A 56,785-nucleotide genomic window follows, 5' to 3' on the forward strand; every position below is an offset into this window, starting at 1 on the left:
GCGGGCGTCGGCGCCGCGAGCTGGACACCGAGCGGGCGTCAGTCGCGTCGCCGGACCCTGGGTTCGGGTCGTCTCGCGGGCGTCGGCCGTCGTGAGTGGGCGCGGGGCGGGCTCCGGACGGATGTCGCAGCCCGGTGCGCGGCGGCTCGCGCGGGCGATGCGCCGCTCCGGGTCAGTCCGCGGTGCGGCGGATCGCGACCACGGTCACGTCGTCGGGCGGCAGGCCGTCGGCGGCCAGGCGCGTGACGCGCGCCACGGCGGCAGCGGCGCTCGGCTCGCCCGCCGTCGCGGTGTCGGCCACGCGGCTCAGCGAGTCCAGGGTCCCGTCGAAGAGGTCGAGCACTCCGTCGCTGCAGACGAGCAGGAGGTCGCCGGGATCGAGGCGGATGCTGCTGGTGCGCCACTCCTGCGTCCCGAGCGCGCCGAGGGGCAGGTTGTGCGAGGGGATCCGCTCGCGGGAGCCGTCGGCCCGGCAGACGATGCCCAGCCCGTGACCGGCGTCGACCGACTCGATCGCCCCGCTGGCCGCGTCGAGCCGCAGGTGCAGGAGGGTGACGAACGCCTCGTTCGCCTCGAGGTCCGCCTCGACGGCCCGGTCGACCGCGGCCAGCGTGCGGCCGGGGTCGTGCGTGGGGAGGGCGACGCGGAGCGACGCGCGCACGGTGGCGGCGATCATCGCGGCTCCGACGCCCTTGCCCATCACGTCGGCCAGCGTCACCACGAGACCGTCCTCGGTGCGCTGCCAGTCGAAGAAGTCGCCGCTGACCGCTCCGCTGGGCACGCAGGCGCCGGCGACCTCGTACCCGGGGAGGTCGGGGACGGACTTGGGCTGCAGGCGGCGCTGCACCCCTCCTCCGTCGGCGAGCTCCTGGCGCGAGCGGGCCGCCCGGGCCGAGAGCATCTTCGCGACCTGCTCGCCGCTGAGCGACGCCATGCTGAACGACACCACGACGAGGAGGATCAGCGTGATCAGGGTGGTCGACGGCGTGCCGAACCAGGTGGTGAACACGTCGCTCCGCGGTCCGGCCGCGAGGAACGCGACGAGCCGCACCGCGTAGTACGCCGCGAGGGCTGCGGACGACAGCAGCAGCGGCCAACGGGTGCGCGAGTGCCCGGCGTCGAGCAGCGCGATCTCGCGGGTCGAGAGCCCGATGAGCGAGGCCATCAGAGCGAGGTAGAGCGGACCGCCGGACCAGTCGTTCACGGCCGGTGAATCGGCGCTCGACACGGCCGTGACCAGCGCGGCGGGGCCGACGACGAGCCACCACGGGGTGGGCCTGCCGCGCAGCGAGCGACTGCCCATCCACACGCACGCGGCGCCGGCCACGATCAGTCCGTTGCCCAGCGGATTCGCCCACACCTGATCCGGAGTGAAGTCGCGGAGGTAGGCGAGCGAGCCGGCCATGAAGAGGGCGAGCGCGGCGCACCACCAGAAGCTGAACGCGGAGCGGGTCGTGCGGAACGTGACGAAGGCGAACAGGAGGAACAGCGTGAGCGTGGTGACCCCGAAGGCGACTCGGAGGGTCGTGGCGTCGAGCAAGGCGGGTCCCGTGGTCCTTCCGTCAGACCGAGCGGTGAGCCGGTCAGCAGCCCCCTGAGAGGGATCCTTCCACGAGATGCGGTCCGCCTCGCATGCCCGGGCGGAGGCCTCGCCCGCCACGGCGGGGTGCAGCGCCGCCCGGTCACCCTCAAGGGGGGTCAGTGGAGGAGCGGGCGACGACCTGCGCAGGCCGTTCAGCGAGTGTCCGAGGGGCGCCCGCTCGGTCGGATCAGCGCAGTCGCATGCTCATCACGGTGCGCACGGGGAGGGTCCCGCCGAGGTCGTCGGCGACGCGCTGCATGCCGATCCTCCGGGCGACCCGCTCGGACGCGGCGTTGTCGGGATGGAGGATCGCCACCAGGGTCTCGGCCCCGATGCCGTCCCGCGCGAGATCGCGGCACGCGGCCGCCGCCTCCGACGCCAGTCCTCGACCCTGCAGGGCGGTGCGCACGTGGTAGCCGACCTCGAGCTCCGGCGTCCCGTTCACGTCCTGCCAGGTGAGGCCGCAGTCGCCGACGAACTCCCCGTCGCGGGTCTCCACGATCCACAGGCCGAACCCGTGCTCCGCGTAGTTGCGGACGTTCCAGGCGATCCACTCCTGGGCGCCGTCGCGGGTCTTCGGTGCCGGGTAGTACGTCATCACGTCCGGATCGCCGAGGAGGGAGGCCAGGTCGTCGAGGTCCTCGAGGCGCATCTCGCGGAAGCGCAGTCGATCTGTCGGAGCCGGGAGCATGCTCCACGGTATCCGCGCGACTCCGATCTCCGCCGACCACGCGGACTGAGCAGCATGCGAGCGGCTAGCCCTGCTGGCGGCGACGGACGAACTCGTCCATCACAGGGACTGTGAAGGCGACCAGTCCTCGGTCCGGCGCGTAGATGATGCCCTTCTCGATGAGGGACTGACGCGTCGGGCTGACCCGGCTGGGCTTCGCGCCGAGTCGTTCCGCCAGCAGCGATGTCGATGAGGGAGCCCCCGCGTCGATCGCCATAGCGGCGAGATAGTTCCGCTCGGCAGGAGTGGCACGGTCCCACCGTGCCGGGAAGAAGCCCATGTCGAGGTCCTCATTCCCTCGCGCCAGCGCTCCGCGAGCGTCGTCCAGAGTGATCCTGCGCCCGATCCCGAGATCCCAGGCGGCCTGCCCGTAGGTCTGCAGGAAGTACGGGTACCCGCGGGACGAAGCGACGAGCAGATCCGCCGCCTCCTCGTCGTACGCGGCGCCGAGCACCCGAGCGGGGTCCACGAGCGCTCGTCTCGCCGCGGTGTCGTTCAGCGGGCCGATCTCGCGGTAGTTGAACAGTCGCTCGGCGTACGAGCGGGCGGCGCTGAGCGTGGAAGGGAGGGTCGGAAGTCCCGCGCCCGTGACGTAGAACGGCCACTCCCGTTGTCCCGCGCGGTGCTGAACGGCGACGATCGCCGTCATCAGCTCGTCGTCGAGATCCTGCATCTCGTCGATGAACAGTCCGAAGGCGATCTGGCGCTCGTGCAGCGCCGGCACCAGATCTTCGACGAGTTCGAGGAGGTCCACATCGATCCGGCCCGAGTCGGCGCGGCCCTTCGCGGGTTCGACTCCGACCTCGAAGCCGATGTCCCCGAGTCGAGCGCTGAAGGACCGGATCGTGCCGAGGGCGTGATGGACAGCCTCGCTCATTCCGCGACCTCGGTACAGGCGGCGCGCGGCGAGCGAGATCTCGCGTCCGAGAGTGCGCCGCGCGGCTTCCCTGCCGGATTCCGACGCGTGCGCCTCGATGTCGACCAGCAGCCATTCGGCGCGCTCGGCCTGCGAGCGGAAGGTGTTGAGCAGCACCGTCTTCCCCACGCCTCTGAGGCCGTGCAAGACGAGGCCGCGGCTGTGCCGACCTGCTCGCGAGCGGGCGATCAGCAGATCGAAAGCATCGATCTCGGTCTCGCGTCCGACGAGGGCGGGCGGTTGCAAGCCGGATCCGGGTGCATAGGGATTGAGTGCCGGTTCCATCTAGCACAATCTAGCGCTGTCTAAAGAAAACGCTAGAGAGCAGGAGAAAGTCGTAGAGAGTCGGCGCGATGTGCACCGCGGCGGCAGAGGTGAGGCGGAGCGTTGCGGCGCTGGTGTGCTTGCGGCAGGCAACTAGCCTCCGAGTATGAATGATCGGACCCTCCTCCCCGCGTACACCGCGGCCCTGCTGGTCGTCGGCGCGGTGCTGATCGTCGTGGCGTCGCTCACGCTCGGCTCGGTGGGGAGCGCCGCGATGCTCGCGTTCGGCGCTGCCGCTGTGGCGGCGGGGCTCGTGCTCGTCGGGCTGCGGCTGTCCGGTCGCTGACCACAGGTGAGCGGCGGGCGAGGGAGCTGTCCCGGGCGTCGTGGGTCTCGATACGCCCCTGCGGGGCTGCTCGACCAGCGAGGGACGTCCTCTGCTGATCGAGTAGTCCGCGGAGCGGGCGTCTCGAGATCCGCGTGCGCCGGGCGGCGGTCAGCGGGGGAGGCGGAGGAGCTGCTGCCGGCGCTCGCGCTCGAGGAGGTCGGCGCGCTCGCGGCGGAGGGCGACGACGTCGGCGTGGCGGAGGGGGAGGCGGCGCTCCCGTCGGCTCCACGCGACGAGCGCGACTCCGACCCGCAGGGCGAGGCGGTCGAGCGGGCCGGTGAGGCGGCGGGGAGGGGGAGGGGCGTACCGGGTCGCCCCGAGTGCGGTGTTCATGAGGATGTCCTTGTCGTGCAGGCGCGCGGGCGCGCCGGAGAGCGCCGTGAGGGCGCGAGGAGGAGCGCGCTCGAGGGCGCGCGGAGGCACCGCCGCGGAGGCGGTGCGGGACCCGCGAGGGTCCGGGACGGGACGACGATCCGCGCGGAGGATCCGCGGGACCGGGAGCTTCTCGAGCGTCGTCACCGTCTGAGCGATGACGAGCGGGAGGCTCGACCGGTCAGGCGGAGTGGACGCCGGAGAAGCCGGCGGTGAAGTGCGCGACGTGCGTCATGGCCTGGCTCCTTTCATCGGTTCGGCTCCGTCGACCGTAGCGGGACCGGTGCGTACCTGGCAAGAGCCTGTGCGCGACGAGTGGTCGATCCGCTCGATCCCGCTCGCGGAAACGGGTTCGGCTCGCAGGATCCCCCGACTCCGACGAGCCGAACGGGTTCCTGCGAGCCGGAGGTGATCCGAAGGCGCGGCTTCCGCGTGCGCCGGCGCCTCAGTGCGTGCGGGGCGTGTACCGCACCGGCGGGAACGCCGTCCGCACGATCGCGCGGAGCGACTCCAGTGAGCCCGTGACGAGGCCCTGCGCCCGCGCCTGCACCAGGATGTTGCCGATCGCCGTGGCCTCGACGGGGCCGGCGAGCACGGTGCGGCCCGTGCGGTCGGCGGTCAGCTGGCAGAGCAGCTCGTTCTGCGATCCTCCGCCGACCACGTGAACGGCGTCGATCCGCACGCCCGAGAGCGCCGAGGCCTGCTCGAGCGTCACGGCGTAGGCCTCGGCGAGCGACTCGAGGATCGAGCGCACGAACTCCGCCCGAGTGCGCGGCTGCTCCAGGCCGTTCTCGACGCACCACTCCACGATGCGGCCGGGGATGTTGCCCGGGGCGACGAAGCGCTCGTCGGCCGCGTCGAACGTGGTGATGCGCCCGCGGATCGCGGCGGCCTCGGCGAGCAGGAGCGGCAGCTCGATGCGATCGCCCGACTGCTTCTCCCAGGTGCGGATGGATTCGGACAGCAGCCACAGACCCGAGACGTTCTTCAGGTAGCGGATGCGCCCGTCGACGCCGCCCTCGTTGGTGAAGTTGGCGGCCCGACCCTCCAGCGAGACCACCGGCTTCTCGAGTTCGACGCCGACGAGCGACCAGGTTCCGCTCGAGATGTACGCCACGTTGTCGTCGGTCGAGGGCACCGCGACGACGGCCGAGGCCGTGTCGTGGGAGCCGACGGCGACGACGCCCAGGCTCTCCGGCGCGCGAGATCGGCGGCGACGGAGGGCAGGAGCGAGCCGAGCCGGGAGCCCGGCTCGATCAGCGGCGCGAGGATCCCGCGCGGAAGGTCGAGGCGCGTGAGGAGGTCGTCGTCCCACGCGCGGGTGTGCGGGCTCAGCAGGCCCGTGGTCGAGGCGTTCGTGATCTCGGTCGCCGCGACTCCGGTCAGCCAGTAGCCGATCAGGTCGGGCACGAGCAGCGCCTGATCGGCGAGCGCGAGCACGTCGCGCTCGGCCGCGAGCTGGAACAGCGTGTTGAACGGCAGGTGCTGCAGGCCGCTCCGCTGGTACAGCTCCTCCGCGCCGATGCGGGAGTGCACGTCGGCCACGCCGCGCGCCGTCCGCTCGTCGCGGTAGTGGTACGGAGCGCCGAGCATGCGCCCCTGGCGCAGCAGCGCGTAGTCCACGGCCCAGGAGTCGACGCCGATCGAGACGACCTCCGGCTCCTCGCGGAGGGCGTTCGTCAGCCCCGCCGTGAGCGAGCGGTAGAGCTCCAGGATGTTCCAGTGCAGCGCGGAGGAGTCGCCCTCGTGCGTGCGCACCGGCTGGTTCGGGAACCGCGCGACGTGGCGCATCCGCAGCTCGTCGTGGCCGACGTAGCCGAGGATGACGCGTCCGCTGGTCGCCCCGAGGTCGACGGCGGCGACGGCCTTCATCGCTGGAGCCCTTCGGTGGCGGTCATCGGAGGAACGCCGCCGCGACTCCAGCGTCGACAGGAACATGGAGCCCCGTCGTGTGCGAGAAGTCGGACGTGCAGAGCGCGAACACGGCGTTGGCCACGTTCTCGGGGACGACCTCGCGCTTGAGGATCGTGCGCTGGGCGTAGAACTTGCCCAGGTCCTCCTCCTCGATGCCGTAGGTCTTGGCGCGGTTGGCGCCCCAGCCCGAGGCGAAGATGCCGGAGCCGCGGACGACGCCGTCGGGGTTGATGCCGTTCACCTTGATGCCGTGCTCGCCGAGCTCGGCGGCCAGCAGGCGCACCTGGTGGGCCTGGTCGGCCTTGGTGGCCGAGTACGCGATGTTGTTCGGGCCGGCGAAGACCGAGTTCTTCGACGAGATGTAGATGATGTCGCCGCCGAGCTTCTGGTCGACGAGCACGCGGGCCGCGGCCTTCGAGACGAGGAACGAGCCCTTGGCCATCACGTTGTGCTGGAGGTCCCAGTCGGCGACGGTGGTGTCGAAGAGCGACTTCGAGAGCGAGAGTCCGGCGTTGTTGACCACCAGGTCGAGCCCGCCGAAGGCGAGCACGGTGGCGTCGATCGCGGCCTGCACGGCGGCCTCGTCCGAGACGTTCGCGGCGAGTCCGATCGCGACGTCCGTCGATCCGAGCTCGGCCGCGGCGGCCTGCGCCTTGGCGAGGTCGAGGTCGGCGATGACGACGCAGGCGCCCTCGGCGGCCAGGCGCGTGGCGATGGCCTTGCCGATGCCGGAGGCGGCGCCGGTCACGAGCGCGATGCGGGAGGCGAGCGGCTTGGGCTTCGGCATCCGCTGCAGCTTCGCCTCCTCGAGCGCCCAGTACTCGATGCGGAACTTCTCGGCCTCGTCGATGGGCGCGTAGGTCGAGATGGCCTCGGCGCCGCGCATGACGTTGATCGCGTTGACGTAGAACTCGCCGGCCACGCGGGCGGTCTGCTTGTTCGCTCCGTACGAGAACATGCCGACGCCGGGCACGAGGACGATCAGCGGGTCCGCGCCGCGGATCGCGGGGCTCTCGGGCGTCGCGTGCGCGTCGTAGTAGGCCTGGTAGTCGGCGCGGTACGCCTCGTGCAGCGCGGGGAGGCGCTCGAGGATCTCGTCGACGGAGGCGGTCGACGGCAGGTCGACGAGCAGCGGCTTCACCTTGGTGCGGAGGAAGTGGTCGGGGCAGGAGGTGCCCAGCGCGGCCAGGCGCGGGTGCTCGGTGCTCGCGAGGAAGTCGAGGACCTCGGGGGAGTCGGTGAAGTGGCCGACCCGGGGGCTGTCGTGCGAGGCGATCGCGCGCAGGTGCGGGGCGAGGGCAGCGGCCTTGGCGCGGCGCTCCTCCTCGGGCAGCGCGGCGTAGCCTCGAGGGCGGGGCCGAAGGGCTCCGGAGCGCCGTGCTCGGCGATGTAGGCGGCCGCGGTCTCGATGATGCGGAGCGAGTTCGCCTCCGCCTCCTCGCTCGTGTCGCCCCACGCCGTGATGCCGTGGCCGCCGAGGATCGCGCCGATCACTCCGGGGTTCGCGTCCTTGATGGCGGCGATGTCGAGGCCGAGCTGGAAGCCGGGGCGGCGCCACGGGACCCAGGCGACGGTGCCGCCGAAGGCCTCGGCGGTGAGCGTCTCGCCGTCGGCCGCGGTCGCGAAGGCGATGCCGGAGTCGGGGTGCAGGTGGTCGACGTGCGCGGCGTCGACGAGGCCGTGCATGGCGGTGTCGATCGAGGGGGCGGCGCCGCCCTTGCCGTGCAGCGTGTAGTCGAACGCGGCGACCATCTCGTCCTCGCGGTCGAGGCCGGGGTAGACGTTCACGAGCGCGCGGAGGCGGTCGAGGCGGAGGACCGCGAGGCCGGACTCCTTCAGCGTGCCGAGGTCTCCTCCGGAGCCCTTGACCCAGAGCAGCTCGACGGGCTCGCCCGTGACGGGGTCGGTCTCGACGCCCTTCGCCGAGGTGTTGCCCCCCGCGTAGTTCGTGTTCTTCGGATCGGCGCCGAGGCGGTTGGAGCGGGCGATGAGCTCCGCGGCGGTCGAGGACGAGGCCATGACTTCTCCGTCTGTCTGAACGAACTTGTTAAGTGTTACAGAAGCTAACAGGGTGCGAGGGTGCGGTCAATGACGGGATCGCGAACAGCGGTCGACGGTTCTCGACGCGAGTCCGCCGCACCCGTTCCGCCAGTCGATGATCGTTTGTGATCGAAACGGCGAGCGACCGGCGAGGCGCTTCCGCCCCGCTGCCCGTCGGATTCCGCGGATCCATTGCCTCCACGCCGCCCCCTCGATAGGTTCGCTGTGGATCACTTCGCGACATCGCTGTCGCTAGGTGCGCACTACACGCCAGAAGTGATCAGAACCATTCTCCTACTCAAAGACGAGGCCCCGAGATGTCGATCCTCCCCCGCCCGGACCGTTCACCCGGCCGCGACGCCCGCGCGTCGCGCCGACACCGAGGGGGTGGACGTCGACTGCTCGCGCTCGGAGCGCTCGGCGCGCTCCTCGGCACCGCCGTCGTCCCCGCTCCGTCGGCCGAGGCGGCTCCCACCGTCCAGGCCGTCTCGGTCACCGGCGCCGACGTCGCGGCCGCCGCCCAGAGCCGCAACGCCCTGACCTTCAAGGGCTTCGGGATCCTCTCGGCGAACTCGACCAGCGCGCTGCTGCTGGACTACAAGTCGCAGCACCCCGAGAAGTACTGGGAGCTGCTCGAGACGCTCTTCGGCGGCGCGCACCCGATCATGACCACGGTCAAGATCGAGATGGGCAACGACCGCAACACCTCGACCGGGCCCAATCCCTCCACGATGCGCTCGCGCGACGAGTACCCGAACGTGCTCCGCGAGCCCGGCTTCCAGCTCGCCGCCGACGCGCAGAAGGTCGCGGAGGGCGACGTGCACGTCAGCCTGCTGCGCTGGAGCCGCCCGACGTGGGTGACGAGCGACGCCGACCAGTACGTCTGGTTCAAGAACTCGGTCCTCGCCGCGTACCGCGAGTACGGGGTCATGGTCGACTCGATCAACCCGGACACGAACGAGACCACGAATCCGAACCTGAACCTCTACAAGACGTTCTCGGGCTGGCTCCGCGGCGACAGCACGGGCTACGTGAGCGCGAGCGCCGGCGACCCGAGCAGCGGATTCGCCTCCGAGACCGAGAAGGACCTCTACCGCTCGATCAGGACGGTCGCGGCCGACACCGTCGGCACCCCGCCGACGTCGTTCGGCGACGCGCTCAACTCGCCGACCGACTCCTCCCTCCGCGACGCCGTCGACGTCGTCGGGTTCCACTACTCCACCGCCGACGACGCCAACGGGAACCTGAAGAAGTTCGCGCAGACGTACGACAAGGAGATCTGGAACTCGGAGGGTCAGGCCACGTTCTCGAACTCGGCCGACCGCCCGAACAACACCAACGCCGACGGCCAGGGCGGCACGGGCACCGGCATGGGCGGGGCGAACGGCCCGCTCGAGATGAGCAACTGGGTCACTTCGGGCTTCGCCAAGTCGCTGCGGACGCTCAACATCTTCCAGCCCGCGATCGGCTCGTTCTACGACGGCTTCCAGTACTCCTCGAAGGAGCTCGTCAGCGCCCGCGACCCGTGGTCGGGCTGGCTCTACTACGACGGCGGACTCGCCGCTGTCGAGCAGTACACGCAGTTCGCCGAGCTCGGCTGGGAGAACGAGGACAACACCGCCGGCATCTGGCGCGGGATCCCGCAGGCCTCCGGCAGCGCCCTCGGCGGCGGCAACCCGCCCAGCGGCGCCTCGACCGGAGCGTCCTCGTACACGACGCTCGCCGCTCCCGACGGGTCGGACTTCTCGACCGTGATGGTCAACGACAGCCCGTTCCCGAAGACGTACTCGATCACCGCGAGCGGTCTGCAGCTCGGGTCGGACGCGACGATGGAGGTCTGGGAGACCCGTGCGGCCGACGCCGGCGAGGCCTACGACGCCAACTACGTCGTGCCTGTGCAGGAGCTCGCCGCCGACGCGGGCGGCACCTGGACGGTGACCGTGAAGCCCTGGTCGACCGCGACCGCGACGACGCTCGACCACGCTTCGGCGGCGGCCGACGGGTCGCTGACCGCGCGGGACGGCTACGGATCGCAGCTCCCGACCGCGCCGGAGTACACCGCTCCGGGCGGCGGCCGCGACGTCCTCGACACCGACGCGACCGGAGCCGTGAACGGCGTCACGACCGACGCGACGCTCTACGCCGACGACTTCGACTACTCCGGAGCGCCCGCGATCCAGGACTACGACCCCGCCACCGGTGCGCTGTCGCCGTCCGACGAGAGCTTCCTCGGCAGCCGCGGCGCGAAGACGAAGCCCGCGGGCACGCCGAACGTGCAGCCCGAGGACGACGGAGCGATCCCGCGCTACACGAACGACACCAACGGCGCGTTCGAGTCGGTGGCCACCGGCGACCCGGTCCGCGACCGCGTGCTGCGCCAGCAGATCGGCACCGGCATGAACGGCAGCGCCTGGAACCAGGGCGACCCCAAGACGACCATCGGGGACTACCGCTGGGCGAACTACCGCGCCTCCGTCGACGTGCTGTTCGAGGCCGGAGGGACGCCCTATGCGACCCTCGGCGCCCGCGAGCAGGGCGGCACGGCCAACGGCTCGAACGTCTCGGCGGCCGAGCTGAAGGTCGACGCGACCGGCGCCTGGAGCCTGCTGCGCTACGGCACCGCCGTCGCCTCGGGCAGGGCCTCCGACACTCCGGCCACGGCCTTCAAGTCGGGCACCGGCGTCTGGAACACCCTCGCCGTCCAGGTGGCCGGCAGCGTGTACACCGCCTACCTCAACGGCGTGCAGATCACCTCGTACACGGACGCGGCGCCGCAGGCGGCCGGTCGCGTGCAGCTCGGCTCCGCGTTCGCCTTCACGCAGTTCGACGACCTGCGGATCGAGCGCGTCCCCGGGTTCACGCCGTACTACACGACCGTGATCGACGGCATGCACCAGACCAGCTGGGCCGACGTCTCGACCCCGGTGCTGCGCTTCGACTCGAAGTGGACGCACGTGAACGGCCAGGGCATGTTCGAGTGGCAGCGCACCGCCTCCAAGAGCACGGGCAGGGGAGCGTCGCTGACCTACACCTTCACGGGGACGGGCATCGACGTGCTGGGCTCGAACGACGGCTCGGCCCGACTGGACGCGATCGTCGACGGCGTGCAGGTGGTGGCGAACGCGCCGACCTGGGCGGCCGGCAGCGAGCGCACCACCTTCACCCTCCGCGGCCTGCCCGCCGGGGAGCACACGGTGACCCTCCGCACGGCGAACGACGCGGTGCTGAACGTCGACGCCGTCGGCATCGTGCCGGCCGGCACCGACTCCGGCGCGTCGACACCGCCGCACTGCGGGCGGCGCTCGCCACCGCCGACGGGTTCGTGCAGTCGGAGTGGACCCCGCAGACGTGGGCGCCGTTCGCGAGCATCCGCGAGACGGCCCGCGCGGCCGTCGCCGGACCCGCCGCGGTCGGCCTCGATGCGGAGGGAGCGGCCGCGCAGGTCGCCCGCCTCGCCGACTCCGCTGCCCGGCTCGTGCCGGAGGGGGTCAGCAGCGACGTCCGCGACCTCGGTCTCGCATCCCGCACCAGGGCCGAGGGACTGCCGGCGACGCTGGTCCTCGACGGAGCCGAGCGGGCGATCACGTGGGACGCGAGCGCGGCGCAGGCGCTCGCCACCGCGGCGGAGCTCGGCACGGCGACCGTCACCGGCCGCACCACCGAGAAGGTCGCCTCGACCGGCGTCTTCCAGCGCGTCACCCTGGCGCTGCTCGTCACTCCGGCCGACCTGCGCTACTTCATCGACTCCGGCGCCACCGGCACGGGCACCCCGTCCGCGTACTCCGCGGTGAAGACGGCCCAGCCGGGCGTCCTGAACGGCGCGGCCGACCAGAAGTGGGACGGCAGCACCGCCGGCAGCACCTGGGGCTACTCGACGACCTCCACCGGAGCCGTCGCCGGGGGCACCGCCGCCGACTGGGGCTCGTCCTACGTCCCGGCCGACTTCAACCGGCCGGTCGTCTACCACCTGACCCTGCCCGCGGGCACGTACGAGGTGACGACGGTCCAGGCGCCGCGACCCGGGCTCACCACGAACATCGCGTCGACGGTCACCGCCGGCGGCACCTCCAAGCGGGTCGCCGCGGTCTCGACGGGAGCGGCGACGCCGATCTCGCAGCAGGTGACGCTGACGGCCCCCGGAGTGGTGGACGTGGCTCTGGGAACGGACGGCACCTCGGGCTACAACGCGCGACTCGCCCTGGTGACCGTGCGCAGCGTGCCCCGCGACGTCGGCTTCCAGGGGGCGCTCAGCACCACGGCGGCCCTGCCCGCGACGGTCGTCCTCGACGGCGCGGCCACTCCGGTCACCTGGAGCGCCGACTCCGTCGCCGCGACCCGCACCCCCTACGAGGCGCTGACGGCGCGCGGCACGACCGCGGGCGGCGGCATCGTCGTCGCGAAGTTCGAGATCGTGCCCGACTCGCTCGTGTACTGGATCGACTCCGGCACCGCGGCGACCTCCTCGCCGCAGTACGCCGCGGTGAGCGGGTCGGTCCCGGGCCTGCGCAACGCCGTGTCGGACCGGGCCTCGACCGCCGCCGACCAGTGGGGCTACGTCGCCGACGGCACCCGAGTGAAGGCCGGCACGGACGTAAACGACAAGTACTCGACCGGGCTGTACCAGGACACGACGCTGCAGGTGTACCGACTGCCGCTCGAGGCCGGGACCTACACGCTCACGGGCGGGTTCACGGAGTGGTGGGGGATGAACCGCACCCTCAACCACACGGTCACGGCCGGTGGTCAGGAGCTGGCGAAGGGCAACGTGCCGCTCTCGGCCACCACGCCCCGGCTCTCCGGAGACCTGACCTTCACGCTCGCGCGGGCGGGCACCGTGGAGTACCGCATCACCAACGAGGGGGCGGGGAGCGAGAAGCCCGTCGTCTCGTGGGTCGCGGTCGCGGCGGTGCCGTCGCCGCTGCCGGACCTGGGCCTGAAGGTCCAGAACCGGTGCGTCGCGGGCAAGGTCGTGCTGACGGTCACGGCGACCAACACGGCCGACGTGCCGGTGGACGTCGCGATGACCTCCGCCTTCGGCGCCAAGTCGTTCACGGCGGTCGCTCCGGGCAAGAGCGCGGTGGCGGCGCTGACGACGCGCTCGGCGAGCACTGCGGCGGGCACGGTGGGAGTCGCGGTCTCCGCGACGATCGACGGCAAGCCGGTCACGAATCAGCAGTCGATCGACCACCCCGCCTTCCGCTGCTGAGCGGACCGCCCTGACGGGGGCGTCCCGGGACCCGCGCCGTTCATCGGCGGTGGGTCTCGGGGCGCCCCTTCGGCGGTGGTGGGTCTCGATACGCCCCTGCGGGGCTGCTCGACCAGCAGGCCGGGGCCACGCCGGGCGTGAGGGAACCCCGGAACGTCGAGGGAGCCTGCGCGAGCAGGCTCCCTCGACCGTCCGGGGTTCCCTCGTGGGCGAGCGGCTAGGCGGTTCGGGCGAGGAGGGCGCCCATGAGGTCGAGCTGGGCCGGGTCCTCGAGGGCGGAGCCGACGGCGGCGACGCGGACGCCCGCGTCGAGGTACTCCTGCAGGTTGCGGGCGTCGAGGCCGCCGGTCGCGACGAAGCGCACGCCCGGGAACGGGCCGCGCATGTGCGCGAACCAGCCGGAGCCGAGCCAGGTGGCGGGGAACGCCTTCACCCAGGTGAGCCCGAGCGAGACCGCCTGCTGCACCTCCGAGGGCGTGGCCACTCCGGGGAGCAGCGGCAGTCCCTCCGCCTCGGCCGCGGCCACGATCAGCGGGTCGAGCCCCGGCGAGACCAGGTAGCCGGCCCCCGCCGCGCGCGACATCGGGACCTGCTCGGCGCGCAGGATCGTGCCCGCGCCGACGGTCTTGCCGCGCTCGGCGCCCAGGCGCGCGACCTCGCGCAGGGCGATCTCGTCCTCCGGGGTCTGCAACGGCACCTCGACGGAGTCGATGCCGAGGTCCCACGCGGTCGTCGCGAGCGCGATCGAGCGCTCCACGCCCATCCCGCGGAGGATCGCCATCAGCGGTGCTCCCGCGAAGACGGTGTCGAAGGTCTCGGCCCACTCGGTGGCGGGTGCGGTCACGGTGGTCATCGTGCGGTCCTCTCGTCGACGGAGTCGCCCGACAGGGCGAGGGTGAGTGCGGCGCGGTCGTGCCCGCTGCGCAGGCGCTCGCCGAGGTCGGCGCCGAGCATCCGGGCCACGAGGTAGCCGCCGGCGAAGGCGTCGCCCGCGCCGACGGCGTCGAGCACCTCGACCTCGTGCGACGGCTCGAAGACCGTCTCGGAGCCCGAGAACACGGTCGCTCCGATGTGGCCGTCCTTGACCACGAGCTCCGCGACATCGGGGAGCAGCGCGCGGACGTCGCCGCGGTCGGCGTGCCCCAGAGGGTCTCGGCCTCGTCGCGGCCGACCAAGACGACGTCGGCGAGGCGGGCGAGGTCGGCGAGCGCGGGAGCGGCGTCCTCGGCGCTCCACAGGGCCGCGCGGTGGTTCACGTCGACACTCACGGGGATCCCGAGCTCGCGGGCGCGCAGGGCGGCGCGGCGGAGGAACCGGTCGGCCGGCTCCGAGAGCGCGGCGGTGATGCCCGAGAGGTGCAGGAGCGCGACCCCGTCGAACGGCGCCGCGTCGGCGTCCGCCTCGTCGAGGCGGGAGGCGGCCGAGCCCGAGCGGTAGTAGACGACGCCCCGCCCCGGGTCCTTCACGTACAGCCCGGTCGGGTGCTCCGGATCGGCGACCACGGAGGAGACGTCGATGCCGCGGGCGGACAGCTGCCGCAGCACGCGCTCGCCGAGCGCATCCGCTCCGAGCCGGCTGTGCCAGCGGGCGGGCACTCCGAGGGCCGCCGCGTGCGCGAGCACGTTCGACTCGGCGCCGCCGGCGTCGACGAGGAACCCGTCCGCCTGCACCACCGAGCCGTCCGTCGGCACGACCACGGCCATGGTCTCGCCCATGGCCAGCAGCACGCCGCGCGCCGCGGCCGCTCCCGACGAGCTCACGCCAGGTCGGCGACCGGCGCCGGATCCATGTCGTCGAAGGCCTGGTTCTCGCCGGCCATCGCCCAGACGAACGAGTACGCCGCGGTGCCGACTCCGGAGTGCAGCGACCAGCTCGGCGAGATGATCGCCTGGCGGTCGGCGACCACGAGGTGGCGCGTCTCCTGACGCTCGCCGAGGAGGTGGATGACGCGGGCCTCCTCGGGCAGGTCGAAGTAGAGGTAGCACTCGGTGCGGCGGTCGTGGGTGTGCGCGGGCATCGTGTTCCACATCGAGCCCTCGTGCAGCGTCGTGACGCCCATGACGATCTGGCAGCTGCGCACGCCGTTCTCGTGGATGTACTGGTTCAGGGTGCGGCGGTTGCTCGTCGACTGCTCGCCGAGCTCGCGCACGGTGCCCTCGCCCGGCGACACGAGCACGGTCGGGTAGGCCGTGTGCGCGGGGGCGGAGAAGAGGTAGAACTGCGCGGCTCCGTCGGCGTCCTCGAACGCGACCCGCTCGATCCCGCGGCCCAGGTACAGGCAGGCGCCGGTGACGAGGGTGTAGGTCTCGCCGTCGGCGGTCACGGTGCCGGTCCCGCCGACGTTGATCACGCCCAGCTCGCGGTGCTCGAGGAAGGTCTCGCTGCGGATCTCCTCGTAGCCGGTCAGCTCGAGCCGCTTCCCGGCGGGCATCGCCCCGCCCAGCACGATGCGGTCGTGGTGCGTGTAGACGAGGCGGATCTCGCCCTCGATGAAGATCTCGGGCACGAGGAAGTGCGAGCGGAGGTCCTCGGTGGTCATCCCGGGGATCTGCGAGGGGTTGGTGGCGTAGCGCTGGTCCATGTCGGAGGCTCCTGGTTCGCGGGTGGGAGGGGTCATCGCACGAGCCAGCCGCCGTCGACGGGGAGCACGGTCCCGGTGACGTAGGCCGACGCGTCGGAGGCGAGGAAGACGAAGGCGCCCTGCAGGTCGGCGGGCAGTCCCCAGCGTCCGGCGGGGATGCGGGCGAGGATCGCGGCGTCGCGCGCGGCGTCGGCGCGCAGGGCCGCGGTGTTGTCGGTGGCGAGGTAGCCGGGGGCGATCGCGTTGACGGTCACTCCGGAGGCGGCCCACTCGTTGGCGAACGCTTGGTGAGTCCCGCCACGGCGTGCTTGGAGGCGGTGTACCCGGGCACGGTGATGCCGCCCTGGAACGACAGCATCGACGCGACGCTGATGATCCGGCCGGAGCCCTGCGCGATCATCCGGCGGCCGGCCGCCTGGGTGAGGTGGAACACCGAGTCGAGGTTCACGCGGAGCACCTCGTCCCAGTCGGAGGCGCTGTGCTCGGCGGCCGGGGCGCGCTTGATGGTGCCGGCGTTGTTGACGAGCACGTCGATCCGCCCGAGCCCGTCGACGGCCTCGTCGATCGCCGAGTGCAGCTCGGCGGCGCTCGCCGCGGCGAAGTCGCGGCGGATGAGCACGACGCGGCGGCCGAGCGCCCGGATCGCCTCGGCGGTCCCGGAGGCGTCACCGCGGTCGATCAGGGCGATGTCCGCTCCGGCCTCGGCGAGGGCCAGGGCGGCTCCGCGGCCGATGCCCTTGCTGGTGCCGGTGACGACGGCGACGCGGCCGTCGAGTCGGAAGCTGTCGAGGATCATCGTCCTGCCTTTCGGAAGAGGGTCGTGAGCGAGCCGAGGCCGTCGACGCGCACGGTGACGGAGTCGCCGTCGGCCAGCGGCCGGTGCGCGGCGAGCGCGTCGGGCAGCTTCTGCGGGCTGCCGGTCGAGATCACGTCGCCGGGCTCGAGGGTGAGGCCCTCGCTGAGGTGGTGGACGAGCGCCGCCATGGTGAAGACGAGGTCGGCGGTGCTCTGCGAGACGGTGATCCGCCCCTCCCGCTCCACCTCGACGCGCAGGTCCTGCGGGTCGGGCACGTCGTCGGGGGTGACGAGCCAGGGGCCGAGGGGAGCGAAGCCGTCGGAGCACTTGCCGAGGGTCCACTGGCTCGAGCGGCCCTGCCAGGTGCGCTCCGAGACGTCGTTCATCAGCGAGTAGCCGCCGATGTGCGCGGCGGCCTCCTCGAGAGGGATGTCGCGGCCGGCGCGGCCGATCACGAGGGCGATCTCGCCCTCGTAGTCGACGTCGGAGGCGGTGGCTGGCAGGGTCACGGGGTCGCCGGGCGCCGAGAGCGTGTTGGGCGTCTTCACGAAGACGTCGGGGGTCGTCGGGACCGGCCGGTCCTCTCCTCCGCTGGGCACGTGGCCGCGGTAGTTGTAGCCGATGCAGAGGATCTTGCCCGGCACGACCGGCGGCAGCAGGCGCAGGGAGTCGAGTCGCGGGAGGTCGTCGCCGGACGCGGCCCCGGCGCGCTCGCGGGCGTCGGCGAGGAGCGCGTCGTCCGCGAGCAGGTCTGTCACGGGCAGCGCGCCCAGATCGAGCACGCGGTCGCCGTCGACGACGACGCCGGTGCGGTCGCCGTCGGGCGAGGAGTAGCGGAGGAGTCTCACCAGTAGGGCCGCCATTCCGGTCGCGAGGCGCGCACGAGCGCCTCCAGGTAGAAGTAGTCGCCCCAGAGGGTGCCCTCGTCGACTCCCACGTCCTTCGGCAGGTCGTAGACGCTGTGCAGCAGGACGGTGTCTGCCGACTCGGGGGTCGCGGGGGCGCAGTGCTCGATGAGGGCGGCGAGCAGCTCGTGCGCCGACCGGCGCCAGTGCTCGGCGCGCTCCTCGTCGCTCTCGACGGAGGCGAGCTCGAAGAGCCCGCAGACCGCGATCGCGGCCGCGGAGCTGTCGCGCGGGGCGTCGCTGCCGTCGGTGTAGACGAGGTCCCAGTACGGCACGAGGTCGGCCGGGAGGTGCGCGAGGAAGTAGTCGGCGCACGCGCGCGACGCCTCCAGCACGGCCGGGTCGCCCGAGACGCGGTGGTTCATCGCGAAGCCGTAGATGCCCCAGGCCTGTCCGCGGGCCCAGCAGGAGTCGTCGAAGGCGCCCTGCTCGGTGCCGCCGTGCAGCGGCTCCCCGGTCTCGGCGTCCCAGTAGAAGGTGTGGAAGGTCGAGTGGTCCGGGCGGAGGATGTGCGTGCGCAGCGCCTCGACGTGGCGGCGCACGGCCTCGGCCTTGTGCGCGTCCCCGGTCTGCTCGGCCGCCCAGGTGAGCAGCGGCATGTTCATGAGGGAGTCGATGATGGTCCGTCCGCGCTGGGCGGGGTCGCGGAGGTCGCCCCAGGCCTGCACGATGCCGGCGTTCTCGAGGAACCGCGTCATCAGCACGTCGGCGGCGGCCAGGGCGGTCGAGCGGCCCAGCGGGTCCTCGAGCAGCCGCCACGGCGCGACGGCCGAGAGCGTGTAGAGGAAGCCGAGGTCGTGTGTGTCGAGGTCCTCGCCCTCGTTCAGGCGCCGGGCGAAGTCCTCGAGGTGGCCGGCGGCCGCGCCGCGGAAGACCTCCTCGCCGGTGAGCTCCCACGCGATCCACTGCATGCCGGGCCAGAAGCTGGTGGTCCAGCCGCGGTTGGCTCCCGCCGCGAATCCGGCCGTCGCCGGACGCAGCTCGTACCGCCCGTCGGTGGTGGTGTCGTCCGGATAGGCGCTGCCGAACCGCTCGATCATGCGGCGCACGACCTCGAGCGCATCGCCCAGGGCCTGCTCCGTCGTCGTCCTCGCGGAGGACGGGTGGGTGGTGGTCATGACGGTCTGTCCTTCGTCGTGGCTCACGCGGCGACCGGCTGGTCGGCGGGGAGGGCGGGCAGGAGGGTGTAGCGCGCGTCGGCCCAGACGAGGTACAGGGCGGGCGCCGCCGAGACGCCGAGGGCGAGGGCCGGCGAGAGGGTGAAGAGGTACGCCTGGAAGGCCAGGACCAGCAGCGACACGAGGGTCAGGTGCCAGCGGCGGGTGGCGAGGATCAGCGAGATCCGCAGCGTGCGCAGCAGCGCGGCTCCGGGGGCCTCGATCAGGGCGACCAGCACGACCGGGGCGGTGCCGACGACGAGCAGCACCACGATCAGGAGGAGCGGCACGACGACCACTCCGATCTGCGACGTCGAGAGGAACCGCACGTCGACCAGGGCGATCGCGGCGACCGCGGTGGCCCCCGCCGCGAGGGCCAGGGTGCGGCCCCAGCCCTGCCGCCAGGCGGCCCAGAAGGTGCGGACGACGCGCGTCCCGCCCCGGCCGTGCTCGCCGAAGACCGCGAAGGCTCCGCGGACGGCCGGCGCGCACAGCGGCAGGGCGGCCGCGAGCAGCGGCCACGACCGCGCCGGGTCGGTGGTGATCAGCAGCAGCACGAGCGGCAGGCAGCCGATCACGAGCAGCACGTTGGTCGTGAGGATCAGGTGGACGACGCCGAAGAGCGAGGCGTAGAGGCCGTGCGGGATGCGGCGCACGTCAGCCCTTCAATCCGCTGGTCGCGATGCCCTCGACGAAGTACTTCTGACCGAGCAGGAAGACCACGGCGATGGGGATCACCGAGATGACCAGGCCCGCGAACAGCAGCGCGTAGTTGGCGTCGTAGAGGGTGCTGACGAAGCTCTGCAGTCCGAGCTGGATCGTCCAGAGGTCGGGGTTGCGGAGGTAGATCAGCGGCCCGAGGTAGTCGTTCCAGGTGGCGACGAAGGTGAGCAGCGTGAGGCTCGCGATCGCGGGGATCGACAGGGGCACCATGATCCGCGCCCAGATGCCGTACTCGCTCAGGCCGTCGAGCCGGGCGGCCTCCGAGAGCTCCTCGGGGATCGTCTCGTAGAACTGCTTCATCAGGAACACGCCGAACGCGCCGAACGCCTGGATGAGGATGATCGCCCAGAGGGTGTTCGACACCTTCAGGTTCGACAGCAGGATGAACTGCGGGATCATGTACGACTGCCACGGCACCGCGATGGTGCCGATGTAGATCAGGAACAGCACGTCGCGACCGGGGAACCGCATCCGCGAGAACCCGTAGGCCGCGAACGAGCCGGTGAGCACCTGCAGCACGGTCACGACGACCGCCAGGATCAGCGTGTTCCGGATCCACGTGAGCATCCCGGACTGCGCCCAGATGTCGACGTAGTTGTTCCAGACCCAGGTGTCGGGCACCCACTTCACGGGCACCGAGAAGACGTCGTTCGGCGTCTTGAGCGAGCTCATGATCATCCAGAAGAACGGCAGCAGCAGCGCGGCCGCGGCGAGGATCATCACGGCGTAGCCCAGCAGGCGGCCCACGCGCGACAGGGTGGAGCGGCCGGCGGTCCTCCGGCGCGGCGCGAGCGGCTCGTCGACGCGCGGCAGGACGGGAGCGCCCTCGGGGATCAGCAGTCCGGTCATCGGGACTCACTCCTTCTGTTGAGGAAGAACTGCACGAGCGTGACGACGATGCAGAGCAGGAAGAGGACCACCGAGACCGCCGACGCGTAGCCGAACTGGTTCTCCTGGAAGCCCTTCTGGTAGATGAACTGCGAGAGCACGAGGGTGGCCTGGCCGGGCCCGCCCTGGGTCATCACCAGGATCAGATCGAAGATCTTGAACGAGTTGATGGTCAGCATCACGGTGACGAAGAACGTGGTCGGCCGAAGGCACGGGATCGTCACGTTGACGAAGCGCTGCCAGACGGACGCGCCGTCGACGCGGGCCGCCTCGTGGAGCTCGCGCGGCACGGTCTGGAGGCCGGCGAGGAACAGGATCATGTAGTAGCCCATGTCGCGCCAGGTGCTGATGATGACGACGGCGGGCATCGCCCACTCCGACGAGGTCAGCCACCCGGGAGGGCTCGAGAAGCCGACCGCGCGGAGGATCTCGTTGATCGGTCCGTACTCGGGGCTGAAGAGCAGGTTCCACACGACGGCGATCGCGACGATCGACGTGATGTAGGGGAAGAACGCGGCGGTGCGGAAGAAGGCGACGCCGCGGAGCTTGTTGTTGAGCAGCAGCGCGAGCCCGAGCGAGACGATCAGCGTCAGCGGGATGTGCAGCGCGGCGTAGTAGAGCGTGTTGGTCAGCGCGATGCGGAAGCTGCCGTCGCCGAGCAGGCGCTGGAAGTTCGCGAGCCCGACCCAGTTCGCCTGGCCGAAGACGTTCCAGTCGGTGAGCGACATGTAGAAGAGCGTGATCACCGGCACGAGCGTGAGCGCCGCGAAGCCGAGGAAGTTCGGGAGGATGAAGGTGTACCCGATGAGGGTGTTCCTCACCGCGTACGCGGAGCGGCGCCGTTTCGGCGGCGGTGTCGACGTGCCGGCGTCGGCGGCGGCGAGGGTCGTCATGAGACCTCCAAGGTCTGGGCGGGGCTGGGCGGTGTCGGGGTCGAGCGGAGGCGGTGGCCGGCCGGGATCCGGCCGGCCACCGCGGGGAGTCAGTCGGTGCCGACTTCGTTCTTCACGCGGTCGTCCGCCGACTTGACGGCGTCCTCGATGCTCGCGGAGCCCGAGAGGACCGAGGTGTGCAGGTCGAGCAGGATGTTCTGCACGGCCGCGGTCTTGGCCGAGGTGGGGTTCTCCGGCTTGGTGTCGTGCTCGGACCAGGCGGTCTTCGACAGCTCGTCGGTGGGCGCGCCCTCGACGGCGAAGTAGGCCTCGGCCACCGCGTCGCTGGTGAGCGCGGGGGTGATGCCGAGGGACGCGACGACCTGCGCGCCCTCCTCGCTCGCGGCGAACTCGAGGAACTCCTTGGCGGCGGCCGCCTTGGAGTCGTCGATGTTCGCGTTGATGCCGAAGCCGGTCGGGTCGCCGAAGGTCACCGGGGTGTCGCCCTCGCCGGTCGTCGACTCGTCGAACTGCGGGATCGGGGCGATGCCCCAGTTGAAGGTGTCGGAGTCGCCCGACTTCTGCTGGGCGATCAGCGACGCGACGAACCAGGTGCCCATCGGCATCATCGCGGCGTTCTGCTTGCCGAACTCGGCCTGGTAGGTGAGCTTGTTGGCGACGACGGTGTTGTAGTCGACCTGCGCGCCGGCGTCCTGCAGCGCGAGGACGCGCTCGTAGTACGGCTCGAGGTAGCTGTAGTCGCCGCCGAGGATGTCGACGTCGGGGGTCTGCGCGGCGGCGAAGCCCTGGACGGTCGACTGCCAGCTGTGGCCGTAGGTGCCGTTCGCGGCGCTGCCGGCGGCCGAGAGCGCGGTCTTCAGCGACTCGGCGTTCGACTCGTAGTCGTCCCAGGTCCAGGAGCCGTCGGGGTACGCGACGCCGGCCTGGTCGAAGAGGTCCTTGTTGTAGAAGAGGACCCAGGAGTCCTGGCGGTAGGGGGTCGCCCACTGCTTGTCGTCGACCTCGTAGGCCTCCGCTCCGCCGATCGACTCGGGGATCTCGACGTCCGAGACGTCCATCAGCTGGCCGCCCGACTGGTAGGTGACGACGTTCTTCACGTTCTTCTGCGTGATGATGTCGGGCCCGCTGCCGGCCGCGAGGTCCGCGGTCATCAGCGTGTCGTAGTTGGTGGCGTCGTACTCCTTGACCTCGACCGTGACGTCGGGGTCCTTCTCGTGGAACGCGTCGGCCAGCGCCTGGAACTCGGGAGTCGTGCTCAGGCTCCAGCCCGAGACCGACAGGGTGACGGGACCGTCGGCGGGGGCGGCGGCGTCACCGCCTCCTCCTCCCGAGCAGGCGGTGAGGGACAGGGCGGCGGCGAGGGCCACCCCGGTGACGGCGAATCTTCTCTTCATGCGTGCTGCTCCTTTGCATCGGCGTGCAGGACCCCACCTCGGGTCCGCGGGTACCGGAGCGGCCGTGCGGCGCCTCCGGAGTCTGTGAGGACGTGCTCGGTGACCAGGCCGTCGGGCCAGGTCGCGGACACGTGCAGGTCGTCGCCCTCGCGGGCGATGCGGGCGGCGGCGGCGAGCGGAGCGTCCGCACCCGTGAGGGTGATCAGGGTGACGACGGGCTCGCCGACCACGACGGGGAGGCTCAGCACCGGCACCGCGACGTGGGGGCCCAGCGGGGAGGCGCCGTCGCGCTCGACGACGTCGGGGTCGCCGTCGCCGCCCGACAGCAGCGCGATCGCGCTGGTCCGGCCGGCCGAGGCGGCAGAGGCTCCGGAGTCGCCGATCGCGGTCGACACGTCGTCGCCGGCCGTCGCCCAGCCGCCGATCCGCAGGCGCAGATCCTCGGGCCGGACGTCGTCGGCGAGCGATGCGACGCGGACGACGCGCAGCTCCCAGGGGCCGCGCACGAGCGAGTCGACGACCAGGTGCCCGGCGGGGCGGGCGCTGCCGGACAGGCCCTCGCCGTGCCGGTGCGAGGAGGCCGCCGCGCGGATCCAGTGCGCGTCCCACGTCGATCCGGCGCGCCCGACGGAGCCCTCGATCGCCGTCCCCGTGCAGGTCATGCCGGTGCGGGCCGTGCCGGCGCCGATCGCGTCCACGAGGGCGACGCTCTGCTCGAGCGGCTCGCTCCAGCCGCGCTCGTCGAGCAGCGGTGCCGCGGCAGTGGAGTAGCCCAGCCGGGCGTACAGCGGCGAGTCCGCCGAGACGGTGCCCTCGAGCGCCTTGTCGGTGCCGTGGTTGATCACGCGGACGATGCCGTCGTCGCGGGTCCCCGAGACGATCCAGCCGGGGGAGGCGATGCTCAGCAGCTCGTCGGAGCGCTCGATCGGCAGCGGCTCGGCGGGGGCGGACCACACGGGGTGGTCGGCCGGCAGGGCGATGCCGAGCATCCCCTTGACCGCCCAGTACGGCGATCCGGGCCCCGAGTACGACTGGGCGAGCGTGCGCCACTCGTGGTGCCAGCCCATCGTGAGCACGCCCCGCTCGTCCGGAGCTCCGTGGTCGGCGAAGTGCGAGACGACGGCGCTCGCCGCGCGGCGGAGGGCGCCGGGCGAGTGCGAGGGCACCTCGGCCATCACTCCGACCCAGAACGGGGCCGCGGCGGCGAAGCGGTAGATCAGGCTGCGGCCCTGCAGCAGCGGCGAGCCGTCGCCGCCGGTCAGGGCGAGCGCGTCCGAGAGGTAGCGGTCGAGCTGCGCGGTGTCGTGCGCCCGGCGCCCGGCGGCGAGCTCCGCGGCGCCCTGCATCCGCGTCCACAGCACGGGGTAGACGTGCAGCGCCCAGCCCACGTAGTGGTCGAAGGCGCGCTCCACGCCGTCGGCCATCCAGCCGTCCTCGCGCTCGAAGGAGTCGTGGCGGGCCAGGTCGGCGGCGATGTCCTCGGCCGACCACGCGCCGCCGACGGAGCGGAGGAAGGTCTGCACGACGATCCGGAACCAGACCCAGTTGGTCTGCGGGTAGGTGTCGTCGCCGACGACGGGCTCGAGGTAGGCGATGACGCGCTGCTGCGTGAGGGAGTCGAGGCGGTCCCAGATCCAGGGGCGGGTGAGGTCGAGGACGAGGGCGATCGACGCGGCCTCGACCTTCGCCTGCGCGTGCTCCTCGAGGCGGACCCAGCGGTCGGCGGCGTCGGGGTCGACGCCGGTCGCGATACCGCGGGAGTAGAAGTCGATCAGGTGGTCGACGCCGACGCCCCGCTCGCCCGCGATGCGGAACCCGGCGAGGAGGAAGGTGCGGGCGAAGCCCTCGAGCCCGTCGACCGCGCGGCCGTAGCCGCCCTCGGCGCCGGGGAGGAGGATCCGGCCGTGGCCGTCGGACGCGTACGCCATGGCGGAGGAGAGGAGGGAGTCGGCGAAGCGACCCAGCGGTCCCGCGACCAGTCGCCCTGAGGGTCCACCTCGTTCTCCTTCGAATCGATGCCGGCTCGCCCACCAGCGGGCCGAACAAATCAGAAGCGTACACAGCGAAAAGCGACACAGCAAGACGCGTGGTGCTGTTAAATGATCGTTACCGATCGAGTGAGTAGGCGAACCGTCCTTCCGCATCGCTCGATCGGCACCCGGAGTGGGAGGAGGGCGTCGTGGGACGATCGAGCACGACGACGCCGGGGAAGCGCGGTCGCGCGCGCCTCTCCGCCGGCCCGACGGCGTCGTCGCGGCCGCGACCGGGAGCGGGCGAGCACCGGCTCCTCCGGTTACCGCTACAAATGGACACATCGATCGGAGACCGGACATGAGCGATCAGACGCTGCCACGACCTCTCGCCGCAGAGCGGCGCGCGCACATCCTGACGACCCTCGCCTCGGAGGGCGCGGTGCGGATCTCGCAGCTCACGGAGGCGCTCGGAGTGGCGACCGTGACGCTCCGCCGCGATCTCGTCGACATGGAGCGGGAGGGCCTGCTCAGCCGGGTGCACGGCGGCGCCGTCGCCCTCGCCTCCTCGGCCGAGACCCCGCGCCCGCCGCGCGGCGAGACGGCGGCGCTCGGATCGATCGCGGTGCTGGTCCCCTCGCTCGCCTACTACTGGCCCGGCGTGCTGCGCGGGATGGAGAAGGCGGGGGAGCGCCTGGGCTACGAGGTGATCCTCCGCGGAGCCTCCTACGAGCTGCAGGACGAGCGCCCCGTCCTCGAGCGCCTCCTGAAGTCGGGGGACGTGCGCGGACTGATCGTCGCGCCGAACACCGACACGGAGCACTCGGGCGAGGTCATCCGCTGGCTCAGCGACTGCTCGGTGCCGGTGGTGCTGGTCGAGCGCGACGTGACGATCGAGCCCGAGGGCGATCTGCAGCTCGAGACCGTCACCACCGACCACGCGCTCGGCGCCGTGCTGGCCGCGCGCCACCTCGCCGAGCTCGGGCACCGGAAGGTGGGGCTCGTCCTGTCCCGCTCCTCGCCCACCTCGCGCAAGATCACGGCGGGATGGCTGCGGGCCTGCCAGTCCCTCGGGCTCACTCCCGCCGACCACTTCGAGCAGCTGCTGCCCGACCGCTCGAGCCCCGAGTTCTCGGAGGTCGTGAACGCGACGCTCGAGACCGCGCGGGCGACCGGAGTCACGGCACTGCTCGTCCACTCCGACCCCGAGGCGATGGCCTTCGTCGATCTCGCGCTCAACCGCGGCATCTCGGTGCCGGGCGACCTCTCGGTCATCGCCTACGACGACGAGGTGGCGCGGCTGTTCACTCCCGCGCTGACCGCGGTGAGCCCGCCCCGCGCCGAGGTGGGCGAGGCGGCGGTGCGCCTGCTGGTCGACCGCATCGAGAACCCGCGCCGGTCGGTGTACCGGATCCAGCTGAACCCCGAGCTGATCGTCCGCGACTCGACGGCGGCGCCCTCCCACCGCTGACGCCCGCGGTACGGCGGACGGGGATCTCGAGACGGCCGCTCCGCGGCCTACTCGATCAGCAGAGGAGGGGGGAGACCGCGCGTCGCTCCGGTCAGCGCAGCTCGACCAGCCCGCGGAACGGCTCCAGGCGGGAGTCCGCCGGATCGAGCTCCGTCACCATCACGCTGATCGCGTCCCAGGCGAGGGCGCGGGCGAGCGCGGTGCGCTCGAGCTTCGTCGAGTCCACGAGCAGCACGGTCTCGCTGGACGACGCGACGAAGACGCGCTTCACCTGCGCCTCCTGCAGCGTCACCTCGCTGGTCCCCTCGATCGACACGGCCGAGGCGGAGGTGAAGAAGCGGTCGTAGTGCAGCTCGGCCGCGCTCGAGCACGCGAGCGGGCCGACGAAGCTGTCGGTCTCCTCCTCGAGCTCGCCGCCGATCAGCACCACGCGGGCGCGGGCGGCGCGACGGGCCGAGGCGTGGTTCTCGAGCGAGTTCGTGGCGACGAGCAGCTGCGGCGACTCCGGTGCAGCGCCGAGCAGGGTGCCGGCGGTGGAGGAGGCGTCGACCGCGATCGCGCCGCTCGCGGGCACGAGGGCGACGGCCTTCCGGGCGATCTCGCGTTTCGCGGCGGCTCCGGCGGCCAGGCGCTCGGCGAACGGGCGCGGGCGCAGCGCCGGCACCGCTCCGCCGCGGACCCGGCTGAGCCGTCCCTCCGCCTCGAGATCGGCGAGGTCGCGCCGCACGGTCATGGTCGAGACGTCGAGCTCGGCCGCCGCGTCGTCGAGCCGCACGGCGCCGTCGCGCTCGAGCAGGCCGATCAGGCGCGCGCGCCGCTCCGCCGAGGATACCGTGGCCATGCCGCTCCCGTTCCGCGCCGCATCGGCGCCCGCGCGGTCGAGCGTATCCGCAGGCGGGGAGGGACGTCTGCCGCGGCCGACGCCCGCACGCCGCCCGTCCGCTCCCGCACGAGGACGGCGGCCACGAGCCCGGCGCAGACGACGGCGATCAGGGCCACCGTGCCGGCCACTCCGATCGCCGGAGCGGCCAGCGGTGCCGCGGCGGCCAGCGCGACGGCGGGCAGCACGACCGCGGCCCGCAGCGGTTCGCGGTCTCCGAGCGGCCGGTGGACCGCCCAGAGCAGGAGCAGGTACCCGGCCACGGGCACCGCCACGGCGGCACCGAGCACGAGCTCGGTCTCCTCGAGGTGCCCGGCGGTGGCCGCCACCGCCGACTCCAGTCCGGCTCCGAGCGCCGCCAGCGCCGCGAAGACGAGGTAGTGCGCGTAGCCCCAGCGGTACGACAGGCCGCGTCGCGCCTCGAGGAGCTCGCCCGAGGGGTGGAGGTACGACAGCCACCACAGGGCGAAGACGATCAGGAGCGCCGCCAGCGACACCAGCACGAGCGGCGCGCTGACGCCGCGCTCCGCCAGCGACTCCTGCATCCCGCTCACCGCCGCCAGCACGCCCTCGCCGAGCAGGATGATCGTGAAGAGCCCGTACCGCTCCGCGATGTGGTGCGGGTGCCAGCTCGGCTCGCCCTGCCGCGCCGCGTACAGCGGGACGCACAGCTCCAGGGCCGCGAGCACGACGAAGCTCGCGATCGCGTACTGCTCCGGGAGCTGGAGCCTCAGCAGCCAGCCGACCTGGACGAGGGTGAACCCGACCGCGCTGCGCAGGGCGGAGCGGTGGTGCGCGGGCGAGGACACGGCGACGCGGACCCACTGGCTGACCAGCGCCATCCGCATGATGGCGTAGCCGACCGTGATCGCGCTGAAGTCGCCGCTCTCGAACGCCGACGGCACCCCGGCCGCCAGGACGAGGACGCCCGCCATCTGCGCGAGCGTCAGCAGCCGGTACGGCACGTCGTCGGTGTCGTAGCCGGAGGCGAACCAGGTGAAGTTCATCCACGCCCACCAGATGGCGAAGAACACCATGCCGAAGGGGAGGATCGTCTCGCCGGCGTGCCCCTCCTCGATCGCGTGGGCGAGCTGCTGCACGATCTGCGCGATCGCGACCACGAACGTCAGATCGACGAGCAGCTCGAGCGGACTCGAGGCGCGGTGCTGCTCGTCGACGGAGCGCGGGCGCATCCTGACGAGGAGCGGCCGAGGAGCGGCGGTCATGCGGGGGGCCGGCGGCACGGGGAGCACATGCCGCCATCCTCCTCCCCTCGGGCGCCGACCGATCGGAGGCCCCGCGAGCGCGCGAGTACGCGGCCGCACCGCCTGTCAACGCCCTCCAGCACCCGGCCGTCCCGGCCTACCGTGGCCTCGTGGAGGTGGACGCATGAGGAGACGGATCCCCGCGGTGCTCGTGGTGGTGCTCGCCCTGGCCGGCTGCTCCGGACCCGACACCGCGGCGGCCGGGAGCACCGCCGTCGCGTTCGAGGCGGCCCTCGCGCGGGGCGACGGCGCCGCGGCGTGCGCCCTCCTCACTCCGCAGCGTCCGCGGCGCTGACGGAGCAGGAGGGGGCGGACTGCGTGCAGGCGATCGGCTCGCTCGCACTCGAGGCCGGCAGGGGCGAACCGCGCGCCCAGGCGTTCGGGCAGGGCGCGATCGTCGAGCTCGACGGCGACACCGTGTTCCTCGCGGCCAGCGGCGACGGCTGGCGCGTGCGGGCCGCGGGCTGCTCGCCGACCGGCGAGGACGCTCCGTTCGACTGCAGGATCGACGGCTCCTGATGCGCGCCGTCTTCACGGGCTGCCTCGCCGTCGTCTCGGTGGGCCTGGTCTACTTCGTCGCGCTGGGGGTGCTGCACCGGTGACCTCGCTGCTCCACGAGCCCCGCACGCGCACTCGGTCGTTCCTGCGCGACAACTCGCTGACGCTGCTCTTCGCGGCCCTGTTCCTCCTGAGCCTCGCCGGTCAGTCGATCGCGGGGCTGCTCTCGTACCGGCAGGAGCTCGAGTCCGCCGGGCTCGAGCCCGTCGGCTGGCTCCGCTACGTCACCTCGTCGAGCTTCGCGGGCGACGTCGCCGAGAACTGGCAGTCCGAGTACCTCCAGTTCTTCCTCTACATCGCCGCCACCGTCTGGTTCGTGCAGCGCGGCTCGTCCGAGTCGAAGACGGTGGACGAGCAGGGCCCGGGCACCGACGAGGAGCAGCGGGTGGGGGAGTACGCGCAGGAGTCGTCACCCGGCCCCGCGACGGCGCCGCCCGGTCCGCGCCGCTGGTTCTACTCCCACTCGCTGCTGCTCGTGATGGGTGCGATCTTCCTGGGATCGTGGTTCGCACAGTCGGTGACCGGGCAGGTCGCCTACTCGGAGCAGCAGCTGATGGACCTCGCGGCGCCGGTCTCGTACGCCGAGTACCTGACGAGCTCGGACTTCTGGAACCGCACGCTGCAGAACTGGCAGTCCGAGTTCCTCGCTGTCGGCAGCATGGCCGCGCTGTCGGTGTACCTGCGCGAACGGGGGTCACCGGAGTCGAAGGCCGTCGGGGCCCCGCACGCCGAGACGGGCGGGGCCGAGTAGGTCAGCCCGCCCAGGCGACCTCGAGGTCGAGGACCCACGTGACGCCGAAGCGGTCGCGCAGCATGCCGTAGAGCGGCGACCAGCCGGACGGGGCGAGCGGAGCGACGATGTCCGCGCCCTCGGCGAGCGACTCCCAGTAGCCCGTGAGCTCGTCGGCGTCGGTGCCGCGGACCGAGACGAAGACCGGGATCGTGCCCGGGTCGTGCGCGGTGCCGGAGCGCACGTCGAAGGCCATCACGCGGAAGCCCGCCTCCGAGACGACCTGCCCCCACGAGAGCTGGTCGGCCTCGGCCGGGTCGGTCGTGAGCTGCGCCTGGTCGTTCGTGACGGCGTCGAGCCGGCCCCCGAAGACCGAGCGGTAGAACTCGAGCGCCGCGCGGGCCTCGCCTCGGAAGTTGAGGTGCGTGGTGGTGGTGATGCTCATGGGATTCCCTCCGATCGGCCGGGACGTCCTCCCGGCGACGCCCACTGTGCCGGGGGATGCGGACGGATCCTGTCCTCTTCTCGATCTAGCATCGGGACATGCCCTCTCCCAGTGCGCGGATGCTCCAGCTGCTCTCGCTCCTGCAGCTGCGGCGGGACTGGCCGGGCGCAGTACTGGCGGAGCGGCTCGACACGACGCCGCGGACGGTGCGGCGCGACGTCGACCGGCTGCGGGGGATGGGCTACCGGATCCGCGGGACGAAGGGGCCCGACGGCGGCTACCGGCTCGAGGCGGGGTCCGAGCTGCCGCCCCTCCTCCTCGACGACGAGCAGGCGCTGGCGCTCGCCGTGGCGCTGCGCTCGGCCTCGGCGACCGGCACCGGGCTCGAGGAGGCGTCGGCGCGAGCCCTCGCGACCCTTCGGCAGGTGCTGCCGACGCGGCTGGCGCAGCGGCTGGACGCGCTGCGGTTCACGACGGCGCCGGTGCCGGGGCCGACGGTCGCGCCCGAGGTGCTCGTCTCGGTCTCGGCGGCCGTGCGGGCGTCGGAGGTGCTCCGGTTCGCGTACGCGGGCGCCGGCTCGGACGGGCGGCGGCGGGTGGAGCCGCACCACCTGGTGGCGCGGCAGGGGCGCTGGTACGTGATCGCGTTCGATCTCGACCGGGACGACTGGCGGGTGTTCCGCGCCGACCGCGTCTCGGATCCGGAGTCGACGCGGCGGCGCTTCGAGCGCCGGCCGGTGCCGGGCGGCACTGCGGCGGCGCTCCTCTCGGCGCGGTTCCGCGGGTCGGACGACGGCCCGTGGCCGTGCGTGGGGAGCGCGGTGCTGCGCATGCCGGCCGCCGCGGTGCTGCCGTTCGCCGAGGAGGTCGAGGACCTCGGCGACGGAAGCTGCCGCGTCACGGCCGGATCGTGGTCCTGGGAGGCGCTCGCCGCCTCCTTCGGGCGCTTCGGCGTGGACGTGGAGGGGGCGCGGCCGGTGGAGTTGGTGGCGGCGTTCGGCGTGCTCGCGGGGCGGTTCGCGGCGGTGGGCGCTCCGGAGGCTCCACCCGAGGGCTGACCCCGGGCCGAGCGCTCCGGAGCGGAACTCACTCGGAGGCCGCGTGCCCCTCGTAGCTCAGCGACTCCAGCACCGTCGCTCCGATCAGCGACTGCAGCCCCAGCACCCGCCCGGTGAACCCGCCTGCGACCTCGGTCGAGAGGTATCGGCCGTCCAGCACGGCGAGGCGCTCGTACCCGCCGACGTCCTCGACCCCCAGTTCGATGTCGTCGGGACCGCCCGCGGCGGCGGCGACGCTGGCAAGCGCCAGGGTGATCGGGCCGGGGGTGCGATCGCGGCGGGCGACCGAGGATTCCAGGGGTCCGATCCGGGCTCGCGCCGAGACTCCGGTCGCGTCCGCATCGATCCCGTACCAGTGCGCATCGTCCAGCCGCAGCAGGAAGCGGAACGAGCCCTCGCCCGGGTCGATGCGGCAGCGGGCGCGCCAGTGCTGGTCAGGGATCCGCGTCGCGAGCATGCCGCTGGATCCGTCGGCCTCGATCGTCGCGACGAGCTCGGTGCGTCCGTCCGACGCCTGCAGCACCCGCTGCGGGACCGTGTTCGGCGACACCCAGCGCGGCCCGAGTGGCAGCGCGAACGACTCCGTGAAGGAGTGGTCGACGGGAGCCCCCGTGAACCGGTCCGGCACGACGACGGGCCAGTCGTCGACCCAGTCGACTCCCGCCAGGAACGTCTCGCGGCCGTTGACGTGGAACATCGGCGTGATCCCGCGAGGCCGCACCCCGAGGAACACCATCGCCCACTCCCCGTCCGGGCCCTCGACCAGGTCGGCGTGACCGGTGTTCTGCACGGGCAGCGTCGTGCTCCGGTGGGTCAGGATCGGATTCGCGGGGTCGCCCTCGAACGGGCCCGAGATGCTCCGGGACCGCGAGATCGAGGCGCAGTGCCCCCGCTCCGTGCCGCCCTCGGCGACCAGCAGGTACCACCACCCGCCGCGGGAGTAGAGGTGCGGAGCCTCCGGGAACGCGAGGCCGGTGCCCGACCAGACCGATCGCGGCGCTTCGAGCAGCATCCCGGTCGTCGTGTCGAGGCGCGCCTGCACGATCCCTGACAGCGGACCCGTGCCGCACCAGGTCAGGACGCAGGTCCCGTCCTCGTCCCACGCCAGGTCCGGATCGATCCCCGGGGCGCCGACGACCCGCACCGGGTCCGACCAGGGGCCGCTCGCCTCCGTCGCGGTCACGATCAGATGTCCCGAGCCCGGGCCCGACACGTCGGTGGTGATCATCCAGAACCGGCCGTCGTGGTGGCGCAGCGTCGGTGCGTAGATGCCGCGGCTGCCGCCTCCGCCCGGGGCAAGCTGCGACGGCCGGTCGAGGACGTTGCCCAGCAGCGACCACGACCGCAGATCACGGCTGCGCAGGATCGGCACACCCGGGAAGTACTCGAAGGAGGAGGTGACGAGGAAGTAGTCCTTGCCGACGCGGCAGATGCTCGGATCCGGATGGAACCCCGGCACGATCGGCGCCTGCGTCGTGGTGAGGGCGGGAGCGTTCTCGAGGAGGGTCACTTGATCCCCACCGCCGCGATGCCCTGGATGAAGTAGCGCTGCAGCGCGACGAAGAGCAGCAGGATCGGCGTCAGCACGAGCACGGATCCGGCCAGCAGGATCCCGTAGTTCGTGGCGTTCTGGCCGGTCGAGTAGAGCGAGAGGGCGACCGGGAGCGTGTACATGTCCTCGGACTGCGCGGCGACGAGCGGCCAGAGGAAGTTGTTCCACGAGCCCAGGAAGGTCAGGATCGCGAGGGTCGCGAGCGCCGGGCCGCACAGGGGGAGGACGATGCGGGTGAAGATCCGCACCTCACCCGCTCCGTCGATCCGCGCGGCCTCGAGCAGGGCGTCGGGGATCCCCATGATGAACTGCCGCATCAGGAACACCCCCATCGGCCCGGCCAGGAACGGGAGGATCAGCGCCGCGTACGTGCTGATCAGCCCGAGCTTGCTGACGACGACGAAGAGCGGGATGAAGGTGACGATGCCGGGCACCATCAGCGTGATCATCACGAGCGCGAAGATCACCTTCTTGCCGGCGAAGTCGATCTTGGCGAGCACGTAGCCGACCATCGAGCAGAACAGCAGATTGCCCAGCACGGTGAACAGCGCCACGACGGTGCTGTTCACGAAGAACCGCCCGATGTCGAGGCGGGTGAACCACGCGACGAGGTTGTCGAGCGTCGCGTCCTCGGGCCACCAGGTGATCGGGCGCTGCAGCAGCTCGGCGTTCGTCTTGAACGCGCCGAGGAACATCCAGACGAACGGAGTGAGGGTCACGACCAGCGCGATGACCAGCACCGCGTAGGTCAGCATCCGACCGGGGCGGATCGGACGGCGGCGGCGGACCGGCTCCGGCACGCGCTCGGGCGCCGGTCGGGCGAGGCTCCGAGCGGAGCGGTCCGCGGGGCGCGGACGGGGGTGGTGGTCATGGCGTCAGTCCTTGGATCGGAAGGCGCGGAACTGCACGAGGCTCAGCAGCGCGATGGCGACGAAGAGGATGTAGCTCGAGGCGGAGGCGAGACCGAAGTTGCCGAACCCGAACTGGTTGTAGGTGAAGTAGCTGATCGACAGCGTCGAGTCCAGCGGCCCGCCCTTGGTCATCACGAACGGCTCCTCGAAGAACTGCAGGAAGCCGACCGACAGCAGCACCGCGCCCAGGAGGAGGGTCGGCCGCAGGATCGGCAGGGTCACCCGGACGAAGCGCTGCCACGGGTTCGCCCCGTCCACCTCGGCCGCTTCGAGCACATCCTGCGGCACGTTCTGCAGGCCGGCGAGGAAGAGCACCATCAGCGTCCCGACGCTGCGCCAGACCGCCATCAGGATCATCGCCGGCATGGCCCAGGCGGGATCGCCGAGCCAGTTGGGACCGGTGATGCCGATCGCTCCGAGCGCCGTGTTGAGGAGCCCGTCGGGCTGGAGGATGAACCGCCACACGACCGCGACCGCGACGATGCTCGTCACGACCGGCGCGTAGAAGCCCACGCGGAACGCGGTGCGGAAGCGGGTGATGCCGCTGTTGAGCGCTACGGCCAGCGCCAGCGCGATGACCATCGTCAGTGGGATGCCGACGGAGACGAAGTAGAGGGTGTTCACGAGCGAGCGGAGGAACCGCGGCGTCGACAGCAGCGTCGTGAACTGCTCGAGGCCCACGAAGTCCACGCCGAACGGAGTCGCGATGTCGCGGTTCGTGAAGTCGGTGAACGACATCCCGAGCGACGCCAGGAGCGGGAACACCATGAAGACCGCGAAGGAGGCCAGGAAGGGCAGCGCGAAGAGGTACGCCACCACCGTGGCGCGCCTGCGGGCGGGGTTCCGTCGGCGGTCGCCGACGCGCAGGGCGCCGGCGACCGCCGCGGGTGACTGGACGGACGTCACTGCCCGGTGCCCATCGCGTCCGCGGTCTCCTGGAGCGAGGCGAGGGCCTCGGCCGGGTCGGCGCCTCCGCGGTACACCTGCTCGATCAGGGTGTCGGCGGCCGCCGAGATCTCGGGCCAGACCGTCAGCGCGGGCAGACCGCGCACGTCCTTCAGCTGCTCGCCGAAGACCGCGACGCGCGGGTCCTCGGTGAGCGCCTGGTCCTCCCAGGCCGAGGTCTGCGAGGGCAGGTCGCCGACGAGCTCGAACCACTCGGTCTGCGTCGACGGCTCGGACAGCCACTGGATCAGCTTCCAGGCGGCCTCCTTGTTCTCCGACTCCTCGAAGACGGCCAGGTTGGCGCCGGCGATGAGCGACGTGCCGCTCGTGCCCACGGGCATCGGCGCGACCGAGAACTTGTCCTCGAAGCCGGGACCGCCCGCCTCCATGATCTGCCCGACGTCCCACGGGCCGCTCATCATCATGGGAACGGTTCCGGCGACGAGGTCGGCCGACGGGCCCGTCGTCGCGTCCGGGTTCTTCGAGGCGATGCCCTCGTCGAAGAAGCTCTTGAGGTAGGTGACCGCCTCGATCATCTCGGGGGAGTCGAGCGTCCACTCGGTGCCGTCGTCGTTCTGCAGCTCCGCGCCCTGCGACCAGGCGAAGGGCATGCCCGAGAGGAACGCGTTCCAGCCGCCCGAGGGCAGCGCGACGCCGTACTGCGCGCCGTTGTCCTGGTAGGCCTTCGCCAGGGCTTTGAAGCCCTCGAAGTCGGTCGGGAACGAGTCGAAGCCCGCTTCCTCCATCAGGTCGGTGCGGTAGAAGATCGCGCGGGTCTCGACGTACCACGGCACGCCGAGGACCGCGTCGCCGATCTCGGTCGAGGCGACCGCGCCCGGGAACATCCCGGAGGTGTCGATCTCGTCCGGCACGGGGGAGAGGGCGTCCGAGAACGTCGGCATCCAGTCCGAGCCGAGCATGCCGATGTCCGGGGTGTTCCCGCCCGCGATCGCGGTCTGGTACTTGCTCTGCGCCGAGTCCCACGGCACGGCCGTGACGGTCACGTCGAGGTCGGGGTTCTGCTCCTCGAACTCCTCCAGGAGCTCGGGCAGCGCCTCGCCCTCGGTGCCCTGGGCCCAGATGGTGAGCTCGCCGGTGGCGGGTCCGTCGGAGAGGCCGACGGCCTCGCCCGCGGCGGTCGCGGTGCCGTCGCCGCGGCCGCATCCGGTCAGCAGCAGAGCACCGGTCGCGAGCACCGCGAGCCCGGCGAGGGTGGAGCGCCTGGGGGTTCGGATCATCATCGTTCCTGTCTCGGGAGCCGCGTCGCTCCCGGTCGCTGTGGTGGGGACGGGAAGCCCGTCGTGAAGAATCTAAGCGCTTTGATTTTCGAGCGCAAGAGCAGGATCGGACACCGCGAGCGCTCAGGGGCAGCCGCAGCTCCGACGGATCGAGACGGTCGCCTCGAGGGCGGCGGCCGGAGCGGAGTCGACCGTGCCGAGCACCGCGAGCAGGGCGGCCACGGCCGCGCGCCCGATCTGCTCCATCGGCTGCACGACCGTGCTCACCGGCGGGTCCGCGAGCCGTCCCGCCACGATCCCGTCGAACCCGGTGACGGCGATGTCCTCGGGCACCCGGAGCCCGGCGAGGCGGAGCCGGTCGAGCACGACCACCGCCTCCTGGTCGGTCGAGCAGACGATCGCCTCGGGTGGCGCGCCGAGCAGCTCGGCGAGCGAGTCGAGGGTCGCCTCGGCGAAGCCCGGGCGGCTGGGCCGCGGCTGCTCGGGGGCGAGCCCCGCGCCGGTCAGCGCGTCGACGTAGCCGTCGTAGCGCTGCTGGAACTCGGGCAGGGAGGTGTCGCCGAGGTAGGCGATCCGCCGCAGGCCGTGCACCGAGATCAGGTGCGCGACGAGATCGCGCATGCCCGAGCGGTTGTCGACCGGCACCGTGCCGACTCCCTCCACCCGCTCCTGCCCACCGAGCTCGACGACGGGCAGCCGGGTCGAGAGCGAGCGCAGCACGTCGGACTCGAGCGCGCCGGCGAAGCTGATCAGCCCGTCGACCCGCCCGGCGATGTCGGTGACGGAGGGGGCGTGGCCGGTGCGGCCGCCGCCGCCGATCATCAGGGCGAGCCCGCGGTCCCAGCACTCCAGCTGCACGCCGCGCTGCACCTCGTCGACGTAGAGGGGGAAGAGCCTCGCGTCGTCGTTCGCCGACGGATGCGGCCGCTCGTCGCCTCGGACGTGGAAGGACTGGTCGACGAAGTAGTCGAAGGAGTAGAGCCCGATGGCGCCGGTGCGCCCCTTCGCCAGCCCTCTGGCACTGGCGCTGGGGATGTAGCCCAGCTCGTCCGCCGCCGCGAGAACGCCTTCGAGGGTCGCGGTCTTGACCCGGTGCGGCTGCGAGAAGGCGAACGAGACGGTCGCGATCGAGACGCCGGCGCGGGCGGCGACGTCGTACACGGTCGGGCGCTTCCTCACGACTCCTCCTTCGCGCCCGGGGAGGGCGGTACGAGCTACGAGCTTAGGAGCGGCGGTGCGGGCGCGCGTCCACCGCCCCGAACGACGGCGTCCCCCTCCCCGAGAACTGGGGAGAGGGGGACGCCGTCGTGCGGAGCCGTCCGACTACTCGGTGATCGTGAAGCCCTGCGACTCGCCGTAGGTCGCGAGGTTCTCCTGCCAGGCCTCGAGACCCGCGTTGAGGTCGGTGCCGTTGGAGTAGGCCTGGCCGACCGTGTCCGCGAACACGCTGTTCGCGTAGACCTGGAAGGGCAGGTACTCGAAGCCCTCGACCACGTTCTCGGAGGCGTCGACGAGGACCTTGTTGATCTCCTGGCCGCCGAAGTACTCGGGGGTCGCGTTCAGGAACGCGTCGTCGTTGAGCTGGGCGGTGGTGGAGGGGAATCCGCCGCCGTCGAGGAACACGCCGATGCTCTCGTCGGAGTTGTTCAGCCAGCGCAGGAACGCCGCGGCGAGGGCCGGGTCGTCGGTCTGCTCGATGACGGACTGCGCGCTGCCGCCGTTCTCAGCGGTGGCGGCCGAGCCGTCGTAGCTCGGCAGCGGGGCGACCCGCCAGTCGCCGGCCCCGTCGGGAACCGAGCCCTCGAGGATGCCAGGCATCCAGGCTCCGGTGATCAGCGTCGCGATCGTGCCGTTGCCCAGCGCCGTGAACCAGTCGTCCGACCAGGTCGGGATCGGCGAGAGCAGACCCGGCTCGAGCAGCTGGTTCCAGGTGTCGGCCCACTTCTTCGACCCCTCGTCCTGCAGATCGATCGTGACGTCGGTGCCGTCGGTCGTGAACGGCTGTCCGCCGGCCTGCCAGATCAGCGGGTCGGCGAAGCCGGGGTCACCGGCGTCGTTGGTGATGAACTTCGACGGGTCGGCGGCGGTGAGCTTCGCGGCCTCGGCGATGTATTCGTCCCAGGTGGTGGGCACGGCGAGGCCGTACTGGTCGAAGATCGCCTGGTTGTAGAGCATCACCATGGGGCCCGAGTCCTGCGGGAGGCCGTAGAGGCCGCCGTTGAGGTTGACGGCGCTCCAGGTGGACGCGGTGTAGTCCTCCTCGAGGTCGGCGAGGCCGTAGGGGGTGAGGTCGAGCAGTCCGTCCGACAGGGCGAACTGCTGCATCGCGTAGTACTCGATCTGGGCGACGTCGGGCGCTCCCGAGCCGGCCTTGATCGCGTTCTGCAGCTTGGTGTACTCGTCCGTCGCGGTGCCGGCGTTGACGACCTCGACCTCGACGTTGGGGTACTCCTCCATGAAAGCGGCGGCCTGGTCGGCGCCGGTGGGCGTCCAGGTCCAGTAGGTGAGCTCGCCGCCGCGCTCGAGGGCGGCGTCGAGGTCGGCGGCCGACCCGGCGGAAGCGGATCCGGTTCCGGAGTCGGAGCTGCAGGAGACGAGGGACATCGCGGAGATGCCGGCGACGACGAGCCCGGCGAGCACGCGGCTCCGGGTGCCTCGGCGGAGTTCGAACATGGTGGTCCTTTCACTTCTTCGTGGTGGGGAGGGAGTGCTGTGCGGGAGGGGTGGTGCGGGTGCGCGGGGCGGACCGGGGGTCAGCCCTTGACGCTTCCGGCGCTCAGGCCCGACTGCCAGAAGCGCTGGAGGAACAGGAAGATCACGACGATCGGGACGATCGTGATCAGGGAGCCGGTGATGACGAGGTTGTAGATCGGCTCGGCCGAGACGCCGCTGGCCTGCGAGCTCCACTGGTTCAGACCCACCGTGAGGGGGTACCAGGTCGGGTCGCTGAGCATGATCAGGGGCAGGAAGTAGTTGTTCCAGGTGGCGACCACCGAGAACAGCGCGACGGTCACGACTCCGGGGGTCAGCAGCTTGAGCGAGATCGTGAAGAACGTGCGCATCTCGGTCGCCCCGTCCAGCCGCGCCGCTTCGAGCAGCTCGGTCGGCACGGAGTCGATCGTGTAGACCCAAACCAGGTACAGCCCGAACGGCGTGATCAGCGACGGCAGGATGATCGCCCACGGCGTGTTCGTCAGGCCCAGCTGGCTGAAGAGCAGGAACGTCGGCACGGCGAGCGCGGTGCCCGGCACGGCGACCGCGCCCAGCACGACCGCGAAGTAGGCCTTCTTGCCGGGGAACCGGAACTTCGCGAGACCGTAGCCGCCGAGGGTGGCGAGCAGCGTCGCTCCGCCCGCGCCGACGACCACGTAGAGCAGCGTGTTGCCGAGCCAGCGGAGGAAGATGCCGTCGTCGTAGGCGAAGGTCGCGACGATGTTCTCGCCCAGCACGAAGCTGTCGCCGAAGCCGAGTCCGAACGAGCTGAACAGGTCGGCCTGCGTCTTGGACGCGTTGATGACGAGCCACAGCAGCGGGACGAGCGCGTAGAGGAGGAACGCCAGCATCACCAGCGTCAGCGCGACGGACTTGCGGGGCCGGCTGATCGATCCGGCGCGGTGGACCCGCGGGTTCAGGGTGCGCAGGGTGGTGCTCACTGGTCTTCCTTCCGGCTGCCGCGCAGCTGCACGACGTAGGCGATCGTGGCGGTGATGACGCCCATGACGATGGCGACGGTGGCCGCCGAGTTGAACTGCTGGCCGGCGAACGAGAGGTTGTAGGCGTACATGTTCGGCGTGAAGTAGGACGAGATCACGTTCTCGGCGAGCGGCTTCAGCACGTTGGGCTCGTTGAAGAGCTGGAAGCTGCCGATGATCGAGAAGATCGTCGCGATCACGATCGCGCCGCGAGCGGCGGGCAGCTTGATCGCCGTGATGACCTGGAAGCCCCGTGCCCCGTCGATCTCGGCGGCCTCGTACAGCTCGGCGGGGATCGTCTTCAGCGCCGAGTAGAAGATCAGCATGTTGTAGCCGATGTACTCCCAGGTGACGATGTTGCCGATCGAGGCGAGGATCCACTGGCTCGAGAGCGGTCGCAGGACCTCGGCTCCGAGCAGGTCGTTGATGTTGGCGGTGAGCCCGAAGTTGTTCCCGTAGAGGAAGCCCCAGATCAGCACGGCGACGACGGCCGGCACCGCATAGGGCAGGAAGATCACCATCCGGAACAGGCCCGACGCGTAGAGCCGCGCGCTGTCGATGGCGAGGGCCGCGATCAGCGAGAGGAGCAGCATGACCGGCACCTGCACGAGCAGCACGAGCACGACCCGGAGGAAGCCGTCCCAGAACTGCGGATCCGAGAGGACCGCGGCGTAGTTGTCGACGCCGACGAAGCTGTTGCCGCCGATGATCCGGTTCTGGAACAGGCTCAGCCAGAACGCGTAGGCCAGCGGAGCGAGGAACACGAGCACGAAGACGGCGGCGAAGGGGCCGGTGAACTGCCAGCCGCGCCAGTCGCGGCGCGCCCTGGTCGGTCGCGGGGGCGCCGGTGCCTGCTGATCGTCGTCGGAGCGGAGGCGCTCCATCATCGTGGTCATCGGCCGGTCTCCTCTGCATCGGTGCGGAGCACCCGGACGTCCCAGGGTCCGAGTTCCACGGTGGTGCCGGGAGCGAGCTCCCGTCCGGTCAGCGCGTCGACCGCCGCACGCTCGAGCGTCGCGGTCTGCGGGGTCCAGCCCCAGTTGAAGACGAAGACGAAGCGCGAGCCGGATGCGGTGCCCGAGGACACGGTCACGGCGGCGTGACGAGCGGTGACCACCGGCTCCGTCGCGGTCAGCGCGAAGCGCACGACCTCCCGGGCGAGCTCGGGATCCGGCACGGTGCCGACCACGGTGATGTCGCCGCGGCCGTACCGCGCGGTCGTCACGGCGGGGAAGTCGCCGAACCGGGGGTGGGCGTAGCCCGCGAGCACGGTCGCCCCGGCGGGGAGGAGCCCGTCGATCCACAGGGTCGCCCGGGCGTCGGTCGAGAGCGGGAGGTGGGTCGAGCCGGTCACGGGGACCGGCGTCGGCACGGTGCTGAACTCCTCGTAGCCGACCTGCGCGGGGCCGGCGAGGCGCGCCGGCGCGGGTTCGATGCGGGCGCGCGCCTCGTCGTCCCCGTAGGCGGTGCGCGGGCCGAGGACGAGGTGGCCGCCCAGCGCCGCGTACTCGCGCAGCAGCTCGAGGTCGTCGTCGGTGCAGACGTACAGCGCCGCCGCCACGATCACGGGGAAGCGCCGGGCGAGCTCGGCGGCACCCAGGCCGCGCGCCTGCTCGACGTGCAGGATGCGCGCCTGGCCGCCGGCGTCGACGATCCCGCGGTGGAAGGAGTCGACGATCCGCTCGTAGGACTCCTCGTCGGGCAGGCCGTCGCGGCCCAGCGGCGGCATGAACTGCAGCGCGTACCGGCTCGAGGTCGACCAGAGCACGGCGGCATCCGCATCCGGGACGTAGTCGTCGAGCGCGTCGCCGAGGGCGGCGAGGTCGCGTCCGATCGCCGAGACCTCGGAGTAGACGCGGCCGGGGACGAGGCTGTGGGGGAGGACCCCGCCCCAGTAGGTCTCGGCGCCGAACGGCAGCGTGTGCCAGTGCCAGTACTCGATCATCGCCGCCCCGCGCGCCACGAAGGCGAGGGCCGACTGGCGCAGCTGGCCCGGATAGGGCGGGAGGTTGTTGTCGGCGGTGTCGATGGCCTGCGCGTTCGTCTCGGTGACGAGGTAGCGCTGCTGGCGGGAGGCGTAGAGCCGGTCGCCTGGCGCAGCAGGCCCGGGACGCCGGACGTCGTCCAGTAGTTCGGGTGGGCGTGCTCGACGCCGATCTCGAGGTGGTCCTGCATGCCGTAGTAGGGGTTGCCCGCTCCGACGTCGAGGGCCTCGAACACGGCGCGCTCGTCGACGCCGCGGCGCGGGTACTGGAGGCACGTGGTCACGAACTGGTCCTCGCGGGAGTACTCGCGGACGAGGCCGGCCTGCCACGCGATGAAGTCGGTGGTCACGGCCGACTGGTACCGGCGCCACGCCAGGTCGTACTGCGGGAAGGTGTTCCCGTCGGGACGCCAGAGCTCGCTCCAGTCGTCGATCCGGTGCGACCAGTAGGTGAGGCCCCACTCGCGGTTGAGCGTCTCGACGTCGCCGTACTGCTCGCGGAGGCTGCGCACGAACCCGGTGAAGACGCCGTGGTTGTGCAGGAGTTCCAGGCCCGGCTCGTTGTCGACCTGGTAGCCGATGACCGCGGGGTGCGCGGCGTAGCGGCCGATGATGCGGCGGATCACGCGCTCGGCGTGGAAGCGGAACGCGGGGTGCGAGTAATCGACCTCCTGGCGGGCGCCCCAGGCGATGCGCTCGCCCGTGCGCCGCTCGCCGGCGATCTCGGGGTGCGCGGTCTGCAGCCACGGCGGCACCGCGTAGGTGGGAGTGCCGAGGATCACGCGGATGCCGCGCTCGTGGGCCTCGTCGAGCACCCGCTGCATCCACTCGAGCTCGAAGACGCCGTCGCGCGGCTCCCACGTCGACCAGACGGATTCGCCCACCCGGATCGCGGTGATGCTCGCCGCGACCATCAGATCGAGGTCCTCGATCAGCCGGTCCGAGACGTGGTACTCGGGGTAGTAGGCGACACCGAGCAGGATCTGCTGCGGCAGTGTCGGCGATGCGGAAGTCATGGCTCTGGGCACTCCATCGTGGTGAACTGTTCTCGATAACAGTTGGCAGAGGCGATTGTGATCGACAACATTGGAAAAAGCAAGACCGCTCCCACGGAGGACCTCATGACGACCACCACCGACCCCGAGACCCCGGGTCCTTCGGCGACCGGCACGATCTACGACATCGCCCGGGTGGCCGGGGTGTCGCACGCCTCCGTCAGCCGCTACATGCGCGGCCTCGACATGCGGCCCTCGACGAAGGAGAAGATCGAGGCCGCGCTCACGACGATCCGCTACCGGCCCAACCTCAGCGCCCGGGCGCTCATCTCGGGGCGGTCGATGCGGATCGGGGCGCTGACGCACGAGGTGAGCCAGGTCGGACCGAACCGCATCATCCAGGCCGCGACGAGCGCCGCCCGCGACGCCGGCTACCTCCTCGACGTCGTGACCCTCGACATGGCCGACCCCACGGAGCTGCAGAGCGCCCTCCGGCTGCTCACCCGGCACGACCTCGCCGGGCTCCTGGCCTTCGCCTCGACGGACGGCGTGCGGGAGGTGTTCGAGCACACCGACTTCGGCGTCCCCGTCGTCATCGCCGCGGAGGAGGAGGCGGACGGAGCGATGCTCGCCGCGTCCGGTCACGGTGTCGCCGAGCTCGTCGACCATCTCGTCGAGCTGGGGCACGAGGAGTTCGTCCACATCGCCGGCCCTGCCACCTGGTCGGCCGCCCGGAACCGGCTCCGTGCGGTGGTCGCGGCGCTCGAGCGGCACGGCCTGCCCCCGGCCCGCATCCTGCACGGCGACTGGTCGGCGCGCTCCGGATTCGAGGCGGTCGCCGCCCTCGAGCGCCTGCCGACGGCGATCCTCGCCGCGAACGATCAGATGGCGCTGGGCGCGCTGCACGCCCTGGATGCGCGCGGTGCGGCGGTGCCGGGCGACGTCAGCGTGACGGGTGTCGACGACACCCCCGAGGCCGCCTACTTCACGCCCGCCCTGACGACGCTCCGACTCGACTTCGAGGCGCAGGGGAGGGAGGCGCTGCAGGCGCTCCTGGACCGGATCGAGGATCCGGGGGCGGCCGATCGCGCCGGCGCACCGCGTCCCTCGCTCGTCGTGCGCGCCTCGACCGGCCCGGCCCGCTGAGCCGGCGTCAGCGCGGCGCGGGTCCGGAGGAGCGCCGCGGGACGAGCTCGGAGGCGAGCGTCACGTGCGGTGCGGCATCGACTCCGTCGATCAGCGCGAGCAGCTCGCCCAGCGCCGAGCGGCCCTGACCCGCGAAATCGACCCGGAGCGTCGTCAACGGCGGCACGAGGTAGGCCGCCTCGGGGATGTCGTCGACGCCGGTCACGCTGACGTCCTCCGGTACGCGCAGCCCTCGGTCGCTCAGCGCGAGGATCGCTCCGAGCGCCATCTGGTCGTTCGCAGCCACGATCGCCGTCGCGCGGAGCTCGTCGAGACCGCGGACGAGCTCGTAGCCGGAGCGGGCCGACCAGTCGCCCTCGAGCACCGCCGTCGAGTGCAGGCCGTGCCGGGTCACGGCGCTCTCGTAGGCCTTCCGGCGGTTGCGCGCGGCCGACCAGGTCGGCGGCCCCGCCAGGTGCAGGAACTCGCGGTGGCCGAGGTCGGCGAGGTGCGCGACGAGGGCGGGGAAGCCCTGGGTGGTCAGCTGCGACGGCGAGCGGGTCGCGTCGTCGTCCTCCTCGACGGCCAGGTGCGCCGGGACGCGGAAGCGGGTCGTGCGGAAGGCACGGGTCATCTCGTCGGTCGAGGCGAGGGCGAGGACACCGGCGAGCTCGTGCTGGGTGACCAGATCGAGCGCCTCCTCGATCGCGGCGGAGTCGCTCATGTCGAGCGAGACGATGTCGAGGACGTAGCCGGCCTCACGGGCGGCGGTGCTCGCTCCCTGCAGGATCTTGCTCGGCCCGACCTGGTCGATCTCGTGGGTGAGGGCGCCGATGCGGTGCGAGCGGCGGGCGCGCAGCGAGCGCGCGGTGAGGTTGGGCCGGTAGTCGAGCTCGGCGAGCGCGGCCTCGACCCGCGAGCGGGTGGCGGGGCGGATGCCCTCGAAGCCCTGCAGGAACCGCGTGACCGTCTGGTGCGACACTCCGGCGACGCGGGCCACGTCGTAGATCGTCGCCTGCTTCGCGGCCGCGCGCGCGGGAAGCGATTCCTCCGCCATGGACGTCCCCCTCCGAGCACCGGCGCCGGGCCGATGTCGATCCAGTGTGGCGCGGGGGCTTGCGCCTAGCGGCCCTGTTGTCGATAACATTGCCGAAAACCGCGCGAAGTGATCGACAACATCGCGCGGCGAGGGACTCAGGGGCGAGGACCGGGCCGGCAACGACTCGAGCACCGCCTCGTCCGCCAGCCACGACCGAAGGAACGAGAACGATGAGGTTCACCACGACGTCCCGGCGATCCGGGATGCTGCTCGGAGCCGTGGCGGTCGCCGCCGCGCTGCTCGCGGGCCCGACGATCACCGCCCAGGCGTACACGCCGCAAGGAGGCGTCGTCTACCAGCTCGGCGACGAGCCGTGCCTGAAGGGGCGCGGCAACTGCATCGTGTACCCGAAGTCGGTCCAGCTCCCGAGCGGGCGCATCGTCGCCGCGTTCGAGAAGGCGACCGTCGTCGACTACCCGGCACCCGACTCCATCGGCGGCGCGGTCGGCGAGAGGATGCCGATCTACAAGAGCGACGACAACGGCGACACCTGGCAGCCGCTGACCGAGCTCGGCTCGCCGGCCGAGCTCTCGAGCGACCCGGCCATGGACAAGTACTCCAGCAACTGGACCAACCCCTACTTCTACGTCATGCCCGAGACCGTCGGGGATATCGCCGCCGGCACCCTCCTCCTGGCGACCGTCGTGTCGGGCGAGGACGAGTTCTACCGCGAGCAGAAGGCGGCGAACCCCGCGTGGGTGCCCGACAACGACGGCGACCGCCGCGACGTGTCGATCGCCCTCTACGCCAGCAGCAACGAGGGCGCCGACTGGCGGTTCGTCAACATCATCGCGGCCGGCGGCTGGCAGGGCGGCAGTGCCGGCGCCGGTGGCCGCAACGTCTCGCAGGCCAACGCGACGCGTCAGCAGGACCCGCTGTGGGAGCCGCACCTGCGCGTGCACCAGGGGAAGCTCCTCGCCTACTACTCGGACGAGAACGACTACCTCGACTACGACCGCACGACGGGTGCGCCGATCGGCACTCCCGACAACGCGACGGGGCGCGACGACCAGGGCCAGATCCTGGCCCACAGGACGTGGGACGGCCGCTCCGCGTCCTGGAGCGCTCCCGTCGTGGACGTCTCGGGCCCGAGCTTCTCGTTCGACGGCCGCCAGCACATCGGATTCGCGCGCCCCGGCATGACCACCGTCGCTCCCACGAACGACGGCAAGTGGCTGCTGACCTTCGAGTACTTCGGCGGTGGCGACAACGTCCGCTACAAGATCGCGGACGACCCCGAGCGGTTCTTCGCCGACGGCGACCCGGACGGCACGGACATCAGCCGGCTCCCGGTCGCCCCGGGCTCCAGGCCGCTGTCGACGGGTGGCAGCCCGGTGCTGATGCACCTGCCCGACGGGCGGATCGCCTACAACGCGGCCGGCAGCGGCAACGTGTGGGTGAACGACGGCGCGAGCTTCGGCCGCTGGACCGAGTACCAGACACCGCTCGGCGGCGGCTACAGCCGCAACCTCCAGTACGACAGCGAGACGGGACGCGTCCTGATCCTGCAGTCGGCGTGGGGCGGACCGACGGAGCAGCCGGTGATCCGGCACGCCGACGTCGACTTCGGCCGCTCGGCGGGCGAGTACTACCAGCTGGTGAACCGTCGCTCCGGACAGGTGCTCGGAACGAACTCGAACACGACCGACGCCGTGATCGGCAACGGCGATCAGCCCGACGTGCGCGCGGAGGCGGCCGACTCCGCCGCGAACCCCGCCACCCAGCTCTGGCATCTCACCGCCAAGCCGGGCGGCGGCACGACCCTGCTCAACAAGGCGGGGGGACGCGCTGCGACCGTCTGGACCGGGAACGCCACCACCGGCCAGAGGATCGGCCAGTGGATCGACGACCGCGCCGAGGGGCAGTGGAACATCGTGCAGGTCGACGGCACGCACGTCCGACTCCAGTCGCGGCAGAACACCTCGCTCTTCCTCACGACCGCCTCGGCCGGAGCTCCTGCGACGCTCCAGGCCTCGGTCGCCGACCAGTCCCAGGAGTGGCGGCTCGTGCCTCAGGGTCAGCTCGCCGGAACCACCCGGCTGGTGAACGGAGGCAGCGGCCTGTGCGCCGATGTTCTCCGCGCGAGCCAGAGCGACCGGGGCGCTGTGAACCAGTGGACGTGCAACGGCGGCACCAATCAGCAGTGGCGGGTCGTGCCGCGCGGGACGAACGTCGCCCTGGTGAACGCGAACAGCAGCAAGTGCCTCGAGGTCTACGGCTTCAGCACCCAGAACGGCGCCGCGGCCACGCAGTACTCCTGCAATGGCGGAGCCAACCAGCTCTGGACGCGCACCGTCGCTGCAGACGGGACCTCGACCTACCGCAACGTGCACAGCGGCCTGTGCCTCGAGGTCCAGAACCGCTCCACCGTCAGCGGTGCCGCTCTGAACCAGTGGACCTGCAACGGAGGGACGAACCAGCAGTGGCGCCCCTGATGCGGTGAGAGCCGCGCTGCGCCCGATGATCCGCCTCCCCACGGCCCTTCCGTGGGGAGCGGCGGTGACGCAGCGCAGATCGCGCCCGAGCGGGTCGGGCGCGGGCAGGACGGCCGTCGGTGGAGCATGCTCCCCGGCGGCCGTCCGTCGTGCGGCCCCCGCTCCGCCCCGCCGGCCTAGGTGCCGCGGCGGCCCCGCGCAAGGGCTGGCCCGCTCCGGCGGCTGCTGGTCAGGTGGACCAATGCAGGAAATCACCTACGCGTCCAAGTGCATCGTGACCACGGACGCGGTCGCCGACGTGCTCCTCGAACTGGTCACCGCGATCAATCGCCACGACCACTCCGAGGCCGTCACCGTGCCGGCGTTCACCGACGAGGGCGAGCTCATCGACGCCCGGATGACCCTCGACGCGAGCAGCGAGCTCGTCGCCGTGCCGGTCGAGCTCGACATCGACCAGGACCCCTCGGTGTCCGACGCCCTCCAGGCCGCCGTCGCCGACCTGCGCAAGCGCATCGCGAAGAACCGCCCCGACGACTCCTTCGTGGCGCACCCGATCGCCCTGCCGCTCGCCGACCGCGAGACGATCGACTTCGACGACTTCTGAGTCCGGTTCCTCGACCGCGCGGCGCCCCTGCGTCTCCCGCCGTTCACCGCCCGTCCCTAGCCTGACGGTCGTGGCGATGACCGGGACTGCCCCCACCCGACGACGTCGTGCGTCGATCCTGCTGGCCGTGATCCCGGTGGCGGTCGGGATCCTGCTGCTGGGGCACGCGGCGGTGCAGGGGATCGGCGCGGCGGTCTTCTGGCGGCCCTGCTGGACCGAGGGGTACGAGAGCGAGGCGTGCGCGTTCCTGCAGTACGAGGCGGCGTCGCCGCTGCAGCTCCTGCCGTTCTGGCTGTGGTTCGTGGAGGTGCTGCTCGCCCTCGTCGTGATCGGCGCCTCGGTGGCCGCGGGCAGGCGACTCGGCACCGCGGGCCTCGCGCTCGTCGCCGTGCTGGCGTCGAGCGTGCTGATCGACCTCGTCTTCACTCCGGCGATCAACGGCGGACACACCTCCGCCGACGAGCCGCCGGGCGCGGGGCTGATCGGTGCCGCCTTCCTCCTGGTCGCGGGGGCGCTGATGATCCGCGTCGCGACTCCGTACCGCCGCCTCCCGCTGCCGGTCGAGTAGCCCCGCAGGGGCCTATCGAGACCCACCCACTCCCGGACACCGCGGATCTCGATACGCGCGCTCCGCGCGCTACTCGATCAGCAGAGGGGGGCGCGGCGCGCGCCGCGTACCCGAAGAGGGCCGCCGCAGAACCTCAGCCAGGAGCACCCGTCAGCCACCATCGCGGCTGAGGATCACTCTCCACCGAGGTTCCGCACGCCTCCCGCTCGCTGGTCGAGTGGCCCCGCAGGGGCGTATCGAGACCCACGTCTCCCAGAAGGCCGACCGCCGGAACCGCCGTCAGGAGATCCCGTAGCTGAAGTCCAGGTCGTACCCCTGCTGGTCGCCCTCCCACGAGAACTCGACCGGGGCGTCGGGGTGCTCCTCCAGGCGCACGCTGCTCGCCGGAGTGATCAGCGCATGCACGACACCGCGGTTCAGCGACGGGAAGCCGACCCAGCGTCCGACGCTCGTGACCCCGTCCAGCAGGGCCGAGCGCAGTGCGTCCAGATCGATCTCGGGTGCGAGCGTGTAGTCGAAGCCGTCGAGCGTCAACCGCGTCACTGCCATCCAGGTCCTCCTCCGGTGCGTAGTCACGGTAGGTCGGGGCCGGGCCGGCGGCGAGACGGTTGACATCTCCTCGACCGGGCTTGTAGCCGGGAGGAGCGCTCTCAGCGGCGAGCGGCGTCGAGCAGCTCGCGCGCCTCGGTGCTCTCGGGGAACTGCTGCAGGACCCGCTCGAGGTCGCGTCGCGCCGGTGCCCGGCGTCCGTCCGAGAGGTGGGTGCTGGCGCGCTCGAGCAGGGCCTCGGCCCGCAGCTCGAACGGGCGGGCGGTCGTCACGTTGGGGCGCACCACCTTGTCGAAGGCGTCGAGCGCACTCTCGATCAGCCCGAGCTCGCGCAGCGCGACTCCGCGGCGGATGAGGGCGGCCGCCGACGCCGCGTCGACGTTCACGATCCGGGAGGTCAGCTGCGCGATGTCCGACCAGCGGTGGCGAGCGGTGTAGAGCGCCGTCAGGCTCGCCGCGGCGAGGGTGGAAGGCGCGAGGGCCTCCACTGCGGCCGCAGCTCCGGCGGGGTCCTCCGCAGCGGCGAGCTCCGCGAAGAGCAGCCGCAGCGACTCCGTCTCGAGCGGCACGGTGACGTCCAGCCCCGCGCTGAGGGGGAGGCTGACGGAGAGCGAGATCCCGTAGCGGCTGAGGAACGGGTCCTTGCCCGGGTCGTAGCGGTTGCGCACCAGCCAGCCCGAGAGGCGCAGCGCCCGCTCGTCGTCCGGCCGGTCCAGGGCGTCGCGCACCAGCTCGATCACGGCGGCCAGTCGCGCCCCCTCGGGTGCGGTGGCGGTCGCGGCGTGCAGCTCGGGAGCGGGGGCGCCGGCGCGGACGAGGCGGATGAGCGCCGCCTCCCACGGCTGCGCGAGAGCGGAGGGACGCACCAGGCCGGGGCCGGACGGCATCGAGATCGCAGCCGAGAGCCGCGTGCGGCGGGGTCCGCGGGCCAGCGACAGGTCGCTGACCGGCTGCAGTCGGGCCCGTCCGAGCGCCCGGAGCGGCCCGTCCTGGCGGAATCCGACTGCCACTGCGACCCTCCCGCGCTCGGCGGGGCACCCGACCCCCGGATGCTCCGAGGTGCCGAGTTTACGCGCTCAGGATGGACGTTTCCCCCCGAACGGGGAGTCTTTGTGGTGTCGCGCAACGAAGGACGGTGCGGGAGCCGATTCCCGCCCCGCCGAGAGGAGCGCGACCCGCCCGTACTGGAGGGCCGCCGTCCTCGCTAGTGCTTCTCCGGAAGGCGAGCGGGTTGTCGTCGCCAGGAGAGCACGACGTGGGCCAGAAGGCCGCCCACGACCGCGCCGAGGGTGTTCGTGATCCCGTCACTCGTGTCGCAGGCGCGGCCGATGGCCGGCACCACGGCCTGGACGAGCTCGATGACCGCGGACAGCGCGCTCGCTCCGATGATCGCCGCCACCGGTCGCCGCCAGCGCACTCCTGCGAGGAACGCGACCGGCACGAACAGCAGGATGTTCGCCATCGACTCCACGGCGGTCGGTACGAGAGTCGGCCACCCGACCGCGCAGGCGACCTCCGGTGCGGTTCGGCCGCTCTCCGGGTAGAGCGTCAGCACTGCCACGGCGACGAGCGCCGCGGAGAGCAGCGCGGCGGTCGCCCGAGGCCGCGCGATGAGCACTCGCCCCGCGATGGGTGCGATCACGATCACGCCGACGAGGACGGCGAACGCGAGCCACGGTGCAGTGACGAGCAGGGTCGAGAGCATCGGTCGAGACTACCGGCGCGTCGACGCGGCGCCGTCGGGCCGTGTGCTGAGCCGTGAGAGACTCAGCTCTCGGGGAGGAGCCCGTTCACGAGTCGGTCGATCGTGGTCGAGGGCGCGGTCGCCGGATCGACCGGAACGGTCAGCTGATCGAGGATCAGGCCGGTGATCGTGTAATGGAACAGGACCACGTGCTCGCGGTCGCCGAGAAGCCTCGGCTGGAGGTGGAAGGCGACGTCGGCGTCGAGCCCTGACCAGGCCCATCGCGCGAGGGCGTCATGCACCACAGATCTGCGGGTGGCTTCCAGGCCAGCTCGAACAGATCGATCGCAGCATCCCGGTCGGACGTCGATCGGCCGACGATGGCGTTCCCTACAGGAGGCGAAGGCGGCCCTGCCCGATCCGGTGACGCCGGGCTCCTCGGAGTCGGACGGTGCCAGACGAGCGCCGATGCGTTCCAGGATCGCGGCGATGATCGCTGCGCGATCCGGGAAGTAGCGCACGCGACGCTCGCGGTCAGGCCGAGGTACCGGACGGGCACGCCGATCGCGGCCGCCGCGGCGAGTGCACGCGTGATGACGCCGAACCGTGCGAGCTGCACGGCGACGGCGAAGAGGACGGCCCGCGCCCGATCATCCGACATGTCGCGCACGCTAGCAGCGCGTCACCGACGAGCGGCGGGGCCCTCGGCCTCGGCCCGGCGCGTCGGTTCAGGCCGCGGAACAGACCGCCCAGGCTCGAGCGACCTGGAACGCCGTACTCGCCAGCACGAAGGCGAGGAACGCCGCCGGCGGGACGGTCCAGGAGAGCAGGACGCCCTTCCGCCGGACGAGCATCAGGACGGCGCTGAGCATCAGTGCGTACGCAGGCGTCCCGGCTGCTGCGACGTTGACGCCGAACTGCCCCCACGCCTCTGCAGCAGACGGAGGCTCGATCGAATCCTCGTGTCCCCACTGCCAGACCGCAGTGCCCAAGAACGCGGCGAAGGTGCAGAGTGCCGCGCTCACGACGCCGACCGCGAGGAGCGTCCCCGCGAGGACTCCCGAGCCGGCCCGGTTCAGTCGGGAGGCGACGAGCACCCCGGCTGCCATCACGAGCACAACCCCGGCGTACCAGTAGGTGTCGACCGGGACCTCGACGGGCCGCGCGCACATCCCGAGAACGTTCGTCAGCGGCTGGAAGCCGGCCAGGGCTTGCACGACGAGCGCACTGACGACCACGAGGACGAGCAGGGCCGGGAGGAGCGCACGCAGCAGGCACGGAAGGAGCCGCGCTGATCGGCCCGACCTCATCGCCGGCACCGGACGAGCGAGCGCGACGTTCCTCTCCCGCGCAGCCCGCGCTCCTCGGAGAGAGAAGCGCTCACCAGACGGGTTCGTGCTGCTCGGGGAGCGACGTCGACACAGGATTCTGCCTGATCACGCCGTTCACGTCTCCGACCGTCGTCGCCGTCGCAGCGTCGAGGTTCAGGGTGTCGCCCTCGAACAGCTCGGCCGAGCTTCCGCGTCGAGGCTCGTTGATCCTGTCCAGGTACGAGACCTCGAGGCAGAACCGGTCCGCGATGTACTCCGGGATATCGCCGGAACCGACGACGTAGGCGACCGGTACTCCGTCCGGTCCCAGGATCGGCTCCCCGGTCGTCCGGTCTCTGCTGCGGTTCGAGGCCGACCGGTGGCCGATCGGCGAACTCGACGGGCAGGCAGCCGCTCAGTGTCGGCTCGGGTGTATCCGAGGGCGCCGCTGAGGTGCCGCCGACGGTCGGTGCCGCGGCTCCGCTCTGCGTCGGCTCGACGGTCGCGGTGGCGACGCCGGTCGGGGCGACCCGATCATCGGTCGGTGGCGCCTCCGTGCACCCTGCGAGAAGAAGCACCGCTGCCGCGGCGGCGACGGAGAGACGCCGGCCTGTCGTGAAGATGATCCGCCCATCACCCGATTCTGCCGCACGCCGATTCGGGTGCCGGCCCGGTCGGAGCCGTCCTCACCGCACGAGCGACAGCGCCGAGACCCCGATGAACGGAACCATCACCAGCAAGCAGATCGAGCCGTGGTGCCAGAACCCGGTGAGGGAGTCCCTCCCTCCGACGAGACGGCTGAGCGCTCCTGTGACCAGCGGCGGGAGCAGGAACAGGAGCAGCCACGGCGCCGCCGTCGTCGCGTCGGGTGCCCTCCAGTCGGGGTGGTCGTCGCGATCCAGCGGTGGGAGCTGCAGGAGGAGGAACGCGAGCGTGAGCAGAGCAGCCGGGACGACGGCCAGGCAGGTGAGGGCGACGGCGACGGCGCGCGCGCCCTGTTCACGCGAGAGCGCCTCGTGCGTCGGGTCGGAGGGCCGCACGTCGTCGTCGGGGTCCTTGTCCCACGCGTGACCGATGAACCTGATCCGTCCCATCACGTGATCATGCCTTCTCCCGGCCGGTTGCAGGCCGCCCGGGGGTCAGCCGGTGCGTTCCGGCCGGGCCCTCCCATGCTCGTCTCCTGATCGCCTCACCACAGTGCACATCGCGTGAACCGGGTCACTCCGGCCCGGTGGTCGCGCAAGCGGTCAGGACGTCCGCGAGGATCGTCGTGCTGCTCCGTTGTGGCGGGCGGTGTCGCATCGCCGCGCGGCAGACACTCTCCTCGGGTCGTCCACCAGGAGGAGGTAGAAGTCAGCCGGGCCTGAGACGACGGATCTGGTGACGATTGCCCGTCAGACCGGGCGCAGCGCAGAGCGGACCACGACGACTCCGGCCCCGAACTCCTGATCGAGGTCGGCCTGGATCGAGCCGTCGTCGTAGACGACGATCGCGTGGACGATTCCGTCCCACTCCACCGCGTCCACGTGGTTCGCATCCTCGGACCGGCGTGCCTGGAGGTCCTCGAGCGCCCGCGCGAGGGTCTCGGAGTCGGCCGAGCCGACCGACGAGGCGAACGGATCCTCCTGGTCGACTCCGGACCGGTCACCCACCGCGAACGGCCGAGTGAGGGTGACCGCGGACCCGTCCCACGTGCCGTACAGCGTTCCGTCGAACCAGCGCGTCCCGCCCGTCTCGGGCACCTCGGGAAGAGCGTCCCAGTCCAAGCCGATCAGAGCGACGGTGTCACCGGAGCACTGGGGAGGCGCGGACTCCCTCACCGCGGAGAGGCACAGCAGCGGCACCCCCGAACCCGGACCGGACTCGATCACCGATCCGGACCCGATCAGCTCCCCCGGGGAAGGCGACCCGGACGCTCCGGAACCGCATCCCGCGACGGCGAGCACGATGACCCCCAGACCTGCCAGACACCACGGACGCCGCCCCATGCGCTCATCCTCTCAGCAGGCGCGAGCGGACTGAGGATCCCCGTCCGACGACCGGACCTCTGGCGGTGCGCTCCGATCAGAAGACGGTCGGCGTAGCACCGGACCCCCTGTCGTTCACCCGCCGGCTCGACGGTGGAGAGGTGCAGGCGCTGTCCAATAGACCCTCCGCGGTGATCGCGAGCGTCGTCACCCTCGTCGCCGGCCTCCTCCTCGACGGGTTCACGCTCGCCTGCAACGAGCCGATCCCTCCCCAGTGCATCGGGTTCCCCGTCGCCTGGCCGGCTCTCCTCCCCGTCGCACTCCTCACCCTCGTTCTCGCGTTCGCGGCGGTGGGGCTCAGCGGGCGCTCCCGTTCTCGCTGGGCGCGCCTGCTGATCGTCGTCGCCTTCGCCGGCGGGGTCACCAGCTGGTCCTGGCCCTGCGCACCGCTGTCGTCCTCGGCTGAGAACTGTGAGTTCCGGTGTTCTGCAGCGGCATTGCGGCGCCGCTGCGTATCGCGCCTAGTCGAGGAGCTCGGTCCGGATCCGAGCGGCGACAGCCTCTCGGAGGGGACGGACGTTCTCGGCGCTCCAGTCGGTCGGGTCGGGGAACCTCCATTCCAGGAACCGGCCGGTCGGGGTCGCGGGCAGGGTGAGGCCGGGCTTCATCGCAACGACGATGTCCGCGGTGTCGAGGTCTTCGACGGTGACGGCGCGGGGGGCGCGGTCGCTGATGTCGAGGCCGAGCTCCGCGACGGTGGAGGCGATCGCAGGGTTCACCGTGTCCGCGGGCGACAGCCCGGCGGAGGTGGCGGTGTAGCGGTCGCCGGCGAGGACTTCGAGCAGGCCGGCGCCGAGTTGGGAGCGGCCGGCGTTGTGCTGGCAGAGGAAGAGGACGGTGGGCTTCTGAGTCATGCGGGGATGCTGCTTCCGGTGTTCGTGCGGGTCCAGGTCTGGGCGGCGATCTGCACGGCGTCCCAGGGGGAGCCGAGCGGGGGAGTGTAGGAGAGGTCGAGGTCGGAGACCTGCTCGACGGTGAGCCCGGCGAACAGGGCGGTCGCATAGGTGTCGACGCGCTTCGCCGTCTCGGTGCCGAGGCGGCCGACGAGCTGAGCGCCGAGCAGGCGCCCGTCGCGGGTGTCGCCGGTGATGCGGATCGTGATGGGCTGCGCGCCCGGGTAGTAGCGCTTGTGGTCGTCCGCGACCGCGGTCGTCGTCGCCGGAGCGAATCCGGCGGCGAGGGCCTCGTGCTCGCGCAGGCCGGTGCGGGAGGCGACGAGATCGAAGACCTTCACGACCTGCGTTCCGACGGAGCCGGCGAACCGGGCGTCGCCGCCGAGGGCGTTCTCGCCCGCGACGCGGCCCTGCTTGTGCGCGGTCGTGCCCAGCGGCAGGTAGGTGCTGCCGAGCAGGCGGTGGTGGGTGGTCACTCCGTCGCCCGCGGCGAACACGTGCGGGAGGCCGGTGCGCATGGCCTCGTCGACGACGACGGCGCGGCCGGCGCCGAGGGAGGCTCCGGCGCGGGCGAGGAGGTCGGTGTTGGGCTTCACTCCGACGACCAGGAGCACGACGTCGGCGGTGCGGGTGAGGGGTGTGCCGTCGTGGTCGGCGTGCACGGCGAGGCCGGTGGCGGTCTTCTCGATCGAGGCGACGGTGGTGCGGGTGAGGACTTCGACGCCGTGCTGGTCGAGCTCGGTGTGGACGAGTGCGCCGAGTTCGGGGTCGAGGGTGGAGAGCACCTCCGGGCCGCGCTGCAGCTGGGTGACGCGGAGGCCGCGGACGGTGAGGGCTTCGGCCATCTCGAGGCCGACGTAGCCGGCGCCGACGATGATCGCGGTCTGCGGGTCGCGGCTGTCGAGGTAGCGCTCGAGCGCGAAGGTGTCGCCCATCGAGTGCAGCACGTGCACTCCGTCCTCCGGCCCCAGCTCGTCCACGCCGACGATCCCGGCGGAGGACGCGAGGGCGCCGGTGCCGACGACCAGCTCGTCGTAGCCGATCCGGTCGGGCGTCCCGTCCGGGGTGCGGACGGTGAGCTGCTGTCCGGCGACGTCGATGTCGGTCGCGAAGGTGTCCAGGCGCAGGGTCATGCCTGTGGCTTCGAGGTCGGCGTGGGTGCGGTGCGCGAGGGACTGCCAGGGCTGCACCTCGCGGGAGAAGTAGTACGGGATCCCGCAGATGGAGAAGTTCGGGTAGGAGTCGGCGACGACGACGGTCACGTCGACGGACGGGTCGAGCTCGCGGGCGCGCAGCGCGGCGGAGATCCCCGCGTCGCTGCCGCCGATGGCGACGAGATGCATCAGATGGGCCTTTCGGATCAGACGTGCGACGAGGTCGAGGCGGCCGGGACCACGAGGCTCCCGGCGGCCCGGGCGGCGCCCGGGAAGAGGAACACGGCGATTCCGACGCCGATCGCGGCGCCGGCGAGCTGCGCGGCGACGAAGGGCAGGACGGAGGTGGGGGCGATGCCGGCGAAGGTGTCGGTGACGACGCGGCCGAGGGTCACGGCGGGGTTCGCGAACGAAGTCGAGGACGTGAACCAGTACGCCGCACCGATGTACGCGCCGACCGCGGCCGCCGCGAGCGGGCCGCGGTTCGTCCGAGCGAGGGAGAGGATCACGAGGACCAGGCCCGCGGTGGCGACGACTTCTCCAAGCAGGTGCCCGGCGGTGACGCGCTCGGTCGTCGCGATCGCGGTCGGGACCTCGAACATCGCGTTCGCGAGGACCGCTCCGCCGATCCCGCCGAGCAGCTGCGCGCCGAGGAACACCGCCAGTTCACGGCCCGACAGGCCGGAGCGGTCGCGGCGACCGAGGAGCGCGTCGACGGCGGAGACGAGCGGGTTGAAGTGCGCCCCCGACACGGGGCCGAAGACGAGGATCAGCACCGCGAGTCCCAGAGCGGTCGCGAGGGAGTTCTGCAGCAGTTGCAGGCCGACGTCGTCCGGGGAGAGGGTCTGCGCGGCGATGCCGGAGCCGACGACGAGCGCCACGAGCAGGCCCGTG

General features: G+C 71.8%; 50 protein-coding genes and 3 pseudogenes (1 of these 53 cut by a window edge). 11 read left to right on the forward strand and 42 right to left on the reverse strand.

Annotated features, from left to right (window positions below; genetic code table 11):
- Window positions 1-172: 172 nt before the first annotated feature.
- From B0T42_RS03905 to B0T42_RS03915, 3 genes are all read right to left on the reverse strand, one after another.
- On the reverse strand, window positions 173-1,540 hold the full coding sequence (locus tag B0T42_RS03905) for a PP2C family protein-serine/threonine phosphatase (RefSeq protein ID WP_077222013.1): 1,368 nt from the start codon (window positions 1,538-1,540) through the stop codon (window positions 173-175).
- Window positions 1,541-1,769: 229 nt separating this feature from the next.
- Window positions 1,770-2,273, reverse strand: coding sequence for a GNAT family N-acetyltransferase (locus B0T42_RS03910; RefSeq protein WP_077222014.1), 504 nt, complete (start codon window positions 2,271-2,273; stop codon window positions 1,770-1,772).
- Window positions 2,274-2,337: 64 nt separating this feature from the next.
- Window positions 2,338-3,513 (reverse strand): AAA family ATPase, encoded by a 1,176-nt coding sequence (locus B0T42_RS03915; RefSeq protein WP_077222015.1) that lies wholly within the window; start codon window positions 3,511-3,513, stop codon window positions 2,338-2,340.
- Window positions 3,514-3,658: 145 nt separating this feature from the next.
- On the opposite strand from B0T42_RS03915, the gene B0T42_RS03920 reads away from it, so the two are divergent.
- On the forward strand, window positions 3,659-3,838 hold the full coding sequence (locus tag B0T42_RS03920; protein WP_077222016.1) for a hypothetical protein: 180 nt from the start codon (window positions 3,659-3,661) through the stop codon (window positions 3,836-3,838).
- A gap of 150 nt (window positions 3,839-3,988) precedes the next feature.
- On the opposite strand, the gene B0T42_RS19895 is transcribed toward B0T42_RS03920, so the two are convergent.
- The 4 genes and pseudogenes from B0T42_RS19895 to B0T42_RS03935 all read right to left on the reverse strand — a co-directional run bounded on the left by B0T42_RS19895 (window position 3,989) and on the right by B0T42_RS03935 (window position 8,185).
- Complete coding sequence (locus B0T42_RS19895) at window positions 3,989-4,213, reverse strand: hypothetical protein (RefSeq protein ID WP_158078030.1); 225 nt, start codon at window positions 4,211-4,213, stop codon at window positions 3,989-3,991.
- Between the two features lie 484 nt (window positions 4,214-4,697).
- The gene (locus B0T42_RS22200) at window positions 4,698-5,312 is read right to left on the reverse strand and encodes an FGGY-family carbohydrate kinase (protein ID WP_342418198.1); all 615 of its coding nucleotides are present in this window, start codon (window positions 5,310-5,312) and stop codon (window positions 4,698-4,700) included.
- Complete coding sequence (locus B0T42_RS22205) at window positions 5,240-6,124, reverse strand: FGGY family carbohydrate kinase (RefSeq protein WP_342418199.1); 885 nt, start codon at window positions 6,122-6,124, stop codon at window positions 5,240-5,242. Before B0T42_RS22205 ends, B0T42_RS22200 begins: the two co-directional genes overlap by 73 nt.
- 22 nt (window positions 6,125-6,146) lie before the next feature.
- Window positions 6,147-8,185: pseudogene (locus tag B0T42_RS03935) on the reverse strand (bifunctional aldolase/short-chain dehydrogenase).
- A 338-nt stretch (window positions 8,186-8,523) separates the two neighbouring features.
- On the opposite strand from B0T42_RS03935, the gene B0T42_RS03940 reads away from it, so the two are divergent.
- Complete coding sequence (locus tag B0T42_RS03940; protein WP_077222018.1) at window positions 8,524-11,997, forward strand: hypothetical protein; 3,474 nt, start codon at window positions 8,524-8,526, stop codon at window positions 11,995-11,997.
- A 1,632-nt stretch (window positions 11,998-13,629) separates the two neighbouring features.
- Here B0T42_RS03940 and B0T42_RS03945 read toward each other — a convergent pair.
- From B0T42_RS03945 to B0T42_RS03995, 11 genes and pseudogenes are all read right to left on the reverse strand, one after another.
- Complete coding sequence (locus B0T42_RS03945) at window positions 13,630-14,265, reverse strand: bifunctional 4-hydroxy-2-oxoglutarate aldolase/2-dehydro-3-deoxy-phosphogluconate aldolase (RefSeq protein ID WP_077222019.1); 636 nt, start codon at window positions 14,263-14,265, stop codon at window positions 13,630-13,632.
- Window positions 14,262-15,127 (reverse strand): annotated as a pseudogene (locus B0T42_RS22580) (sugar kinase). The gene B0T42_RS03945 and the pseudogene B0T42_RS22580 overlap by 4 nt, the downstream one beginning before the upstream one ends.
- 41 nt (window positions 15,128-15,168) lie before the next feature.
- Window positions 15,169-16,029: a 5-dehydro-4-deoxy-D-glucuronate isomerase gene (kduI, locus tag B0T42_RS03955; RefSeq protein WP_236720097.1), complete on the reverse strand. Its 861-nt coding sequence runs from the start codon at window positions 16,027-16,029 to the stop codon at window positions 15,169-15,171.
- Window positions 16,026-16,789 (reverse strand): annotated as a pseudogene (gene kduD, locus B0T42_RS03960) (2-dehydro-3-deoxy-D-gluconate 5-dehydrogenase KduD). The gene kduI and the pseudogene kduD overlap by 4 nt, the downstream one beginning before the upstream one ends.
- Window positions 16,786-17,637, reverse strand: a complete 852-nt coding sequence (locus tag B0T42_RS03965; RefSeq protein ID WP_236720098.1) for a fumarylacetoacetate hydrolase family protein — start codon at window positions 17,635-17,637, stop codon at window positions 16,786-16,788. Before B0T42_RS03965 ends, kduD begins: the two are co-directional and overlap by 4 nt.
- A complete protein-coding gene (locus tag B0T42_RS03970) occupies window positions 17,634-18,812 on the reverse strand; it encodes a glycoside hydrolase family 88 protein (RefSeq protein ID WP_077222021.1) in 1,179 nt (392 codons plus the stop codon). The genes B0T42_RS03965 and B0T42_RS03970 overlap by 4 nt, the downstream gene beginning before the upstream one ends.
- 23 nt (window positions 18,813-18,835) lie before the next feature.
- Complete coding sequence (locus B0T42_RS03975; protein WP_077222022.1) at window positions 18,836-19,507, reverse strand: DUF624 domain-containing protein; 672 nt, start codon at window positions 19,505-19,507, stop codon at window positions 18,836-18,838.
- Between the two features lies 1 nt (window position 19,508).
- A complete protein-coding gene (locus B0T42_RS03980) occupies window positions 19,509-20,423 on the reverse strand; it encodes a carbohydrate ABC transporter permease (protein WP_077222023.1) in 915 nt (304 codons plus the stop codon).
- A complete protein-coding gene (locus B0T42_RS03985) occupies window positions 20,420-21,355 on the reverse strand; it encodes a carbohydrate ABC transporter permease (protein WP_055789508.1) in 936 nt (311 codons plus the stop codon). Before B0T42_RS03985 ends, B0T42_RS03980 begins: the two co-directional genes overlap by 4 nt.
- 89 nt (window positions 21,356-21,444) lie before the next feature.
- Window positions 21,445-22,749 carry an extracellular solute-binding protein gene (locus tag B0T42_RS03990; RefSeq protein WP_077222024.1) on the reverse strand — a complete coding sequence of 435 codons (1,305 nt, stop codon included), beginning with the start codon at window positions 22,747-22,749 and terminating at the stop codon, window positions 21,445-21,447.
- Window positions 22,746-24,677, reverse strand: coding sequence for a DUF2264 domain-containing protein (locus B0T42_RS03995; protein WP_077222025.1), 1,932 nt, complete (start codon window positions 24,675-24,677; stop codon window positions 22,746-22,748). Before B0T42_RS03995 ends, B0T42_RS03990 begins: the two co-directional genes overlap by 4 nt.
- A 403-nt stretch (window positions 24,678-25,080) precedes the next feature.
- On the opposite strand from B0T42_RS03995, the gene B0T42_RS04000 reads away from it, so the two are divergent.
- Window positions 25,081-26,190, forward strand: a complete 1,110-nt coding sequence (locus B0T42_RS04000; protein ID WP_077222026.1) for a substrate-binding domain-containing protein — start codon at window positions 25,081-25,083, stop codon at window positions 26,188-26,190.
- Window positions 26,191-26,281: 91 nt separating this feature from the next.
- Here the strand turns inward: B0T42_RS04000 and B0T42_RS04005 are convergent, their stop codons facing one another.
- Window positions 26,282-27,031, reverse strand: coding sequence for a DeoR/GlpR family DNA-binding transcription regulator (locus tag B0T42_RS04005; RefSeq protein ID WP_077222027.1), 750 nt, complete (start codon window positions 27,029-27,031; stop codon window positions 26,282-26,284).
- Window positions 26,992-28,263, reverse strand: coding sequence for a low temperature requirement protein A (locus tag B0T42_RS04010; RefSeq protein ID WP_077222070.1), 1,272 nt, complete (start codon window positions 28,261-28,263; stop codon window positions 26,992-26,994). The genes B0T42_RS04005 and B0T42_RS04010 overlap by 40 nt, the downstream gene beginning before the upstream one ends.
- A gap of 196 nt (window positions 28,264-28,459) precedes the next feature.
- Here B0T42_RS04010 and B0T42_RS19900 point away from each other — a divergent pair, with 196 nt between their 5' ends.
- The 3 genes from B0T42_RS19900 (at window position 28,460) to B0T42_RS04020 (ending at window position 29,644) form a co-directional block, all read left to right on the forward strand.
- On the forward strand, window positions 28,460-28,630 hold the full coding sequence (locus B0T42_RS19900) for a hypothetical protein (RefSeq protein ID WP_158078031.1): 171 nt from the start codon (window positions 28,460-28,462) through the stop codon (window positions 28,628-28,630).
- Window positions 28,631-28,653: 23 nt separating this feature from the next.
- Entirely contained in the window at window positions 28,654-28,854 is a 201-nt protein-coding gene (locus tag B0T42_RS04015) for a hypothetical protein (protein WP_077222028.1), read from the forward strand.
- A gap of 79 nt (window positions 28,855-28,933) precedes the next feature.
- A complete protein-coding gene (locus B0T42_RS04020) occupies window positions 28,934-29,644 on the forward strand; it encodes a DUF6766 family protein (protein ID WP_236720099.1) in 711 nt (236 codons plus the stop codon).
- Window position 29,645: 1 nt separating this feature from the next.
- On the opposite strand, the gene B0T42_RS04025 is transcribed toward B0T42_RS04020, so the two are convergent.
- Complete coding sequence (locus tag B0T42_RS04025) at window positions 29,646-30,068, reverse strand: VOC family protein (protein ID WP_077222029.1); 423 nt, start codon at window positions 30,066-30,068, stop codon at window positions 29,646-29,648.
- 98 nt (window positions 30,069-30,166) lie between these two features.
- On the opposite strand from B0T42_RS04025, the gene B0T42_RS04030 reads away from it, so the two are divergent.
- On the forward strand, window positions 30,167-31,126 hold the full coding sequence (locus B0T42_RS04030; protein WP_077222030.1) for a helix-turn-helix transcriptional regulator: 960 nt from the start codon (window positions 30,167-30,169) through the stop codon (window positions 31,124-31,126).
- Window positions 31,127-31,154: 28 nt separating this feature from the next.
- Here B0T42_RS04030 and B0T42_RS04035 read toward each other — a convergent pair whose 3' ends face one another.
- The 10 genes from B0T42_RS04035 to B0T42_RS21010 form a co-directional block, all read right to left on the reverse strand.
- Window positions 31,155-32,636, reverse strand: coding sequence for a glycoside hydrolase family 43 protein (locus B0T42_RS04035; RefSeq protein WP_077222031.1), 1,482 nt, complete (start codon window positions 32,634-32,636; stop codon window positions 31,155-31,157).
- The gene (locus B0T42_RS04040) at window positions 32,633-33,433 is read right to left on the reverse strand and encodes a carbohydrate ABC transporter permease (protein ID WP_056868637.1); all 801 of its coding nucleotides are present in this window, start codon (window positions 33,431-33,433) and stop codon (window positions 32,633-32,635) included. The genes B0T42_RS04035 and B0T42_RS04040 overlap by 4 nt, the downstream gene beginning before the upstream one ends.
- Before the next feature lie 120 nt (window positions 33,434-33,553).
- Window positions 33,554-34,495 carry a carbohydrate ABC transporter permease gene (locus B0T42_RS04045; protein ID WP_446737352.1) on the reverse strand — a complete coding sequence of 314 codons (942 nt, stop codon included), beginning with the start codon at window positions 34,493-34,495 and terminating at the stop codon, window positions 33,554-33,556.
- Window positions 34,492-35,775, reverse strand: coding sequence for an extracellular solute-binding protein (locus B0T42_RS04050; RefSeq protein WP_077222032.1), 1,284 nt, complete (start codon window positions 35,773-35,775; stop codon window positions 34,492-34,494). The genes B0T42_RS04045 and B0T42_RS04050 overlap by 4 nt, the downstream gene beginning before the upstream one ends.
- 120 nt (window positions 35,776-35,895) lie before the next feature.
- Complete coding sequence (locus B0T42_RS04055; protein ID WP_077222033.1) at window positions 35,896-36,951, reverse strand: LacI family DNA-binding transcriptional regulator; 1,056 nt, start codon at window positions 36,949-36,951, stop codon at window positions 35,896-35,898.
- Between the two features lie 144 nt (window positions 36,952-37,095).
- A complete protein-coding gene (locus tag B0T42_RS04060) occupies window positions 37,096-38,445 on the reverse strand; it encodes an ABC transporter substrate-binding protein (protein WP_056868366.1) in 1,350 nt (449 codons plus the stop codon).
- Window positions 38,446-38,525: 80 nt separating this feature from the next.
- A complete protein-coding gene (locus B0T42_RS19080) occupies window positions 38,526-39,335 on the reverse strand; it encodes a carbohydrate ABC transporter permease (RefSeq protein ID WP_094742671.1) in 810 nt (269 codons plus the stop codon).
- Between the two features lie 86 nt (window positions 39,336-39,421).
- The gene (locus B0T42_RS19085; protein ID WP_446737353.1) at window positions 39,422-40,360 is read right to left on the reverse strand and encodes a carbohydrate ABC transporter permease; all 939 of its coding nucleotides are present in this window, start codon (window positions 40,358-40,360) and stop codon (window positions 39,422-39,424) included.
- Entirely contained in the window at window positions 40,357-41,493 is a 1,137-nt protein-coding gene (locus B0T42_RS21005) for a beta-galactosidase (RefSeq protein WP_269087494.1), read from the reverse strand. Before B0T42_RS21005 ends, B0T42_RS19085 begins: the two co-directional genes overlap by 4 nt.
- A complete protein-coding gene (locus B0T42_RS21010) occupies window positions 41,406-42,464 on the reverse strand; it encodes a beta-galactosidase (RefSeq protein ID WP_269087491.1) in 1,059 nt (352 codons plus the stop codon). Before B0T42_RS21010 ends, B0T42_RS21005 begins: the two co-directional genes overlap by 88 nt.
- Before the next feature lie 105 nt (window positions 42,465-42,569).
- Between B0T42_RS21010 and B0T42_RS04075 the strand changes: the two genes are divergently transcribed.
- A complete protein-coding gene (locus B0T42_RS04075) occupies window positions 42,570-43,589 on the forward strand; it encodes a LacI family DNA-binding transcriptional regulator (protein WP_077222034.1) in 1,020 nt (339 codons plus the stop codon).
- A gap of 7 nt (window positions 43,590-43,596) precedes the next feature.
- Here the strand turns inward: B0T42_RS04075 and B0T42_RS04080 are convergent, their stop codons facing one another.
- Complete coding sequence (locus B0T42_RS04080; protein WP_158078032.1) at window positions 43,597-44,625, reverse strand: LacI family DNA-binding transcriptional regulator; 1,029 nt, start codon at window positions 44,623-44,625, stop codon at window positions 43,597-43,599.
- Window positions 44,626-44,837: 212 nt separating this feature from the next.
- Between B0T42_RS04080 and B0T42_RS04085 the strand changes: the two genes are divergently transcribed.
- From B0T42_RS04085 to B0T42_RS04095, 3 genes are all read left to right on the forward strand, one after another.
- Complete coding sequence (locus tag B0T42_RS04085; RefSeq protein WP_201788480.1) at window positions 44,838-47,102, forward strand: RICIN domain-containing protein; 2,265 nt, start codon at window positions 44,838-44,840, stop codon at window positions 47,100-47,102.
- Between the two features lie 241 nt (window positions 47,103-47,343).
- A complete protein-coding gene (locus tag B0T42_RS04090) occupies window positions 47,344-47,706 on the forward strand; it encodes a hypothetical protein (protein ID WP_077222037.1) in 363 nt (120 codons plus the stop codon).
- 76 nt (window positions 47,707-47,782) lie between these two features.
- Complete coding sequence (locus tag B0T42_RS04095; protein ID WP_139344408.1) at window positions 47,783-48,274, forward strand: hypothetical protein; 492 nt, start codon at window positions 47,783-47,785, stop codon at window positions 48,272-48,274.
- Window positions 48,275-48,553: 279 nt separating this feature from the next.
- Here B0T42_RS04095 and B0T42_RS19090 read toward each other — a convergent pair whose 3' ends face one another.
- The 10 genes from B0T42_RS19090 to B0T42_RS04145 all read right to left on the reverse strand — a co-directional run.
- A complete protein-coding gene (locus tag B0T42_RS19090) occupies window positions 48,554-48,823 on the reverse strand; it encodes a hypothetical protein (protein WP_094742667.1) in 270 nt (89 codons plus the stop codon).
- Between the two features lie 101 nt (window positions 48,824-48,924).
- Entirely contained in the window at window positions 48,925-49,833 is a 909-nt protein-coding gene (locus B0T42_RS04100; protein WP_077222039.1) for a tetratricopeptide repeat protein, read from the reverse strand.
- A gap of 194 nt (window positions 49,834-50,027) precedes the next feature.
- The gene (locus tag B0T42_RS04105) at window positions 50,028-50,528 is read right to left on the reverse strand and encodes a VanZ family protein (RefSeq protein ID WP_077222040.1); all 501 of its coding nucleotides are present in this window, start codon (window positions 50,526-50,528) and stop codon (window positions 50,028-50,030) included.
- A 62-nt stretch (window positions 50,529-50,590) separates the two neighbouring features.
- Entirely contained in the window at window positions 50,591-51,028 is a 438-nt protein-coding gene (locus B0T42_RS22210; RefSeq protein ID WP_342418200.1) for a TetR/AcrR family transcriptional regulator, read from the reverse strand.
- 207 nt (window positions 51,029-51,235) lie between these two features.
- Window positions 51,236-51,817 carry a hypothetical protein gene (locus B0T42_RS04115; protein ID WP_077222042.1) on the reverse strand — a complete coding sequence of 194 codons (582 nt, stop codon included), beginning with the start codon at window positions 51,815-51,817 and terminating at the stop codon, window positions 51,236-51,238.
- A gap of 686 nt (window positions 51,818-52,503) precedes the next feature.
- Window positions 52,504-52,911: a hypothetical protein gene (locus tag B0T42_RS04120; RefSeq protein WP_077222043.1), complete on the reverse strand. Its 408-nt coding sequence runs from the start codon at window positions 52,909-52,911 to the stop codon at window positions 52,504-52,506.
- Window positions 52,912-53,211: 300 nt separating this feature from the next.
- A complete protein-coding gene (locus B0T42_RS04125) occupies window positions 53,212-53,637 on the reverse strand; it encodes a hypothetical protein (RefSeq protein ID WP_158078033.1) in 426 nt (141 codons plus the stop codon).
- A 668-nt stretch (window positions 53,638-54,305) separates the two neighbouring features.
- Window positions 54,306-54,698 (reverse strand): arsenate-mycothiol transferase ArsC, encoded by a 393-nt coding sequence (locus B0T42_RS04135; protein WP_077222046.1) that lies wholly within the window; start codon window positions 54,696-54,698, stop codon window positions 54,306-54,308.
- Complete coding sequence (locus B0T42_RS04140) at window positions 54,695-56,080, reverse strand: FAD-dependent oxidoreductase (RefSeq protein WP_077222047.1); 1,386 nt, start codon at window positions 56,078-56,080, stop codon at window positions 54,695-54,697. The genes B0T42_RS04135 and B0T42_RS04140 overlap by 4 nt, the downstream gene beginning before the upstream one ends.
- 17 nt (window positions 56,081-56,097) lie before the next feature.
- On the reverse strand, window positions 56,098-56,785 hold the 3' portion of the coding sequence (locus B0T42_RS04145) for an aquaporin (protein ID WP_077222074.1). Its footprint extends 56 nt past the window's final position; 688 of the gene's 744 nt are visible here — the last part of the coding sequence; its start codon lies off the right edge, out of view; its stop codon occupies window positions 56,098-56,100.

The sequence above is a fragment of the Rathayibacter rhapontici genome (assembly GCF_001995175.1).
In the GTDB taxonomy this organism is placed as follows: domain Bacteria; phylum Actinomycetota; class Actinomycetes; order Actinomycetales; family Microbacteriaceae; genus Rathayibacter.

Excerpts from the sequence above, each read along its gene's own strand:
- B0T42_RS03910 (WP_077222014.1), bottom strand. The coding sequence starts at position 2,273 with ATGCTCCCGGCTCCGACAGATCGACTGCGCTTCCGCGAGATGCGCCTC.
- B0T42_RS03915 (WP_077222015.1), bottom strand. The coding sequence starts at position 3,513 with ATGGAACCGGCACTCAATCCCTATGCACCCGGATCCGGCTTGCAACCG.
- B0T42_RS03920 (WP_077222016.1), top strand. The coding sequence starts at position 3,659 with ATGAATGATCGGACCCTCCTCCCCGCGTACACCGCGGCCCTGCTGGTC.
- B0T42_RS19895 (WP_158078030.1), bottom strand. The coding sequence starts at position 4,213 with ATGAACACCGCACTCGGGGCGACCCGGTACGCCCCTCCCCCTCCCCGC.
- B0T42_RS22205 (WP_342418199.1), bottom strand. The coding sequence starts at position 6,124 with ATGAAGGCCGTCGCCGCCGTCGACCTCGGGGCGACCAGCGGACGCGTC.
- B0T42_RS03940 (WP_077222018.1), top strand. The coding sequence starts at position 8,524 with ATGTCGATCCTCCCCCGCCCGGACCGTTCACCCGGCCGCGACGCCCGC.
- B0T42_RS03945 (WP_077222019.1), bottom strand. The coding sequence starts at position 14,265 with ATGACCACCGTGACCGCACCCGCCACCGAGTGGGCCGAGACCTTCGAC.
- kduI (WP_236720097.1), bottom strand. The coding sequence starts at position 16,029 with ATGACCCCTCCCACCCGCGAACCAGGAGCCTCCGACATGGACCAGCGC.
- B0T42_RS03970 (WP_077222021.1), bottom strand. The coding sequence starts at position 18,812 with ATGACCACCACCCACCCGTCCTCCGCGAGGACGACGACGGAGCAGGCC.
- B0T42_RS03980 (WP_077222023.1), bottom strand. The coding sequence starts at position 20,423 with ATGACCGGACTGCTGATCCCCGAGGGCGCTCCCGTCCTGCCGCGCGTC.
- B0T42_RS03985 (WP_055789508.1), bottom strand. The coding sequence starts at position 21,355 with ATGACGACCCTCGCCGCCGCCGACGCCGGCACGTCGACACCGCCGCCG.
- B0T42_RS03990 (WP_077222024.1), bottom strand. The coding sequence starts at position 22,749 with ATGAAGAGAAGATTCGCCGTCACCGGGGTGGCCCTCGCCGCCGCCCTG.
- B0T42_RS03995 (WP_077222025.1), bottom strand. The coding sequence starts at position 24,677 with ATGGCGTACGCGTCCGACGGCCACGGCCGGATCCTCCTCCCCGGCGCC.
- B0T42_RS04000 (WP_077222026.1), top strand. The coding sequence starts at position 25,081 with ATGAGCGATCAGACGCTGCCACGACCTCTCGCCGCAGAGCGGCGCGCG.
- B0T42_RS04005 (WP_077222027.1), bottom strand. The coding sequence starts at position 27,031 with ATGGCCACGGTATCCTCGGCGGAGCGGCGCGCGCGCCTGATCGGCCTG.
- B0T42_RS04010 (WP_077222070.1), bottom strand. The coding sequence starts at position 28,263 with ATGCGCCCGCGCTCCGTCGACGAGCAGCACCGCGCCTCGAGTCCGCTC.
- B0T42_RS19900 (WP_158078031.1), top strand. The coding sequence starts at position 28,460 with ATGAGGAGACGGATCCCCGCGGTGCTCGTGGTGGTGCTCGCCCTGGCC.
- B0T42_RS04025 (WP_077222029.1), bottom strand. The coding sequence starts at position 30,068 with ATGAGCATCACCACCACCACGCACCTCAACTTCCGAGGCGAGGCCCGC.
- B0T42_RS04030 (WP_077222030.1), top strand. The coding sequence starts at position 30,167 with ATGCCCTCTCCCAGTGCGCGGATGCTCCAGCTGCTCTCGCTCCTGCAG.
- B0T42_RS04040 (WP_056868637.1), bottom strand. The coding sequence starts at position 33,433 with ATGCTGACCTACGCGGTGCTGGTCATCGCGCTGGTCGTGACCCTCACT.
- B0T42_RS04050 (WP_077222032.1), bottom strand. The coding sequence starts at position 35,775 with ATGATGATCCGAACCCCCAGGCGCTCCACCCTCGCCGGGCTCGCGGTG.
- B0T42_RS04060 (WP_056868366.1), bottom strand. The coding sequence starts at position 38,445 with ATGTTCGAACTCCGCCGAGGCACCCGGAGCCGCGTGCTCGCCGGGCTC.
- B0T42_RS19080 (WP_094742671.1), bottom strand. The coding sequence starts at position 39,335 with ATGCTGGCGTTCCTCCTCTACGCGCTCGTCCCGCTGCTGTGGCTCGTC.
- B0T42_RS19085 (WP_446737353.1), bottom strand. The coding sequence starts at position 40,360 with ATGACCACGATGATGGAGCGCCTCCGCTCCGACGACGATCAGCAGGCA.
- B0T42_RS21010 (WP_269087491.1), bottom strand. The coding sequence starts at position 42,464 with ATGACTTCCGCATCGCCGACACTGCCGCAGCAGATCCTGCTCGGTGTC.
- B0T42_RS04075 (WP_077222034.1), top strand. The coding sequence starts at position 42,570 with ATGACGACCACCACCGACCCCGAGACCCCGGGTCCTTCGGCGACCGGC.
- B0T42_RS04080 (WP_158078032.1), bottom strand. The coding sequence starts at position 44,625 with ATGGCGGAGGAATCGCTTCCCGCGCGCGCGGCCGCGAAGCAGGCGACG.
- B0T42_RS04085 (WP_201788480.1), top strand. The coding sequence starts at position 44,838 with ATGAGGTTCACCACGACGTCCCGGCGATCCGGGATGCTGCTCGGAGCC.
- B0T42_RS04090 (WP_077222037.1), top strand. The coding sequence starts at position 47,344 with ATGCAGGAAATCACCTACGCGTCCAAGTGCATCGTGACCACGGACGCG.
- B0T42_RS04095 (WP_139344408.1), top strand. The coding sequence starts at position 47,783 with ATGACCGGGACTGCCCCCACCCGACGACGTCGTGCGTCGATCCTGCTG.
- B0T42_RS19090 (WP_094742667.1), bottom strand. The coding sequence starts at position 48,823 with ATGGCAGTGACGCGGTTGACGCTCGACGGCTTCGACTACACGCTCGCA.
- B0T42_RS04105 (WP_077222040.1), bottom strand. The coding sequence starts at position 50,528 with ATGCTCTCGACCCTGCTCGTCACTGCACCGTGGCTCGCGTTCGCCGTC.
- B0T42_RS04115 (WP_077222042.1), bottom strand. The coding sequence starts at position 51,817 with ATGAGGTCGGGCCGATCAGCGCGGCTCCTTCCGTGCCTGCTGCGTGCG.
- B0T42_RS04120 (WP_077222043.1), bottom strand. The coding sequence starts at position 52,911 with ATGGGACGGATCAGGTTCATCGGTCACGCGTGGGACAAGGACCCCGAC.
- B0T42_RS04135 (WP_077222046.1), bottom strand. The coding sequence starts at position 54,698 with ATGACTCAGAAGCCCACCGTCCTCTTCCTCTGCCAGCACAACGCCGGC.
- B0T42_RS04140 (WP_077222047.1), bottom strand. The coding sequence starts at position 56,080 with ATGCATCTCGTCGCCATCGGCGGCAGCGACGCGGGGATCTCCGCCGCG.